Raw genomic sequence first — 57,671 nt, forward strand, 5'->3', positions numbered from 1 at the left:
GTGCTGGCCGCGCGTTGTCCGGTAGCTCCCCTATCAATTCAAGCTCAACTAAAATGCGCCCTTCTCTCACCACAGGGTCAATTCGATTGACCTTTGCGCTGACTTCTCCACTGAAGGTATTGATCGTCCCCAGTTGTCCAATTTCGACTCGGCTTGCTTGCTTTTCTGGTACTTGAAGGTCGGCTAATAACGCACGTTCGCTGCCAACTAAGGCCAAAGGTGCTCCGATTTGCACGGATTGTCCCTGTTCAATATTTACTTCCATCAGCATGCCATCAATGCCCGCTCTTACTTGTAATTTGTCGACATCTTCTTTGGCAGCCTGATAGCCCAACTCCAGCTCATTGATTAATTTTCGCTCCACATTCAACCGCTGAGTATGCAATGCTTTAGTTTGCTCTAGTTGCTGCTTGGCAAGTTCAACCCGCTCACTGAGCTGCTGAACCGCCAACTCAGATCGCCTATGATCCAGCGCTGAAACGATCCCGCTGGAGATGAGCTTTGCTTCTGCTTCTTCTCTTAATTGTGCATTCACCAGCTCACTATTTAGCAATGTAAGCTGACCTTGTTGAGACAAAAGTTCACTTTTTTGACTCAGATTCAATGCTTCAAAACTCGCTGTTTGTCTTGCCAATGCCAAGCGGCTGCGCATCAATGCCTGCTGAAGGCTGGGGTTAGATAGACGCATGATGATTGACTCAGAAGTCACTCGGCTACCGGGTAACAAAAGAACTTCCTCTACCTGCGCTAATCGGCTCGAAGTGATGAAACGGCTGTGCTTAGAGCGTAAATGCCCAAACCCTGAAACGACAAGCTCTAGTGGCCCACTTTGCACTTGCGCAAACACCACATTTTGATGCTGAACACTTTCCCCTTGAAAGTCGGTGAATACGAAAGCCAAACATAAAAGTGCACTCACCACACCTATGGCACTTCCTTTGACTGGCAGTGCACGCTTTTTATTTTTTTCTAGAGAGTCTTTGATATTCATACTCGCCCTTACTATTCAAAATTCAAATAGATAAGAGCGAAATGTATACCAACATGTAAGACTCTGTTTTTTATATCGTTTAAATTTATCTAAGACAGTTTTTTATCCCGTATATGGGACTCAGAAACAAAAGTGGGAAAATAAAAATTGTGGAGAGCGTAAATAGAAAATCCGATATGGCTCTAAAATCAGCTTTAATCGTGCTTTAAAATACAAAAAAGCCGACGTCACCGCCGGCTTTTTTATTTCCTAATGCGTTAAAGCATATAAGGATTATCGCCGCCTTGAGCCGAACTTTGGCTGCCTGATGGCATGCTTTCTATTCGTGCAAGGCGCTCTAAGATAACATCCACTTTACGGCCAAGTTCGGGGTCGAGTCCACTTGGCTCGTTGGCACTAGCAGCCAACTGCGGCAGTGTGTTATTGACTAACTCGCTCAGTGCAATCGCCACCTCATCACTTGGGGTAGACTGACGTGCAGTTGCCATTTCGCTTACCTGCACAATCTGCGTTATCAACTGCTCTAGCGCCATGCTTTGAGCTTCAACTTTGCTCGAAAACGCTTCCTGACTTTGTTGCTGAACATCTAGTACATTTTGCAATTGCTCAGCGCTCGATGCTTGATTTTCTTTAAGCACATTAACAAGCTGCGACTCAAGTGTACTTTGAGACTGAGCTAATCGCTCGGTCAGCTCCGTGATGCGTTGTTGCGTCCCTTGCTGAGACGCGGCATTTTGCAAAGATTCATTGATTTGCAATAGCAGCTCTGCTTGCTTTGCTTGGTGCTGAGCTGGGTTTTGCGCTTCATGTAGATTGGCTATTTTAGCCAACTGTTTAATGATACTCTCACGAACTGATTCTTGCTTTTTAGCATGCGCGACCTGCGCCTGTTGCGATTCATAGAGCTTGTTCAATGCATCACTTACTTTAGAAACCGCAAGACCTAAATGTTCAGAGTAGGCCTGTTGCGCATCCGCAGCATCGACCTCATTTTGTTTCACTTGTTCCACATGCATTTGCTGTAGCTCTGTTTGCTTCGCTAATGCTTGAGACACCTGATTCAGTTCGCTACCTAATCGCGTGAATAACGCATCTTGCTTATCCATCGCATGCTCAGCACTTTGCACTTTTTGCGTCAGCAATTCACCGTGCTGATTACCCAGCAATTCAGTCAGTTTTTCAAATGACGCTGTTAAAGGTGAATGCTGTACACCTTTATCGAGTGTTTTGGCAAGCGTCTCAATGCTTGGCTTAAGATCCTGAGTTTTCACCGTGCTCGTCAAGCTTTCGAGCAAAGGAGAGTAATCATGACTTAACTGCTCCTTATCCAGCTTTGTTGCAATGCTCGATAATGACGCATTTAGCTCACCTAATTGCTCAACCGCTAACAATACCGGGCTACCCGCATCATTTGCTCTATTTAAGAGCGCATAGTCCGCTAAAATTTGCGCCCATCTTGTGCGCTCTTCATCCGTTAATGTCTCCCTTAGCTCAGCCAACTTCAGTAAATTCTCTTCACTGCCTTTACTTAAGGTTTGCGCTTCACCGCGATAGTGATCTTGAATGAGGTTTTCAAGCTCCGCTTCATTCATTGCAGCGACCACCTTTTCCGCCATCTTATTCATGTTACGGTAGCTCCCCTGTAACTTAAATGGCGGTTCAGTTCGGTAGTCATCATCTTGCGCCGCAGAGGCAATGTATTGCGCATTGACTTTCAGCACTGTATTTCTGATGGTGATCAGTTTTTGTAATACTGAGACAATTTCATTTGCTTGTGCTTGAGAGTAGTTATGCTCCAGCTCATTTAATGAAATGTCTTCACCTTCACTGATCCTCACTAGCTTATACAAGTCCGCCATATTACGGTTAGCCAAAGGCGCAAGAACGGCATTAGATGTCAGCGCATTTTCTATGAAGCTCATTGCGAACTCCTGCTCACACCCAGATAAGGTATCACCCAAATTGTATATATCGGCACGGTTCGCCAACATGTCTGGAATTTTAAAGCTTTCACCCGATTCAGTGTACGGGTTACCCGCCATCACGACAGCAAACTTTTTACCGCGTAAGTCATAGGTTTTGCTTCGTCCATTCCAAACGCCGTCAATGCGTCTTGAGCCATCACACAGTGAAATAAACTTCTGCAAAAACTCTGGGTTAGTATGTTGAATGTCATCCAAGTAAAGCATGACATTGTTGCCCATCTCAAAGCTCTGATTGATTTTCTCAATTTCTTTTGCAGCCGTGGCATTAATCGCTTGCGCCGGATCCAGTGAAACCTGATCGTGGCCAATAGATGGACAGTTCACTTTAACAAAGGTCAAACCCAACCGGTTTGCTACATATTCTATGAGCGTCGTCTTACCATAACCCGGTGGTGAAATAAGCAGTAACATACCCATCAAATCTGTTCGCTTATTGCTACCTGACGCACCAATTTGCTTGGCGAGGTTGTCTCCAATAATTGGAAAATACACTTTGTCGATAAGCTGATTACGAACAAATGAGCTCAGCGGTCTGGGCTTAAATTCATCTAGCTGTAGACGCGCTTTCTGCTCCACCAAAATCTCAGATTTAATTTCATGATAATGCGCAAATCCAGCGACATGCTGCGTCAGATAATCTGACGTTCGCGCATAAAATTCTGAATAATCCAGAGTGAGTGCTTGTTCATCAATTCTACTATGTTGCCCAAGCAACCCATTAATAGAGTTAGAAATAGCGACGTCTTGAGCCACAAACTTGGCAACATTAAGGTGTTGTAAAAGTAATACGTTCGCAGCTTCAAGCAAGACATCTTGAGCAATTTCGGTGTTGGAAGCTTGCTGCAGTCCATAGGCATTTAACCAGCTAGCCATCATAATCGCTTGCTCTTGTAAACATGCGAGCGTATTCAGTGTCTCGTTAAGAGATTTTGTGAACCCTTTGGTTTTGGCCACACTCGTAAACTGCTCTGATACTTTTTTAACTTTATCAGACATTACAAAACAGACGTCTTTTTGCTGATTTGCAAGTTCTTTAACTAGGTACTCTGCGCTCAAATTAGCAGAGAGCTTAGGTAAGTAAGCCAAGTACTTTACTAATTGTGTGCTCGCAAAGGCTTCGATTTCAAGACTCAAAGATTCTACGAGTTGGGCTTGGAAACGCGTATCTCCGAGCATGCGAGACATTAACTCAGCTTGCTTGGATTGCTCTTTCCACTTGCCCTGTATTTGGGGCTCAATTTGGCAGAAAAACAAGTGTGCCACAATACGTGCTGAGCTTGGGTAAATAAGCAGTCCCAAGGCTTTCTTTTGCCCCAGTAAGTTACTCAAAATCATCGCTGCATCATGATCATGAATACCTTTTTCATAGCCTTCTTGATAGCGAGGTTCAGCAAATTTTTGCACCAGTGGCAAAATGCGCTCTTCTTGGATTGCCGTCTCTAGTTCAGTAAAGGTCAGACTATGAGCGGCTTCATTTGCAGCTTTCAATACTTGGGCTGCTAAGAACTCGCCGCGATAAATATCGTGGTTTTCAGAGACTAAGTTTTGCTGCCAATAAGGGCGATAAGTGAGTAATTTATCGCGAATCTGTTTGTCTTGAATTGACTCGAAGTACTCCGTACCAGTCAAATGGAACATCAAGTCTTCATCACGAGGTAGCAAAGTGAGGTCTAACAACTGTTTGTTCACACCAAAGCTGTGTTTACCAATTTTGACCGAGTTTCCACCATCGCTATATATATCCTGCTTATCTCGCAGTGAACGTATGCCTTGATCTTTACACGCTTTCAGTTTCGCTTGGATATCGTCAGCCTTGATCTCATCGCCCAACTCTTTGAGTTCTTGAGTCAAACTACGCAGCTTGCTGATCATCGGATCCGACGCAAAGTAGCTGTTGATCTCGTCTATCTCAGTAAAGCTTTGAGACCGTCTGGTTACACCCTGAAGAATTCGCTCTGCGGCATTTGCAAGGTTTAGCGCTCTGCGCTGCCTTTCATCAATCAGTTGCTGTTTATGCGCTTCAAAACTTTCGTAAACATCATCACGCTTAGCCATGATTTCAGCGAGATATTCATCGTATTCGCTAAACTGTGATTCCAACTCTTCGAGTTGGATCAGCAAACGTGACAGCTGTTCATCACATTGCTCTGGTGTACGTGCATTATTTAAGCTGCTGGTAATACTTTGGCTGAACAACTTGAAACGCGCCGCGAATTCGGCTTTGGCTTCTACGCTACCTAAGCTCTTTCTACGAATTTCGATGCTGGCTTTGGCTCGATTGACCAGCGCGTAGACCCCACTGACATCTTCTAAGATTTGAGTCCTAACTCGGCTGTCATCTATTTCAAGGTCAAGCATTGTGTGATTGAGCAGGTCCAGCTCTCCACCTAGCGTATCAAGCGCTTCCAAAAAGCCATTTAATTCAGTGACACTGTCACTTTTTTCGCTCAGTTCAGTCAGCTCATCCAACTTTTCGTGATAGGGCGCCAATGCTGTATCTTGCTGCAAGAACTGCGCAGTTGCCTGGCTTAAGTCGAGTGTTTTTTCGTCCAACTGCTGTTGCAGTTCACCAAGCGCCTCCAGATTAATATATTTAACTTCTTCGAGGCTAATAATCTTGCCTTTGAGCTGTTTTAAAGACTCAAGACCGGTGACAAATTCGGTGGCAAGTTTAAAGCTATCTGGACGTATTTCTTTGGTGGTATCTTTATATTGAGCTTGAATATCAGCCAATGCTTTTTTGGCAGTCTCTTGAATTTGACTTACTTTTTCAAATTCATCCAGCACTTGCTCTGAAGTTTCAAAGATTTCATGAAGTTGCCCATTGAGTGCTGCGAAATCGCTTTCAACCAACCAGTGATATCTGTCTAATATGCTGCGCGTGAGGGAGATAAGGCTTTCGTAGTGAGACACGTTCGGGTTTTGTTCACTGATCGCTTTACATACGCTGTACAGATCTGAGATCCCGCGGACCAAATCTGGGTTACCAATCTTGCCCAGCATACTTGTTGGCGTCGGAGCATTGGCCGCATACTCTACCGAGCAAAATGGGCTATCCCAAACCTGAATCGGGTGTACTCGCTCTGCTTCTTCTTTTTCGGCTTTGAACGTGATAGTTAAGCCATCGTCATATACGCCATAACCATGACAGTAAATCGGATTTTGGAGATTTTTCTCAATAAGGTTGTACGCAAACAGCGCGTAACGACCTTCTGTCGGCTCATAAAAGACGTACAGTACATCTTCGCCGTTGGGCGACTTGATTTGTTTATGAAACTCTAAATTTTCAATTTGGTCATCGAAATGCCGTGTTTGTCCAGACTGCAAGTAGTAGCCACCCGGATAAATCACCCCATGATCGTCGGGCAACTGCACACATGCATCTGAAATTGCATCTTGGCGAATCACCTTTTGAGTAATGCAGTTGAAAATATAGTGACGCCATACTTTTTCTCGATATGGCAGCACCTTCAGCAGAATGATTTCACCCAACTGCGCATACTCAACTTCACAATCTGCCAGCGATTGATTTTTATCATCAACGGGTTCTGCATAGATCCCTTCGCCACTTTCTGTATTGCTTTCAATTTTAATGGTTAAGTCGCCACCAACCGTTTCAACAAAAACACGGTCAAGAATATTAATATGTGGGTGGCGCCCTTCCACATGATCAGAGCGATCGGTCTTTATCCATTCGAAATCATAATCTTGATTACCCTTGATATCTCGCTCGCCACGGTTATCAATGTAATCTAGGGTATTATCCGCAGCAATTTCCCAACGAAATACTCGTACGTCAGTGAGTTTGTCTCCAATCTGAAATACAGCGAACAGTTTACCATTTTGCTGATATAAGTGTTGAAGGTGCGTTTCTTTGTAATACGTATAAAGCTCTTCAAAATCGCGTAAAAAGCGATTATCAGTCAGAAATTTTGTTTCACTCGGATAGTCTTCAACTTCATAGTGATCATCCTGATAAACCAGTTTTTGAACACTAAAAACATCGCTGACATGAATATTTTTTTTAAGGCCTAAGAAAACGTTGTAGGCAAATATCAGTTTATCGCCAATGAGTACGATATCGCGAGGAATACAGTTATGTTCGGTTCTTACTCTGGCGCGCCCTTTTACTTTGATCTCGGTGCTGCCAAATGTGTCGATTCGGTTTTGATTTAAGGTGTCAACGTCTTTGCGAAGCTGAGCACCTGAGTTGCTCAATCGGCGCTTGATTAGGTCGTATGAGCCTTGCTCAAGTGCGGCATTGTTTGCAGAATCCGTCATAGTTTACTGTCCTGTTGTACACGGAGGGTAAATGGAAAGGTAAGTTGGGTGTGCGTTTGGCCGCACACCCAGAATATGTCTGCTGAGTTTATTCTTGGCCTTCTGACTGACCAACAGACTTGGCATTACCATTTAACGTGTTGCCTAACATCGCTAATAACTGTTGTTTTTCAGCGTCTGAAGTATTGCCTAGTTGCTGAAAAAACTTGCTCATTGCGACGTTTTTCATTGTTTCTGACGACGCGTTTGCACCACTTAACACCCCTTTCAAGTCATCCATGATATTTCTTTCGCCTGCTAGGTGATCTTTAAATAACGTTTGTACTGTGTCACTTTCACCCACAAGACCATCAATTGATTTACCTAGCGTAATGGCCTTCATAAACTGGTTAAAGAATTGACCGTCACCACCCATGATATTGATGTCTGCATTGCCTAGCGTTTTCGCTAAGATCTCAGATTGGTGTGCGGCAATTTCTTTCTCAGCTTCTAATTTAGCCAGCGTTAGCTCTTTTTGCTGATTCAATTTCAGCGTAAAGCCTTCATAATCTCTCGCGTCTTTGTCCATCGCATTTAGCGCTTCAAGCTTCTCTTCAAGACCTTTCGCTTCGGCTGTCATACGACGCTCTAACGTAATCGCCTCGGCTTCACCTTGCTTCTCGATTGACTCAGCCATCGCCGTTTGCACTTCGGCTTCTGCAAAGCCAATATCTCGCTTACCTTTGGCTTCTGCCGCCAGTTTTTGCTCTAGGACTTGTGCTTCAGTTTCACCTTGCTTAGCATTTGCTTCAGCTTTGGCTTTGATAACTTCAGCTTCAGCCAATCCAGAAGCCGCTTTTTCAACTTGCTCAGCTTCTGCAAGGATTTTCTTAGACTCGGCGCTTTGGTTAGCAATGCGTAACTCTGCCTCGGCCATTTTTTCCAGTTCACGTGCCTTGAAGTCAGCCGCCTGTTCTTGCGCTTTCGCTGCTTCAATATCTTTTACAAGCGCTTCCTCAGCTTCAGCTTTCGCTCGAATGACAATGGCTTCTTTCTCACGCTCAGCAGCAGCCAAAGTTTGAACATCTTTTATACGTTCTTGCTCTTCAGCAACGGTTTTCTCAACCGCCACTCTGTCACGCTGTACCTCAGCGATTTCTTTACGCTCAACTTCTAGCGCTTTTTCTTTATTGATGCGCATGATTTCAGTTTCTTTCTCGCGCTCAATCACCTCGATTTCACGAGAACGGGCAACTTTTTCTTCTTCGATTGCAAGTACACGTAGGCGGTTTTGTTCAGCAATATCAATCTCACGCTGTTTGTTTTGCTCTGCAATTTCAAGCGCTTCGTCGGCTTTCAGTCGCGCATCTTCTGCTTTCATGCGTTCTTCTTGTTTAACGCGCTCAGCTTCTGCCGACTCTCTCGCACGTACAGTTTCAATCTCACGCTGCTGCTTTGCTTTGGCATCTTCTTTTTGACGCTCAATTTCTAGAGATTTCTCAAGTGCAGCTTGGTTTTGAATTTCGATTTGTGCTTGTTCGTCACACTTCAACTGGTTTGTTTGAACATTTTGTTCAGCCGTTTTCTCCGTGATGCGACGAATACCTTCAGCGTCTAGGATATTGTTTTCATCCAACTTATGAATAGAAGTTTGCTCTAAGTAATCAATGGCCACGTCTTCTAACGTGTAGCCCGATAGGTCCTGACCAATCACTTCTTTAATCGCGTCTCTGAATTCATTGCGGTGAGTAAACAGCTCTTCAAAATTCATTTGTTTACCAACCGTCTTTAACGCTTCAGAGAACTTCGCTTCAAATAGCTCTTGGAGGGTTTCAGGCTGAGAAGCACGGGCACAACCGACCTGCTTTGCAACGCGCAAAATATCTTGCTTGTTTTCGTTTACACGGATATAGAACGTAATGGCAATATCGGCTCGGATGTTATCTTTACAAATTAAGCCGCTGTTTTCTCTACGCTCTAGCACCATGCGCTTGGTAGAAATATCCATCACTTCCATCTTATGAATAACTGGGTAGACAATGCCACCGGTCGTCGTCACATCAGGTTCGTTCTTCATTTTGTTGATGATAAGCGCGTGACCCTGATCCACTTTTCGATAAAACTTACCAATGATCATAATAATCGCGAATATAACAGCGATTGAAACGCCAACGATTGTTAAAATAGGTCCTAGATTATCTAAAAATTCCATGCGTGTTCCTAACTAAATATTTGGTTTCCCGAGATAACTCTGTTTTGGTTGTTTTCACTTAAACGCAAAACAAAGCCACTATTTGTTTCTTTTGTTAACAATCCAATGCTGATTGGACCGTCATTTATGATTACGCTTGTGAGCGTTTACTATCCTAGTAGATTGTTACCAAGGCTTGACAACAACGACATAACTATTACGCGTTTCGTCATGTTCTATGAGCAATCCTGTATCGCCCAGTTTAAATTCATTCTCTTCTTCACAGCGCACTTCAATGAGCTGTTCAGTTCCCTGAAATTGCACTTTTGCTTGTCCAAAGCTATTTGTTACCTTGCCCGTTGCGATGACACATTCGAGGCCAATAAACTCATTTTTAGACGCGGTTTCTTTACTGTCGAAAAAGCGTCTGAGCGGCCTAACCATAAGTGCTGTCAACGGAATGGAGAGAACAAAACAGCCAAACATCACTGCGGCTCCAAGGAGATAAAAGACCACTCCTTCACCTAGCACGTACTCAAATAATTGATGTGAGTAAAAACTGATCACCCAACTGATGAGTACACTTAGGCTAATTGAGATAGTCAGTGGTACGCCGCCAAATCCCATTTGAAATATTGATTCACCGGCATCGGCTTCGAGCTCCACGTCTCCCTCTAACATATCAATGTCAGCGAAACCCAGCAGCGCTATCACCCAAAAGCCAATTACAATAAGAAGTAGCGTCGTAAATACAACGGTCGGAAAAGTAAAAATTGTATTAAGAAAGTCCATAAGCCTCTGTATACCTCCACTGCGTATACTGCAATGCACTAGTTCGATTCACTGAGTGAATCACTTTGTTTCTTTAACATGCTCGATGAGCAGATCTGCGACTCTTTGTTTTACCAAACGCTTGTCGGCGTTTGGTATATCGAACCGCTCTGCAAGCAATGCTATCTCTTCATCGCTTAAGTTAAAACTGAGCCTCTGTCGCGTCTTTTTTGACTTGATTTCAAGCCCCAAAATTCGCCTGATCATATCTGAGGGGGTCAGTTCTTCGTCAATTGCACTTTTTTTTATAAACTTTTGCACTTCAGAGCTTAAGTCAAAAGCAAGTTGCGTGGCTCTTACCGCTTTCTCTTGCTTTTTCCATGCGTTCTTATTGTCGGTCATCGCAGCTATTTACTCTGTTTCGCTTTAATGCGCGCTAAAATATCAGCTCCTTTTGCAGTTTCTTCACCAATGCCTGCCGCACGCATCTTGTCATGTAGAGATTTATCACTGCTTTCATCAGCGAGCTGTTGTGCTGCGTCCATCTGATCTTGCTTATCCATCTGGCGTTGCTTGATGCGCTCAAGAGACTGCTTAGCTGAAGCCATGGCAGAATCACCTGATGCTATATTGTCATTTACCGCCATGGTCGCCTTTTGCACACTTTCAGTGGTTTTCACCATACTCAGCTGACGTTGATTCTCCACTATGGTTTTTTCTGCGATCTTTACTTGCTGCTTTAATTTAGCCACACTTGCAGTAAAGGTCGCCAATACTTCTTGCTGTTCAGATTTCTGTTGTTCAAATTCTGCGATTTTACCTGCAATCTCCAGAGCAAGAGGTTCTTCCCCTTTTTCTAGCGCCTGACCTGCGTAACCCTCGTGTTTTTCAATCTCGCCATCTAATGCTTTGATAGCTCTTGTGGTTTGCATTTCTTTGGCCATGACTTCGGTTAGGCTACGCTTTGCTACTGCAAGTGCCTCTTGCGCCTCTCTGATCTCTTGCTCGAAAATCAGAATTGCATTAGCATCAACGATGCTCTCACCAACCTCGTTTACACCACCTTTAACCGCGGTAAATAACTTCTTAAAAATACTCATTTTGAATACTCCTTTTATTCGGTCAAATAGTCGCTTATAGCTTCTAACGCATCGATTGAATTAGCAGCCAAAGTAATAATTTCATGACTTAATTGCTCAATTGTCGAGCTTGTAGAAAGCGCACCGAAAACGGCATATTTGTTGTCAATTTTGGCAAAGGCACTCAACGGCATTGGGACATTCAAACGTAGCAGCGTGTCGTTTAACTCCGCATGTTTATCCGCGTTGATTTCCTCTTCAGAAAACAAATAGCAAATACACAATATTTGCTCATCGGTGCGTGTCACAAAGATAGGAAGCTCATCGTTTCCATCCACAATCACTTGTAGTACTTCTTGACCAACATCATTGATAAAAAATGACTCGAAACTCGATCCCTCAGTTTCATACTGAGATAGTTTTAGCGCAAGCTCATTCAATTCCATGTAAGAAATTCCTTATGTCAAATGGTGCTTTTTTTTTGTGAAATCGCACCGGATTGATCGTATGAGTTATGCTCTAACTGTGCCTATTGAGACATAATATGTCAAGCCAACAATCAAATTTTGTACCGGAAAACAGCTCAAAAACCCATTTATACTCCCTTTTTACTCCGCAGGAACATAGGCTTATTCTCGCTTTATGAAAGTATTAATTTTTTATAGTTTTGACGAAAATGACGAAAAATAAACGAACTTATAAGAAGAAAGGCATTCAAAACAGAGCGGAAAATCATGTTATTTGGCACTATGAGCCAAGATAGAAAGTTTAAAAATATGCAACAGCCCCATTAAAGAGCGTTATATACAGAAAAGAGCACGATTTGTGCGTTGATAAAAAATAGTTTGCCCACTGACATGGGCATCACTTTCTTACAACTGGCCAACGACTATGAGTAACGCTCTATTTTGGCTAGTAAGTTATTTTTTACCGATGGCCATTCATGCGCCAAGATAGAATAAATTGCAGTATCCCTGATAGAACCATCTTGCATAACCTGATGACTACGTAAAACACCATCAAGTTTCGCGCCCAAGCGTTCTATTGCAGTGCGAGAAGTTTGATTAAAGAAGTGTGTTTTAAACTCAAGAGACAATGCGCCACTCGTGTCAAACAGATATTTAATCAGTAAGTATTTGCATTCTGTGTTTACTACTGTTTTTTTAACCGCATTCGCATACCAAGTGTAGCCAATTGACGCTCTACGGTGCCGACCTTGTACATCGTAAAATCGAGTTGTCCCAACCACTTTGTTGTCGACTTTCGTTTTAACTACATATGCAGGCGCACCATTTTTAGCCGCCTCAACCGCCTTTTCAACATACTCGTGCATTTGCTCTGGCGAAGGGACCGATGCATACCACAACTCCCAACTATTCCCATCCTGAACGGCGTCGGTTAGTAAATCAACATGTGTCATTTTAATGGGTTCAAGTACTACGTTAGCCCCTTCTAGGACTTCACTTTTTAACCACATCTTACAAAACTCCTTATACTAAAAATAACACGTTCCACCATAGTGCTGCGCAATGATTGAATCGCTGCCTTACTATGAGGCAACATTATTTGATACGCTCAATGAGCCTACTTAATCGTTTATCCTGTTTGGAAGAAAATGACTGATATACAAGTTCAAATCGCGTGAGATTATCAGCTTCGTCTAAACAATATTTCGTGTAATTTAATCCGGTATTACTATACCTTTTTTCACTCAAATGCGCCTGCCAGCACTCTCTTTTTAATTCGTCATAGTTGCTGTCCTCAACTTCGCCGACGAACCGCTTTATATCAATCATTTCAACCGTTTTTAATGAGGCCTCTTGCTTAACCTGTAATTTACTTTCACGATTAGTACTTTCAAAAATCAAGTGCTCTCCAACTGGCATAGATAGCCCCTGACTGTCTCGCAGTGAGATGATATTTAAGTCTCTGAGGAGTTGCGACTGAATCAAATCAAATAGCGTTTCTGCAGGCTCTCCTGAATACTTAGCAAGCTCTTCCAGTATTAGTAAAAGTGCGTCGTTAAAGAGCGTGTTTTTAGCCAATATAAGCCCTATATCAGGCTCCTCTATCACAAGAAACTCTGAGAGTTGCTTTGTACAATTGGGTAGCATATTCGCCAGCTCACCAATCCCTGAGCAGGAGTTTAAGAAGTTATGAAACCCATTTTTAAATACTACTTGGTACTTACCTGGTTCTTCACTTCGAATTTCAATGCTGTAACTGTGTGTCGTATCACGCCCAGTTCCATTACAACTTGTATAAACTTTATCTTTTATTTCAATGTGGTAATTACCAATCACAACAAAATCCCTTATAAATTTTAACTACAAAAAAACGCCCAGGTGGACGCTCTTTACTGTCAATCTCAAACCTGACTCAGACCTCTTGGTAACATGCATAGCGAGTACGGCCTGTTACTGAATAGCACTCGGTAACATTAACACCATCGGCAAATTCGTTCGTTTGACCTTGTGTAAGTGAGTTGTTGTTATCTGAAGATTTCTTGATACTTTTTTTGCGTAATGCGCATTCCATCACACGCTCCATTTTTATTATTATTATATACTTGCTGCATCAATCTAATGCTTAGCATCTAAAATGTAAACAAAAATCTTATTTCGTCTTTTGTCAAATTAGGACGAAATAAAAATAGTACAGATAGTCATTTGGACATGAAATATAACCAATAGAATTTTAGATCTCAAAATAGTTACTAATATTCATGATCAAATTAAATAGGTAGGCGGTTTATATTGAGGTTCATTATAAGTAAAAACCAGTCTACACAACTGATTTAAACAGATTAATATTTTTGAATTAAAAATACATTTTTTGCGAATTTTTTCAACTGACTATTTGCAAATTCGAGGAGTGGAGTATTTATTATCTAGTTAATAAACCAATCAGAATGGGATCTATCAATGAAAGCACATGGCGATCTGCCCCAAGTACACGCTTTTTACTGTCACACTGCATTTGTATAAATAACTTAAGGCTCAAAAATGCCTGCTATAACACGGTATTTAAGTCACAATGAAACTTCGGTATCAAGGCCAAACCGCCTTAACCAAAGAACAGTAGGCACATATAAGTCAATTAGTTAAGAAGCGCAAAGCGTAGATTAAACACACCTGTGGTAACTTCTTCGACCTCAATTGCCGCCGAGTTTCGATACAGGTTTAGCTCAGTTAACAGCTTAATGCGATCTTGCTCCGACACTGAATCTTCGTCAACCAATAGCGTCGCATTGATATGATGTTTGGTCAGGTCTGAGTTCTCAACCGCATCCACCGCATACTCATCAAAATTTATTTGCTCAATTAGTTTTTGGTCCATAGCCTGTCTTTATTGCAAGTTACTAAACAACAATAACTATATAAAAGTCCTTTCCTCTCAACTATTACAAAGTATTACACGTGAATAAAAAATAGTCTACCCACATTTATTTCTATCTTCTTGATAAAAAAGTCAAACAAAATACTGATTTAAAACGTGCTTTATTAATAAATAGCGTACTAATCAACCATGACACGGTCTAATCTACTCGCAATATTAAGCGCTCTTATGCTTTCTTGGTTATAATTTCAACTTTAATAATTTCGTTAGTCTGAGGCAAAAAGTAAAGTAATAACTCCAATTTAGGCGGCGCACTTTTATGCTCAGAAGTAAAGGTGACGCGAACAATTTCTCTATTGAAGCTTTTTTCAATTTTGACAGTTGTTGCGGCGTCTTTTTTCTCAACAAACCAATCTATTTTCGCCCTTTGTTGAGAAAATTTAACGCCAAATCGTAGACCTAGCTTGTTCGGCGCATGATAAATGCCAAAGTAGTTAGCCAGTGCAAGTATTTGGGACTGTTCATCATCTTCAAGATTCAAAGCAATAAGCGGCTGCCTAGTACTTTTATCATCGCAGCTATCAAACCCATAAAGAAGTGAGTGGAGACGCATTGACCCCTGAATGCGCTCGATGCGATACCCTCGGCAGATAGAATAAGCAGATACAATTGGAGAGATATCTACAGCACCATCAGAACTTGTGAGCCTAAGCTCTGTCGCCCAAGCCTCAAAGTGTACTGTACCAATAAGCAACCAAACAATAGCAAACCACATAACTTTATTGTGTTGTTTTGACTAGTAAGCAAGTGACAGCCTTGTTGCTTGATTAATTGCCAATTCCAGAGTGAATGAATCATATACTCAGTGTATTGATAACGTGCTAAAAAGCAAGCTCTTGAAACCTAGCTGTTTCAGGCGCTTAAAATTACAACCTTACGCTATTTAGTGATCATTTAAATGCGAACAATACCGTATTTTAAAAAAATAGAGCTAACTTATAAGAGAGTCTATTTGCTCGTTATTAACGGTTTATATAGCTTACGCTTGTGGTATAGAATCAATTAGCGTATCTAAACCCAATTCAATGTTGCATCAGTTAACTATCTTCACTTTTAAGCCATAGTGGACCACTCTTAATTAAGCATACTTATTTTTAGTTCTTCCAACAAAATGGTAGGCAATATATCAGCTCAACGTTTTCTAGCCACCTTGATTGAGGCTTGGCTTCATTCACGCTGATGGTATGTTTGACATTATGTTAACTCTGGGGCCTTTTAGTTCTTATTCAGGCCTTGCCCCCATACACGATACCCACACATAAAAAACGGCCTGATTTAATCGTCCACTAACGACCTTATGAACACAGAGCAAAACCTCTTAGGCTGCCACCATGATCTGCACATTTTTCAATACAGCAAGAAATATCAAAAAATGCTTCCTCAACTTCTTTAAAGTTGCTTTATCAACACAGCATCTATTCGAGGAAACATTATGCAAATCACTAAGAAAGTACAAATTAATAAGCCTGCTGAGCAAGTTTGGGACTTAGTCGCGAACCAATTTGATAAAGCGCATCTGTGGATGGGACCAATCCCCAATTCAGTTGCAATGGGTAGAGGAAAAGGACTAAGTGGAGCTCCTATGGAGGGCCGACTTTGTGACTTGAGCGACAACCCAAATGGGCCGAAGGTAAAAGAAGTCATTACTGAATACAGTGAACAGAATAAAACGTTGGCATTTGATGTTTTGCCTGTAAACAACCCCAAAGTGATTCCTATTAAGCAAAACCATGTAAAAATGACCGTCCGATCACTGGGTCAGAATAAATCAGAGGTCATCTGGACAGCATCCCCTCAACTAAAAGTGTTTGCATATCCATTTTACCCCTTGCTTAGACTGGTATTTCCTGTGGCTTTTGGCAAACTATTGAAAGGCTTAAAGGTGTATGCCGAAAACCATACACTGACCGCAAGTGCGGCTTAATGACTTCAATTAAAAAACTATGAGAGGTATTGAGATGGATCGTTTTTTAAAAAGTATTGAATATATAGAAGCCCATTTGAGCGAAAAAATAAGTGTGCATGAAATAGCTCAATCCTCACATTATTCAACGTACCACTACAGCAGGGTGTTTAAGGCATTGGTTGGAGATACACCAAAAGAATATTTGCGTAAGCGCCGCTTAACCCTAGCGGCCAAGCGGTTGCTTACCGAAGAAGTTGGGATTTTAGAACTTGCGTTAGAATCCCAATTTGAATCACAAGAAGCATTTACGCGAGCTTTTAAGGCGCTGTTTGATATGACGCCAGCGCAATATCGCAAAATTAACGAACCTTTCAGGTTGCTCTATAAAAAACCGTTTAATGAAGCTGATTTAGACTTTTTACAAAATAACCTCAGTATGGAGCCGGAGATCGTTTCTCAGCCTGCGATGAAAATTGTTGGAATAGCCACTCAGTATGATGACGGAGACCTGAGTTTACCCAAACTCTGGTCAGGGTTTAGGCCATATCGAGATAAGATCCCTAACAGAGTAGGCACTGACTTTTTTGGCATTTACGAATGTTATGAGGAATCAGAAGATGTAACTCGCTTTGTTTACATCTGCTCTGCACAAGTTGAGAACTTTGACGATGTTCCTGAGGGCCTAATTACAAGAGAGCTAGAAGCGCAAACTTACGCTCGATTTACACACATTGGACCATTATCAAAATTAGAGGATACATTGCGCTATATATGGGGTAGTTGGTTACCAAAAAGCCAGTATGAATATGCGAATAAGCCCGATTTCGAGTTATTGCCTGCCAGTTTTAATGATGCCGACCCCAATAACAAAATCTATTTGAACATCCCAGTTACACAAAAAGCCTGATTAAATCAGGCTTTTTTGCGTTGCAAATACAACCTTAGGATGGTCGCATGGTTAAAAATAAATCCGAAAAGGGCTAGCTCACCCTTCGCGTGTCAATGTACTTTATCTCTGGCGAATTGAAGTCAAATTTGATCACATAATAGCCGTCCATGTTGAAAGACCACAGAATCTAAATAAATCCGAGTTTAAAGGCATAAAAGTCGTCAAAACCACGTAGTGTGCAGCTGTAAACACCGCAAGAAATATCAAAAAATCGAACACCTAATTCACTATTCTATGGGCACTTAAACGAATTAAACGAACAGAGAGTAGAATTATGATAAAGCGAGTATTAATTACCGGCGCCAACGCAGGTCTTGGGAAAGAAACAGCAAAGCAACTCGCGGCCCACCCTGAAGTAGAAGAGATCTACTTAGGTTGTCGAAACATTGACAAAGCACTTGCGGCAAAATCGGAGTTAGAACGCATTACAGGTAAAAGTGTTTTCCGTATCATTCAAATCGATGTATGTGACCATTCTTCAATAAGGGCAGCAGTACAAACACTTGACCGCAGTATTGATGCACTCATCATGAATGCAGGCGGGACTGGTGGTAAAAGCTTTGACCGAATCAACAGTGATGGCGTTACCGAGATTTTTGCTGTCAACTTACTGGGTCATAGTCTACTCACTCAAGAGCTTTAAAGCTGGAAAACTAACAAAATTGCAATTTATGCAGGCTCCGAAGCAGCCCGTGGCGTAAAAGAAATGGGTATGAAAAGGCCTGATTTGCCAACCTCTTCTGAAGCAGAATTTGCCGCAATTTGTGATGGGTCATTTTTTGGAAAATCGCAAGATGCAACAGTACCTTATGGTTCAATCAAATACATGGGAGCACTTTGGATGTCAGCAATGGCAAGACAACATCCACAAATAAAGTTTATCACCATGAGCCCCGGCGCAACCACCGGAACAGAAGGCTTTAATACGCTTCCCATATTTAAACAATACATGATGAAAGGCATGATGCAAGTCATGCTGTGGCTTGGTAAAGTGCATAAAGTAGAAGTAGGTGCCGGTCGATATATTGAAGGGCTCTTTAATAAAGAGCTAAAATCCGGAATATTTTACGCCAGTAAAAAAGGGCTAACCGGTGCAATATCCGACCAAAGTACGTTATTTTCGGACTTAAGCAACGAAGCTTATCAAGATAACGCATATCGCGCGATCCAACGGTTTTTATAATCTTTAGTCGCAGACTTATAATCTATGTTGGGCAACTTAATCCGCCTTATAGACCAAACATAGTCATCTGCATGAATACGCTAGATAGCCCTTTTCTCACTCTAAATAAGGGCTTTTTTCATCATAGTGTCATGGTACAAAGCAAGAAAAGTTGAGGTTAAAAGGAATGAATTATACTCAAAGTCCTCGCTATGTACTTGTTCCTCTTTGTTTAAAGTCGATTTAATCAGGGCGGTTATTTTAACGGTCGTTTAAATTTGGTTTTTATACCAATCATATTCTTAAATATAAGCTAAAACACACGCAGCAATTTCAACAGCATGAAGACTAACTCAGTATTTACACACTAAAGAAAGGAATATTTAAACTTGAAATAATAAAAAATATAAATAAAATAACAGCAAGTAGAGTCAAAACTCTACTTTATGAATTAATTTATTAAGGATGAATCGTGAAAAAATTATTAATTGGTTTAGCTGCACTTTGTGCATTCAATAGTTCTGCACAGACAGATGAATTATCAGCAAAGATCTTATCCAATAAGATCAAGATTGTTGCATTTGGTGAGAGTGGTTGGGACGCTAGGTGGAGAGAGCCTACGTGCAGCGTAACAAAAACAGACAAAGATGAGTCTGGTCGTCCATACATGTATAGCCACTACGACATGTGTACTTGCCAAAATAGTATCGCCGCCAAATACCTAATTGAAGACACTCAAGATAATCCGCAGCATGAATTAGTTGTTTGTTACGTAAATAACAATTAATATTTTTGCCGTCTGAGGCTGGGTAAGTCCCAGCCTCAGCAACTCCTTTATTGCGACCTAAAACCTCTAGCAATCTATTACTCATAAAATTCGAAGCAAAATTATCTATCAAGAACTAGTCCACTTGTCGCTCTTCACTTGGCAAACCGATTCTTATTTTTTGCCTTTAAACACTTTACCAAAAGATAAAAAAGTTATAAGTTAAAACAATTAGGAATAAAAACTTACCTAAACCCACCTCAAAGTGTTACACTATAACAATAATCGACCCAGTTACGGGTTAAAATAGCTTTACAGGTTCAAAATGGTACTTCTTCAATTAGAAACATACATTAAACATCACAAAATTATTGCGCTTATTGCAGTGCTCATCAGTATCTCGGCCTGGGCGGTCGAATTAGCTGGTGTTGTCTACGTTTGCCCTTATTGTCGCGCACAACGTACAGTCATCGGCTTATTAGGTATTCTGTTGATTTTACCTACCGCCTATCACTGGATCACAAAGTATATCGCCTTAGTTATCGGCTTTTTTGGCGCCGTAGTTGCCGCAAATCAACACTTTATGGGTTGGAAGAAAATCTCCGCGGGTACATTCAACTTTCACGAGCACATTGCGATGGACCCATTTTTATTGTCAGGCTTCGCATTGACAGGAATAATTGGCCTAGTTTTTTTGATACTCCAGCAAACAAAATCAAGCTAATCTACTCAAGCATAGAAAAAGGAGGGATTTGCCCTCCTTTACACTTCCGTTATTTTACAGCCCGTACACGCTAGGTTGCCTGCCATCATTGATGATTTTGTTTTTCAACTCTGCTTTGTACGCTTCGTCATCAAGATCATTCTTCCAGTACCAACGTCCAAACTGCTCAACGGCAATTCTCATTAAGGATGCTTTCGCATTGCTTACCCCAGCGCTACGCAGCATGTCATAAAAGAGCCCGTCCGCAGCGACTCTGTCGATTTCATGCGTATGATAAAGCCAGTCATGCACAAGTGCCGCTTTCATGTATCTTGGATTAAATGGGGTGCCCACGAAGTAATAGGCAAGCGTGGGAATACTTGCGCCATCATACTGAAAGTACTTTGGTACCCATCGAACTTGCCCGTCATGCTGATAAGGAAAGTCTTCGATAAGTTCATATGCTGTTTCAAGTTTATTTGAATGCGTTACTAACACGGGTTTAAGGTTAAGCACGTCCATGGTTTACCTTTTGGAATTGTCCATCAATTTATAACGCGATTAAATCAAAAAGATGTGTCATTTTTGTGCTTAGAAATGATTTAACCCAGTCATGACTACAAAAGAAAAGGATGGCAGCCCAAACAAAGGGCTGCCACATAAGCTCAGCTCTGGAAAAGTATATATTTTTGTTATTGTGACTTTGATATGTGCCAACAAAGTTCTCCCCGAAATAGCTTTTGTTGGCATCCAGAACTCAGTTATTTCAACTTTCTACTTTGTATACGAACCAACCCATATTAGGTACACACTTAAACCAAAGTCAATAAAAAACTTTGCAGTACGCGTATAAAATGTAAACGTATTTTCAAACTTTCCTTCTTTCAACCGGACATTCGATGACCTATTCGCGATGCACGTGAATGGTACTATGTTATAAAAATCATACATATAGAGAAATACATGTCCAATGTTCAAGAAGTAGTACACAGGTGTATTCATCCACTGACCAAAATAACATCTAACCAAGCTCGTTGGGTAAACAAGCACGGCTCATTAAAATTAAAAGATCTTGTTCCTGAAGGCGATTTTCAATGGCAGCTTGCTTTAGATCCTTGCAATGATAAAGCCGCGACTTTACACAGCATCAAACTTGCCCCCTCGTCTTCGTTTACAAATAGAGCGAATATAGATCAAGCTGCAACACTCACGTTAAAATTACATATGCAAGATCCACATTGGGAATTTACTGAGATCATTTTTAATCCTGATGCGTCTACACGTGTATACACTGAACTGCCACAGCACGATGCTCCCATAGGCAACTTAATAATGGCTCAAGTAGATCTAGCTGATAGAAAGTTAGCCACAATTACCATTCATATCCCTAGCCAACACCCACAAATGGACTTATCACCTAGCTCACCAGTTTTTGAGTTTTTTGTTCGAGGTAAGCATTTGCAAACAGGTCAATATTTCTGCACGGAAGAAATCAACATACTCACATAGCTTATTCTTATCACCAAACCGATGAGGCGTAACGCTAAAACGCCTCAACACTTGTTTTCCTTGCCCGTGTCGAGCGCAACCGGCAACTTATGATGTTTTCCCTATATCAATACTCACTTCATTTTGGAAAAATTGTTTAAACGTTTTTCTTGGGCTGAAGTTTCGATAATCCTTTTTCTTATATAACTCTGCCTACTTTTTAGATATCAGACAACGCCTACCTGGCAATCAGTAAGCCACCTTTCTCTTAACAGCGCAGCCTATTCTCATTCTATCGATTAAACAGTTTTTTATTCGGTTGTAACGATTATACTGGTTTTGTACTTAACAAAATGCGGGCGTATAACAATGAAAAAAACCGATTATTTATCAGTGGTGCTAAGTCTTTTCTGCATCAGTCCTTTGATTGCTTCAGCCGAATCTAAAGTAGAAGATGTATTTAAAGCGAATTGCGCTTCGTGTCACGGCGCAAACTTGCAAGGAGGAATGGCGGGTTCTTTGTTGGACTCAACTTGGGTAAAGGACGGCACAGATAAATCACTGACTGACGCCATCAAACTCGGCATTAAAGAGAGAGGAATGCCCGCTTTTGGTTCTTCCCTATCCGATGAAGCAATTCGTACTTTAGTTGTTTATATTAGAGAAGCTGGCTACCGTGCTGAAACACAAGCCATTCAAACACCGACTTTGAACAAAAGCTTCGATACTCAATATCACTCTGTTAACACGAGAGAAGTTGCATCTGCAGAGGGTATAATTTGGGCAATGGACTTTTTACCCAGTGGCGATTTACTTTATACGTTAAGAAAGGGCGAGTTGTGGCTGTTAGGTAAAGATGGAAAGAAAGTCCAAATAAAGAATACACCTCAAGTATGGCATCGCGGACAAGGTGGTATGCTAGATGTAATGCCAGATCCTGACTATGCCAAAAATGGCTGGGTTTATCTTTCCTATAGCAAACAAACTGGTAAAAATAATGCCGGACAAAATGTCGGGATCACCGCAATAGTTCGAGGTAAAATAAATAATAACCAGTGGGTTGAGCAACAAACCTTATTTGAAGCACCAAAACAAACGCACAGAAATAGAGGTTGGCATTTTGGCTCACGCTTCGCCATCGTTGGTGACTATCTATTTTTCAGTAATGGTGACGAAGGTCACCAAAATGATGCACAAGATTTAACAACACAAAATGGGAAAATACACAGAATATACAAAAATGGACAAGTTCCCAAAGATAACCCGTTTTTCACTCAACCGGGGGCACTCAAAACGATTTGGACTTATGGAAATAGAAACCCACAGGGATTAGTAAAGCACCCTACCACTGAGCAGATATGGTCAACAGAGCATGGTCCAAGAGGCGGCGATGAGCTGAACTTGATCTCAAAAGGCCTCAATTATGGCTGGCCAAAAATTACGTTCGGCATGAATTACGATGGAACCCCAATTACGCCCCATACAGCATTGCCTGGCATGCAACAGCCCATTCACCAGTGGACGCCATCAATCGCTGTCGCAGGAATGAACTTTTATACGAACACCGTATTTAGCAAGTGGCAAGGCGACTTGTTTGTTGGCAGTTTAGCGAAAAAGCAGTTACACCGCTTGCGTATAAAGGATAACAAAGTCATTGAAGACGAAATCATTTTAAAGGGACTCGGACGAATTCGAGATGTGGTTACCGCACCCACAGGTGAACTTTACATAACAATGAACGATAGGCAATCTAAAACCAGTAAAATCGTAGCCCTAACACCCGGTAAATAGCCAATAGGCACAAGAGATCAGTTACATTAGCTGTCGTAGTGTGATTACCATCGGAAGCAGACGGTATAAGTACCGAGCGATCGTGACGTAATCACACGATAAATGTTGCCGAGCTTCAGCAAGTTTTGCTCACCGTAACACAGTGGATTTCCCTTGGTAATGCGCGATTACGACAGAATCGCTTGGTAACTAAAGTACGACAAAATCGCTTGGTGTTAACAACATTAGCTGTAGTGGCGCATACCTGATCTTACAGTTTAGGTGAATACGTTTAGACTTCATCTGACAGGCAAGTATGAGCGAGGAATGGTCGTCCAATTCAATTTTTGTGGGTTGATAGCTGAGTAATCTGAACAGTGTTTAAATAGAGCTGCACGTAGAATTGTCCAAAAACGTGTAAAAATGGTGCATATTCACAATACTATTAATAACTTAATGGTCTAACGAAGGTTTTTTTTGAATTAACATTTACTTGTGGCTTTACGTTAAAACCAATACGCTTGCGGTTTTTAAAATTGTATTGATAGATGATTCGATTAATTAAATATGTTGTGCTTGCTGGCCTGATACCATTCGTAAGCTCTGTGTCAGCTGGCGTAGTTCATCTGCAAAACTACTCCTTTTCTAAAACCCAAGTAAGTTTACTTAAAAACCTGATAGAAACCTCTTCAGAGCTCACAAAGCAGCCCGATGTAGTGTATGTAAAGCATAAGTCGCGTGATGATTTGAAATCGATAGTGGTCAATAAAGCAATCTTGGACACACCATTTTCCTTTACTGGTAAATCACATGAGCTTAACTTGGCAGGGTTTCGCATTGCAGAAATCGATGTAAGAAAAGATAACTCACTGTATCGCATTAGTTTGGTATCGAATACGTCACCTGATTGGTCAATTTTTGTAGAGTTTGAAGACATGGTGCTATATGACTATAGATTACAAGGCTTTCTACTTTCTATAGTAGGCCAACACCAAACACATCATATCCAGATTGCCAAAGACTACAGTGTACTTAAAGCAACAGCTGCCCTTCATTAATCTTTTTAAAAGTGATCAATGGGGTCAGAGACGTTGATTTTAGCTATTTGAACCAGCGTCCGCCTTTGGCACAAAGCTTGTGTTCACTGTCAGATTTGATACACACTAAAATCCAAATCTGGAAGCTTATTCACATTCGCGACTTTAAGCTTTGCCTCACTTTATCGTGAGTTAAAGCTTAAAGAATGCCGCACTTGCCTGTAAATTGTTAGAAACCTTAACAATATCTTGGACCGAGCGGGTCAAGCTATTACTCGCTTGGGTGTTTCGCATTGTCGCCGCATCCACAGCTTCGACAGTCTGATTAATTTGCTCTAGACCTTGTTGTTGTTGCTTGGAAATATTCATCATATTTTGCACAAGATCCGAGGTTTTATTGGCCGCAGGAATTATTTTTTCAAGCTGCTTACCAGCAACCTCAGCTAAACTGACGCTCTCAGTGGCTGTCTCTCCTATTCTTTCCGACGCTTGCTGACATCGTTCTGCTAACTTTCGTACTTCGCTCGCAACCACTGCAAACCCTTTACCGTGAACACCTGCGCGTGAAGCTTCAATTGTTGCATTCAAAGCTAGCAAATTGGTTTGATAGGCAATTTCATCAATTATCTTGATTTGTTGCGCAATGGTTCGCATTGCATCAATCGTTTGTTTGACTTTCCCCCCGCCATCGTCTGCTTCTTTAGTGGTGTTAATTGCTACACCATCGGTGGCTAAAGCATACTCACTATTGGCTTTGATCGACTCACCTATTTTTAAAGCCGCATTTTTAGTATTTGAAACACTCTTCTCTTGCTCTGCGGCCGACACAGCCATCTCTTTTGCGATTCGAATTACCAATGTAGAGATATTCTCCAATGATGAGGAGCTTTGTTTCACCTCTTTTATGACTATCGCAAATTGTTTGGACATGCCTTGCAAAGCTCTCAACAAGCGTGACGTTTCACTATCACCTATAATTTTTTTCCTCATCTCTAAGTTGCCCGCAGCCAATGAATTTGCAATTGCAACAGCTTCATTAATGGGGGTCGTAATTGATTTAGAGATAATTACAGCAAGGAGAATCGCCACTCCAAAGCTAATCACGCTGACCGTCGCAACTAACGTTTGTGAATTACGATTGTCTCGTTGTAGTGCCGGACCCATTTGATCTTGACGATCTTTGATGCTCAACTTAAGCACTTCAATTTGGCGTGCCGCCTGCTGACCTAATACATCCAATTGCGCTCGCTTGAGCCTATTTCGTGAATCAATCACCAAGGTTAGATTATTGAAGTGCTCAATGTATTTAGGCGCAAGACGCACTAGGTTCACATAGTAACTTTGACGACTTTTCCCCTGAATCAAGGAGCCAAGTTCTCTAAGGTTATCGCTAAAGAGCGCATATTCGGTTTGAACACGTTCGACTTCCTCAGAGTCGTTCGTATCTAAGAACTTGACGACATGCAGCCGTGCAATCAGAAGGTTTCTGAGCGCCGCGGCTGCAAAAAACGCGGTTTCCATATCGCCATCTTGTCTTGCGTTTAACAAAATTTGAGACAGATCTTGCTCCATTTTCGGACCTATCACATTCAACTTTTCATGTACCAAAGTATTACGCTCGGCAATTTTTCTCGCCACTTGTTCAAATACAGACGCGTATTGGTTTGCCAATTGCTCAACGTCATTAAACGTGTTTATTTGTTCTTCGGTTATGGCGTCTTCGTGGGCACTTTGCAATAATTCTTGCAAAGCAGCCATGCGTGATAGTTCTTCTCTTAATGCCTCCGCTTTGCCGTTATTTATGTAGTGTAAAGCCGCTATTCTTAAGCTGAGTAGGTTCGCCTGTACTCGCCCTGCATTATTTGTATTTCGTGCAAGGGAGCGATAATCTCTAAATCCTTCAGCTGCTGTGTTAAGTGCTTGTATAGAGACTAAAACAGCGCAACTGAACAGTAGCAGCAAAACAAAGAAGCCAGCCCCCAAACGGTTTGAAATTTTTAGCTCCGCAAACATGTTTACCTTCAAGTCCCATAGGGCACCCTTGCTGAACGATTCTAAAAATATAATACAAACTTTGCGTGCTGCTTATTTTATTGCTAAAAAAACAATAAAATATTCTGCATCTCATCCTGTGTTTTCACACACTGTCACCGACGGTTCACTGACTTCAACAAGCTGCTTTTCTTTCGGCGCTAATATTGTTGCAATCCCAAATACCACTTCCTGTTTTTTTTGGTTAGTGCATTGGCAATCTAAAGTGACTACTCTGCGGCTCAAGTCTTTATCTATTACTGTAATTTTCGTTGTTATTTCGTCACCGATTTTCACCGGCGCGACAAACTTTAAATCTTGAGATAAATAAATCGAGCCGGGTCCTGGCAGTGTGGTGCCTATCACTGCAGAAATCTGAGCGGCAGTCCACATACCATGCGCGACGACACCATGAAACCGAGTTTGATTGGCATACTCTTCATTTACGTGCACGGGGTTAAAATCCCCAGTCAATGCTGCAAACCCCAATACATCATTCATTGTGACTGTACGAACAACAGATACGTTTTGCCCTATCTCTATTTCATCAAAAATAATATTCTCAAGTTTCATAATTCAACCCACTGCGTGATAACCATTATCAACGTACAGGATGCCACCAGTGATGGCCTTCGACAGGTCACTCACTAAAAACAGCGCTGTACCTGCTACGTCTTCGATAGATAAATGCCGATTTAAAGGCGACTTTAGCTCACTCGTTTCAAGTAACTGTTCAAAATCTTTCAACCCCGATGCAGCTCGGGTTTTGATGGGTCCAGGTGATATTGCATTGACTCTATGACCTTGCTGACCAAGCTCCAGTGCCATATATCGAACAGATGACTCCAGTGCTGCCTTAATTGGCCCCATTAGGCCATAATTCTTAACCGCTCTAGTGCTGCCCAGATATGACATTGTTATCAAACTGGATGATGGATTTAAAATGGGCTCTAACAGCCTGACCAAACGGACGAAAGATAAACAAGAAACGTCCATAGCCAATTGAACCCCTTCTCGGTGTGCATCGATGAGCCGCCCCTCTAAATCTTGCAACGGCGCAAAAGCCACGCTGTGAATTAAAAAGTCAATTTTCCCAAAAGTGGATTGGGTAAATGCGATAAGGTTTGCAAGTTGCTCATCACAGCTCACATCACATTGTTTAAATAGCACATCAGGCACAGAGTCTTGCAATGGCAATACAAAAGGCGCTGCTTTCTCGTTGGCATAACTCACAATCAACATCGCACCTTGCCTGTCTAATATTTTAGCGCACGAAAAAGCGATGCTGTGTTGATTTGCGACCCCTACGATAAGGCCTTTTTTCCCCTTTAAGTCATACATAAGCGCACGCTCCCTTCGCTACCACGCTAATTTATGAACCACATTTCACCAATAATATGGGGCAGACTTTTCATTAATAAGACAGCAAAGAGATAAGTAAATATATGCCATCAATTTAAGCAAGCGTTACAGTTATTCACGTAAAAAGCAGCACTCGCAAACATAAATAAAACACAAAAAAAACAATTCTAACAATCTATAAATAGCTATATATAACAGTGCTTTACAAGCCATTTATTCTGTGTAACATGCGCTATTTTTAAGTAAATAAAATAGGGACTATCATGAAGTCGTCACTTTTTGCGCTAACCATCGCACTCTTCTCTGGCAGCACTATTGCAGGTAATACTATTAAGTTTGATTATGTGGGTGCAGGCTATGCGAAGCATAAACTCGAGGACATGCCTAGCCAAGGTGGCTATACCGTAGAGGCAAGTAAAAAATTCGCTGACCGTTGGGTGGCTTCTGCACAATATTCAAGCACGTCAGATACGGGTGACTTTTCATCGAGCATCGAAATGGAAACAAACACGGATTATTGGAGTATTGGGGGCGCATACCTAATTTCGCAAGACGACAATTCTGTGTTCGAATTGGCCGCTAGTTTTAATCGCTTAGAGATTGATAATAAAATTATAAAATCTAAGTATGACTTGTATATAGACAATGCCTCTATCGGGCGTGGCCAGAATGTTAACTACAGATACACAGATCACACCAATACTCATACTTTAAAAGCTAATTATCATTACGCCTTTGCAGAAAGTGTCAACCTAGTTGCGGGGATCGGCTATGAATACTTAACAAACGCAGAACAAAAACACGAGTTGTTTTATCAAGTTGGCGTGAATTACAACTTTGCTCAAAACTTCACGCTTAGCGCGTTATACCGCAATATCGATATCTATGAAACTCAATCAATCACACTACGTTATAACTTTTAATTTGTAGTGTCAGGGAGCTAGCAATCTAGCTCCCATTTTATGATTTGCATTGTATGTTGAGAAACTGAGTGAGGCCAAATTTGCAGCGTCTCCTGATAGACTCCACTGCCAAAAAGCTCCCGCTCCTACGCGTTTTTTTCAATAATATGTACATCCCGTTGTGGGAATGGAATTGCAACATTGGCACTGTCTAACGCAGGTTTGATGGCCCGGTTTGTATCAAAATATACATCCCAGTAATCGTCCGTTTTACACCATACCCAAACAGTTAAATCAATTGAATTATCGCCATAGCCCACCACACCTACAAAAGGCGGAGGGTCTTGCAAAATGCGGCTGTCATTACTCGCCATTTTCAATAGTGCTTGTTCAGCTTCATCCACACTGTTGTTGTAACTGATTCCAACAGACAAATCGACACGTCGAATTTGCTCATGGGTGACATTATTTACCTTTTCACTCGCAAGTGGCCCATTCGGTAAAATGATACGGCGGTTATCTAATGTCGTTAGGAAGGTACAAAATACATCAATTGCTTCAACAACACCTTCTTCACCCTGCGCAACAATGTAATCTCCAACTTGAAATGGTTTAAAAATTAAAATCAGTACGCCACCAGCAAAGTTCGAAAGACTGCCCTGAAGTGCAAGACCAACAGCTAGCCCTGCCGCACCTAAAATGGCGATAAATGACGTCGTTTTAACTCCCAACATCGAGATAACAGATATAAATAAACATGCTTTTAAAAGCACAGTCGCAACACTGCTCAGCCACTTTCTTAGTGAGACATTAAACTCACGCTTTTCTAGCAAAAAGTCTATCGCTTTTCCGACTAACGAGATCAGCCATAAGCCCACAATCAAAGTGAGAATTGCGAGCGCGAACTTTGGTGCAAACTCAACGGCATGAACCGTTATCAAATCGATAATTTTTTGCATATCTATTTCAGCAATATCCATAACCATCCTCATTAATTAAAACTTAAGAACTAATCTTAGTTAACAAAATGGTTTTCATGCTAACTTTTTATTAATTTCAGAACCAAAATCGCCGAATCAACAGGTGAGTACCTCTTCCTATATTGAGATTTTTATTAGCGCACACTGTGTGGGCTTCACTCCGAACATACGTTTTACAATAGGGAGAACTAATCAAAAACCACTCACAACTTTACTAATATTCGCACTGAACTACATATCATTTCTTAGTAGCAAAACCGGTGACGATGGGCCTAGAGGTAGTATTATGCCCATACTATCGTTTACAGATGGCGCACTCACGGTACCAGAAGCGTTCAACATAACTGCGACACAAGTGGACACAAAGATATTGTCTGAATCGCAATCACTATAAATGGTGGGGATAAGAATTGGCGTCACGAGGCTTCCCAGAAGCCGCTAACGGAAATACTCAGCAGACTCTGTTTGGTATGAACTACCACAACTCTTTCCTAGAGGTATTACTAACCACAGGACAAACTTTATATCTAAACCTCTGTGGTGATGTGATTCGCCCGTGGGTTTTAGGCTTGATACGCTCTAGCTTTTAACCCTTATGATTGCCTAGTCGTGTCGATGCTGTATGAGAAATTGCTTGGGCGTCACGCCATAGGTATTTTTAAACGCCGTTGTAAAGTTACTAACATGGTTATAGCCTGCTCGATATGCTGCCTCGCCAATACTTAATTGCCCCAACATAATCGCTTTTTTTGCCTCATGTAAGCGTTGCTGCTTAGCATATTGCTTTACAGTCGTATTAAAACGAGATTTGAAAAAGCGCTGTAAGGTACTGATGCTCATACCCAACTGTTTAGCAATTTGCTCTAATGGCACATTGTTTTGTAGCAAGAAGACTAAATTTTGACTCACTTCCTCAATCACTTCAGGTGCATGCGGCCGCGCTCGGACAGTTTGCACCACTGTATTATTTTCAGTAGCCAGTAAATCAAGCACCTCAGGAACAATACTTAATATTAAGCTTTCTTGCTTTATTAATCGGTAAGGATCTGAGTCTACTTTATGCAAAGACATTATATTGAGTGCAGCATTAATCGCAGACTTTGACATTTTTAAAAGCGACACATGACTTGATTTGAGCAGCGGTTGATTGAGTATCTCCTTGCCATGCTTGTTAGATAGTTTTGCAGCGAGCCAAGGAAAACGCACGTCAATCGTGACTTTTCTTACCATTCGGCCCGTACTGAGAAAGCGTGTAAATACCTGAGGTTCCGCCACCATATTGACGAAGACTAAAGGGGGATCCGTAGCCTCCAAAAAGTACTTTCTTTCACCAACACTAAATTCTAGTGTGCCCTGAAATAAAAAGGTAATGGCCATACTTGGCTCGATAGCTGCGGTGCTTGTCGCATCTTGCGATTCTTGCATCTCAGTGCAATGAACATTCAAATGATGGTGAAGCACATCAAATCGCAATGATCCATTAGCCAGCTCACTGTCAACTCCCCGCCTCTGTGGCTTCCTAGCCAAGTGATGCTCAACGCCTATTTGTTGTAACGCTTCAGCTAGATCGGATTGTTTAAACGCGGGCATAAGGTGACTATTTATAATAATTTAATGACGATTTTGCACAATAAATGAAGCCAACTCAAGTCTCTTTAATAATTACAATATTGCAATTGGTAATTATTTTCATTGTATTTAACGGAGAGAAATTGTGAGCCTTTTCCAAACTAGATTTAAGCTAAGCCTGATTAGTGTAGCCATCAGCGCATTTTGCCCTTGGGCAGTCGCGAGTGAGCAAAATATTGAACAAATCAGCGTTTGGAGTACACAAGTAAAATCCTCAGCCCCATACCTGCAAGGTCAAGAGATCGCAGACAAACAAGCAGATCACATCTCGGATCTATTGAGAACGATCCCAGGCGTCGATGTAGGTGGCGCGCACTCTTTAAATCAACGCATCACAATCAGAAGCCTTGATGATAAAGACCTGAAGGTGACAATAGACGGGGCCTCTCAAAACGCCTATATGTACCACCATATGGGAAATCTACAGGTCCATGCCGACATATTAAAATCTGTAGAAATTCACACCGGCACCAACTCTGTCGAAAATGGCGGATTGGGTGGCGCTGTCAGGTTTACCACCAAACAAGCCAAAGATCTATTGCAGCAAGGAGAGCAATTCGGCGCCCGACTCAGCGCTGCGACCGGCGACAACTCAGGCCAACAATTTTCATTTACAGGCTTTGGTCAGCTGACAGGTGAACTAGATTTTTTGATTTATTTCAATGACGTCAACAAGGATAATTTTAAGGTTGGTGGAGACCAAATTCTTGATGAAAATGGCAAAGTCGAGCCCGACACCGATGGTACAGTGCGGGGTCTAGCCGGTGATGTGAAAGACACTCTGATTAAGTTTGGATGGGATATAAACCAGCAACAGCGCCTGTCGATTGGCTATGAGCAATATGAAGACAGCGGTGACTATAGCTACCGCCCTGATATGGGCATGTCGACAGACGTAACGATCGCCACTGGCACACACACACCCTTAACTTGGCCGACAAAATTTACCCGAGACACTTTAACTCTTAGTTATGAGCTTAATTTTGGCCACGCTTCGACACTGACGGCCAATCTTTTTGATAATGTCAGTGAGCTGTACAGAGACGAATCAGGCTGGGGACTCTCAGGCAACCCAAGATATACTCGCTTTATTGGCCAAGTAAACGGTGAAGCTCAAAATTCAGGGTTTAACCTGCTGGCACAAAGTGTTTTTGATACTTCACTTTTAAACCAAGAAACACACACAGTTACCTACGGTATAGACCACATAAAACACCAAACCAAGTATCACTTCTCTCCAACTCAAGGGCAAGCACTCAGCGCTCAAGAAGAAGCCAAATCAACCGCTTTTTTTATACAAAACCGTATTGATTTAACAAGCGAATTAGCAGTTGTTCCAGGTGTTCGCTTTGAACAAGCCGATGTCAAATCAGCTGTCCTTGATAACAATTTCAACCACACAACTTTTGCATTGGCGGGCTTGTACCAACTAACCCCAGATCTGCTCATTAAAATGAGTACAACGGAACTATTTAAAGCCCCAGAGTTGAGCGAAGTTTTTACGGGAGCGGGACTGGGCGCAAAGCCAAACTCTGATTTAAAAGCAGAAACCGGTATCAATACAGAGATCTCCATCGCCTACCAATATTCCGCGGATTCAGGCCGTTATAACCTAGGTGCAACTTATTTTGAGACCCGCATTGAAGATTACATTCATGATTACGTGCCTTACCCCAATGGTGGCCCAAGAGATACTTATAAACAAAATATTGGTCACTTAGCCATTGACGGCTATGAAGCATACATGAGCTTTGATGCTGGCCAATTGGAAATGACTCTAAACTACTCATCTTCAAGTAGTGAGCTAGATGCTTTTGATACTTATGAAGCCCTCTACGATGGTGCACGCATAGATCGTGAACAAGGCGATACCCTTGCATTCAACCTGCATTATGAAATGCTCAATTTTCCGCTTCACTTCAATTGGGAAGTGCATAAAGTCAAAAGCTTGAGCGCTGGACTAGATTTAGACGGGCGTGCGAGATTAGACAATTCAAAACCGGGCTTTACAGTTCACAATATCGTCGCTGTATGGCAGCCTAAACTTGTGAGTGGGCTGGAACTACGAATAGGCGTAGACAACCTTTTTGATAAGTATTACGCCTCTCAATCCTCAAGAACCGGACTTGGGAACCACCCTGTATTCGGCGAGCTTTTCTTATTGGATTATGAGCCAGGTAGAAATATCAAGGTTTCTGTTTCATACCACTTTTAATTTATAAACAGCGTATTTGCAAATAAGGCATATTTTTATATGCCTTTTAAAAGAGCGGGCAATAAGCCAGCTCTCTTTTAATATCCTGTTGAAGCCGCTCTTCGTTAAATTCTCCGTGTAATCACTTGTAATTTTCGCTATTAACAAAACATGTGAAAATGTTAATGCAATTTAAAAACCGTCAGAGAATTTTATGCCCCGTAATTACCCTATTGTCTTGAGATGGCTACTCAAAAAGTGGCCATGGATTATATCCGCAGTCATTGTCATTACCGTGACTTCTTTTGCCTTTCGCGCGATCACAGCACTCAGCGAATTAAAGTATGGCCTTACCCCACCCACGCTGCCTAAATATCAGCATTTAGATACCCAATTTCTTAATCAAAATGGTTGGCTACCTGAAGGTAAAAATTACGATCATAAATGGCCTTACCATGCGTCACAGGGCACGGCAACGCTGCCCATTCCCTATGAATGGTTAGCAGCACTTGAAGCACCTAAAAGTGTCCCGTGGTTCATATTATTCTCAGCAGAAAAAACCTTTTTATCTGAGTACATATACCGCCTAGGGTTTATAAATTTAAACGATGCAAATACGCCTTACTCATCTAAACAGCAACTGCCTCTGGGTTTAGCGAAAACCGCCAGTATCAATATGCCGGGGTTGGACCGCAAAGCCACCGCCATTGGCTTCACCTGCACGGCATGCCATACCGGGCAATTCACATATGACAATACTCGCTATGTGGTAGATGGTGGTCCCGCCATGACCGACTTGGGACTATTGACGCAATCGCTTGGTGCCGCGATTGGTCAAACCGTACTCTCCAGTAAACTCGCCCCATTTGATGGCCGTTTTGAGCGTTTTGCACGTAAAGTGTTGGGCAGTAACTACAACGTTGTCAGCAAAGCAAAACTAAAAAGTGCGCTACAAGATACTGTTGCTCAGCTCGCCAAAGGACAAGATACAATCAACGTAACCGAAGGGTTTACTCGCCTTGATGCGCTCAACCGAATCGGAAATAAAGTGTTTGCAGACAATATGGACCGTCCTGAAAACTATAACCCAATCGAGGCGCCTGTAAACTACCCGCATATTTGGACAACTTCTTGGTTTGATTGGGTGCAATACGATGGTTCCATAATGCAGCCTCTCATTAGAAATGCTGGTGAAGCGCTTGGTGTAGAGGCATTTGTTGATATGCAGATCCCCACCAATTCTTTGCAACAAGCAGCCACTTTTTCGAGTTCAATTCCGATAGAAACACTTTATCAACTCGAAAAGTGGTTGGCAGGTGACTATCCACTGCAAGACTATCAACCCGGTGAGTTAGGTAAGATAACCGGTTTGAAGGCACCTAAATGGCCACAAAGCCTCCCTAATATTAATCATAAGTTGGTTGAAAAAGGTAAGCGCCTTTATGTAGATAATTGCCAAGGCTGTCACCTTCCGACAATGGATACCCCTGAATTTTGGGCAAAGCATTGGAGTCAAATTGAATACGAGCAAGACGGACAGGTAAAGCAAACAGAGAGAAAATACTTACGCCTTACGATGATTGACGTAAATGAAATTGGGACAGATCCAGCACAAGCACAGGTTCTTTTGGACCGCACTGTAAATACAAAGGACCTCGGACTGAACACCGATTTGTGTGTGCCTGTAAATAAAAATCAAAAAACTGCACTCATGCAATCGAAACTACAGTTTGTTAACGTTCAAGACAGTGCAACCAACAATTTCGCTTTAGCCCTTGGTGCCGTTGTGGAACAAACCAATCAACAATGGTTTGCACAGAATTACACTTCTCAAGCTGCGCAACCTCGCTTGGAAGGTGGCAGACCTAACTGCTTGCGCAATGGCGCTGGCTACAAAGCCCGTCCACTCAATGGTATTTGGGCAACCGCGCCTTATCTGCATAATGGTTCTGTACCTAATTTATATAGTTTACTCTCTGAGCCATCAAGTAGACCAACATTTGTTGAACTAGGCAGCTTAGCATTTGACCCAATCAATGTTGGTATAGTACAGAGCAAGCAGGTTATTAAAATGAATAACCAATCCAACGCATTACCAGCAAACCAGACTGACGATTATCAAGGTGGTTTTTTCATCCTTGATACAAGACAAGCTGGAAACCTAAATACAGGTCATGCATTTACAAATGACCCTACTGTTCAAGGGAAAATTGGCAGAAAGCTAAACCATGACGAAAAGATGGCACTCATTGAATATCTAAAAACGCTATAAAAAAGGTGGGGGGTGTGCACATTCGTTCACGCCCCTAATTCCGCTATCTAATCTGATTAAAAAGCTTTTACTCAAATTTCTTTTTAGCTCCGCACTTTTTTGGTCAAAAAACAAACTAAACGTCACCTTCATGCGTATATGGACAATAGCCATCGGGTTGGAGGTACTATGAACCATTATGTAATCAAAGGGCACGACTACGACGCCTTTCGCGACGCCCAAGACGAACTTGTCGACTTAAGCGTAGACACAGAAGATATCAGCGCTATTTGCGACAGTAACACGCACCCCCTTCATGACTTTTTAACTAACCATGTAGTGAAAATTATTAAGTCAGAATGTGTGTTCTTAGCTGTTTTAGCTGTTAGCGCGTATTTTGCGGTGAGCTTGGCAGCAATTCCTGTGACAGCAATCATCGTCGCCACGGTCATACTAGGCATGTTCAGTATCTGGGTCAGTGGTATGATTGGCTCTGATCTAGTGAGATATTATTCTCTTTGCAAAGCAACAACACTAGGTGAAAAGCACCCACTCGTTTTGCACGTTGAAATCGAAGACAATCAAAGTGATATACTTAAAAAGGTTGTCGCAAAAAGACCACAGTTACAAATGCAGAAAGTCTATTAGGACAGCTATAAAGCGGTGAGATATTGATCTAAAGCCAGACATGCGGAGCCCACACACGGGCTCCAATGTGTGCGTTACTACTATTGTGTAGACGTTTCTTTTTGGTCAGTGAGTGCTAATTCAGCTTTGCGCGCATCTAGAAATGCTTCATATTGCTGTTGCATTAACGCAATATCAATAACCACTACAGATTCCCAACTCTCGCCAAAATCATCGGTCTTGACGACTTGCCCCTGCTCACATAAAAAGAATAATACTGCGCCCTGAGTCAGTTCAGGCAGTAATGTTGTACAGTTAGACTTGACTTCACCATGAGACTGCCAATTAAACTTTTTGCCTTGTTTATTTAACGAGGCTGAGATAACTCGGAGTTTCTTTTTTCCTTTCTTTTTATTCTCTTTTACTCGACCAACTGACACGATGCGATTGCCTGAAATCAATGCAGGTAAACTAGCATCAGTCTTATGATCACCAAAAAAGCTCAAAGAGCGATCGATTGTGTGCCAACTTTTACCATAGTCAACAGATACGACCTGATCACCAATGCCATCCCATTGACTAACTTCAAGTGCTACAAGCTCACCGGTTTTTAATTGCGAAAACTTCTTGAAGCTCTCATATTTTGCTGACTTCCATTGTCCTGATGCCTCGTTGTAAGTCAGCAACTTGTTATCATTGATCACCTTAAGTTCACCAGCGTCATCAAAAAAGACAAATAGACCGCCATTTTGAACAAGCCAATTGTGCCCGTCTTTCTTTTTAAATGAGCCTATTTTCTGCCAGCCTTTGTCCAATTCAACAAATCTGTACAAAGAGTGCTGCTTTTCAGAGCTTGTCAATGCATAACCAAAGCGGTCATCACTTCCTAACCAGACAAAGGCTTCCGTTGCAGAAATCGGTTGGTGTTGCAACCAGCTACCATCTTGTGATTGAGAAAATAAAACCCCCCTTTCACTGCCAATGAGCAAAGTATCATTTATTTGGCCGCTTGCTGTAAGCTGAGATGCCGTTGGTAACGATTGTGTCTCTACATTGCCCGCGGAGTCTACTAAGTGCAATTTTCCAAACCGTGCAGCAAGCACATTGTAATCGCTACCTCTCACTGAGATGGCTTCATCGCCATAAGCATTCGCGCGAGACAAAGCCCCCAACTGGTTTCTTAATTTTGAAAATGGATCATCTTTCCAAGAGTTGACCTGTGATAAATCAAGCGAATTATATAGATTTTGATAGTGATGATTTACAAAAGGCGCTAGCGCTGTGCTTTCTTCTAAACGAGTTACGTATGCGCGTTGTTCTGTTTTATTGCTCCAGAACGAGGCTTTTTTGGTATCAAGTAGCGGCTGAAAAACCAGCGTACCTAGGTTCGTTAACTGGGCGTTTTTTACTTGAAATACACCTGCAGACTGAAACACTGGCATGTTTATCCAAGAAGACATGTTTCCGTCACTGTAAAAGCTGTATAACAAAGAAATAATGTACTCACCTTCGGGCATTGCACCCACAAAGACCTGACTATCTACAGTCCCTTTTGAGTTAGCCCTTAAGCTGTAATAGTCATGTTCCCAGTCAACCTTTTCAGGGTCAAATTTTTTACCGTTTTTCTTCGCTTTCTCTTTTGCTTTTTGAATGGCAGCTTGTTTACGCTGTTCTTCATTATCTATACGAATGACAATGACCTCGTCCCAGTTTTTATGAAGGCTGGCGAGGCGATCTGTATTATTCACCAACTCAAGCGCCACAACTCCCTGTCCGGCCTGCAAAGGCTTATTATCGTTTATTCTCGTGCTATGAATAGTCGATTGACAACCAACCATAAAAACACACAGCAGTGTTACCAAAAAGACATTTATATAAATTCGTTTCATCTTGATTATTCTTCCATTTTTACTTAATGAAGTAACTCACATCAGAGCGTGTCCTGCTGCCCTGTTAACCAACCCTTATGTTAAACAAACTGCTCCCGTTCCACAAAACTTTTAACCGTCAGATTGGATTTAAAGCTTTTAATAAACAATCATTTAAAATATTTGATCAATTGAAAAAGCAAAATAGCGCTAAATATATGGCAATCACTGTGTGCTGTTGAGCTAAACGCTTTTTTACCTAAAATCAGAGCATCACGCAAATAGTACGAAAGATCCCCATGCATCCAATGTGTCTCTATAGGTACCTTTCGCATAGAGTACGGATTGCTGCCTATTAAGTGTGTATATATCGTTTCTAAATCAAACTTTTAAAATTTTACCCAGAATCACCAGTATGGTGTGTTTGATATTAATCCTGGCGGGGCTTCTTATCTACTTAGAACGCTGAATAAAGAAGAGTACCCCGTCAAGGAAAGCCAAAGGCGTTGAAATTACGTCTGATTTATTTTCGACTACGAAGGCGCTAAAAAATTAAGAGCACAGAGAATAAGTGTAACTATCAAGAAATATGAAAGCCGTATAAAAGCCTGAAATCACCGTTTATTGTGTTAAGAGAACGAAAATCTCGCAATGATAAAGGTCATTCAACCAACTCATTTTTTGGACATAAACAATTTGGAGTCGAAGGACGGATATGTGCCAACAACTGACATTCGTAACGCTCGATTAACGGGAAAAAATTGTGGGCTAAAATTGAGCGAAGCGAATAGCCCGCAAGTTTTTATCCCTGTTTTTTGCTTGTTAGGTTACCGTTCCTGAAAACTATACCTTTACTTGATTTTTGCCAGCCATCAATCTCAGGGTGATTGATTAAGTAACCATGAAACCCAAAAATAGAATACTTTTTACGGATGCGCTCTGTCCAAAGTACGCCAATTAACGCTCCGATAAAACTTGAACCATAAATGATGTTAACGGCAGTATCGTAATCTGTGTAACCCACAGAAAATGCCGAGGTTAAGGCAAATAACACTGTGGGCACTAATACTATTTGTAAATAGAAGCTGATAAAGACGCCATAACCAAGTAATGTTATAAATAGTTCAAATGGAAAGACTAAAATACTTCTAATTATCTTGAACAATTTACCACCTCCTTTTGGTAACCTAACAATTTAATATCGACCCATTGGGTCGTTTTTCTACCGAGCCAAGAGTCATTTTTATCATTGTACCAGTTCTATCACAATAACTAACTTGTTGCTAAAGATATATTTTTAATCATTATAGAAAGGATAAAAACGACCCAATGAGTCGCTTTCTTCACTATAGAAGGAACACAAAACAACTGAGCATAAGATCAGTGCTTTAAAAATAATATTCTAATGGCCGCTATTCTTTGAGGCATTCGACTAAACACGTTTTTGGGCACTTCTGAGTTACGAAGTGCCAACTGTGAAGGCTCTAGACATTTCCGTTTTAGAGAAGTAACAAATTTAGAAAAAACACAAATTACTATAAATTATGACAAAACTTGTTTTCTACTTAGCTATTTTTTCACCTAAGCCCCGTCATAATTTTGTTAGACCACCGAACGTTTAGTCACCCAAAGTCACTTTTCCCTATTTTCTTGATTTATAAAACAGCAAGTGCAACAAAAAATTGTAACCACCTAACTTTCCCCTGATTTGTAAGCAAATAGTCCAATTGATAAATACAACTAACCACTAAGATAGACTTAGCAACAACGCTGGTAGGGTTACCCTACGTTTTAAAAGGTCACGTAGATATGGCAGTTATACACAGCAATCAACCCGGCAAGCATTGCGGGTTAAGTGGCTTGGGAGGGTAAAGAGCGGCGTCACTATAGCATTAGAGCAAGTGGTCACACAGGTATTTAACAGCGCGCTGGGAAAAAGCTTAGATACCCAATTTGTTCTTCAGGGGTTTTATAGGTGCTGAGTTGGGCTTTTGAGTAGTGGCAAAAAGCAAAAACAGGCCCAGAAGTGATGAAATTGTTGTGTTCAGAGAAAGGGGAGAAGAGGTATGTGTCTAAGTACTATAAACATAACACTTCTTCCCTAAAACTTGAGTTAAAAAGTAAGAGGAAAAACATATGGCTACTCCAAATACAGCATTATGGAACAATGTGACAGGGGTTGATGGTACTTCCCGAACTATAAACTTCTTGGGGGAAGACCTAGGAACGGAATGGCATGCGACTAAAAATCCGAAAGGTCCCCGGAATATAAAAAGTGTGCTACGCAGGAATGGACAAATAGATGTGCAAACCACAAAAGGGTTAGGCGACAGTGTGTATTGGTTACCATGGAGATATGGGTATATGACAAGTGCGACATGGCAGATGATAAAAAACTCAGGATGCAATTTGTTCTTAACATCGAGGTTTACAGGTTGTAGATTAACCGTGGATTCCGATAGGATAGCACACACTGCGCATTGGGTGTATCCGAAAGGCGATGCAAGTAAACCAGAGCGTAATTCTAGCGCAGCCCGTGATAGAATCGAAGCAGCACAAATGTCTAGTAATCCATTAGTGATGAATGTCCGTAGGAGAGCATCTTTCACAACCACTAACGTGGGTGGTGGCAATATTAGTTACGATCAAGGTGCTGCTATTGGAGCTGGTTATAAAGATAAAAATGGTAAGTGGCATGTAAGATTTAGAACTTATGTGAGAAATGGACTGGGCGCTAATACAAATTGGGTCACTTTATGGGAGGAACAAAAACACTAAAAAAGGAGAAAGTGTTATCCTCGAGACAATGGGGAGGCTGATAGAAATAAAGCTTATTACAGCGATATTGCGATAACTTAAACCTAAAGCGGCGGCCTAATTTAGCGCAGTGTCAAAAGTTGTTGGCATAATTCCAATTGAATTAAGAGCTAGCTCATCCTGACGAGTTAAACAGCTCGCTCATGTCGTTAAGAAATTATTTATATAGAACAACAGGGTATCATAATTTTTTATATCGTTGTCGAGCCAATTTTCTGTCGCGATTACTGGCCAAAACTCTCATGCAGTTGGTATAGACTGGGGGCTCAGTTATGGTAGGTCAGTTGGGCTTTTGAAATTAAGTAATAAACGGGGACATGCAGTCTAAAAAGGCGACCGAGACGATCTTTAAAACCCCATCGACAGGTCGATGACAGTTTGGAGTCCGGTAAGTTATTTGGAAAATTCCCAGTGCATTGGCGTGATTTTAAGCAGTTTTACGCTTTTTAAGGCGAGTGACATAGGCAAACCCTACTTTGATAGAGGTTGAGAGGGCGGTAATTGGGACTCAGAGGTCGTGGTTAGCTGTCAGGAATTCTAGATCCGGAGGCTTGCTTCTTTTGAGTATCGGTAGAGCATGCTTTACCGATACTTCTTTACCAATCACATTCCCCCCTTTCCAATCAACTTTTGTTAGTTTCACTTACTCCTCTCAAACCGAAAAATCATTTTAGGTTCAAAGCGAGCCGCCTCTTCTTACCACCTAAAACCAAAGTTCTGTAGTAAGTTTTAAGAAGCATAGTTGCTGTCAAACACATCGGCATAAAGCTGGGTTATGCTTTGCTGCTTGAGTTGGTGGTTAAACTACTCAATGGCTAATGAAGCAAAACTTTTACGCTAGTAAGGAGCGGAAATCCAGTAATAGATAAAGGCGTGAGGTTGTCTCTAGTCAGTGTGAAGGTAGTAGCCCACACAGCCAATGAGCCCAAACTCATGATGAAATACCCCTTACCGAGTATGTGGCTTGCCACTGTTTTCTAACATGTAATTCTGCGCACTTTTAATGGTGTTTATCAGTAGGCAGTTCAGCGCTTGGCAAATGTCTTTGCTCATGCACTTTAGTATGATCGGGGCATGCTTAAGGTGAATGGGTGTCAGCTGAATCGTATTTGGTTGTGGAATTACATTTGTTTTGGCAGTTCGCTTTTTGACGTTGTGGTTGTTGAATTGTTTTAAAGGACTAGTCTGCGTAAATAAGAGTTTGATAGTGCCGCAAAGCGCCTAGCTTCTCACGAAGTTTTAGTTGAGAGTTAATGTAGTACTAGTGAGTAACTTTCTCTCCGTAGATCCAATCAATTACTTAGTCTAAATAACGAAATTACTACAGGCCCCAATATCACAGAATGGGGCAAGAATGAGTTGGTTGGTCATCCGTATTGCATAGTAGAACCAATGACACCGAATGGCGGTAACCGTCTACTTGTAGCTCATAGCCAAGTGCTAGATGAAGTTTAAATCTATTCACCAGAGCTAGAAAACTAGGGGGAGCAAGCACACGCAGAGCTTGTCATATACGATGAAAATTTAAAATAACCGGCCTAATATCCCTTGCACCCACTACCTCTTTGCAACCCTATGGGAAATTTCCTCTATACTGAAGAAATAGCGTTCGAGAGGTATCCTATGATTAGATCGCTCCAAAACCTGCTGTACAGTGCCATTAACATTGGTTGTGACAGTGATGAAGCCAATATTCACAAAGTGCGGATCACTAATACACTGGCATTTGTCGCGGCGGCCATCGCATGTATTAACATTGTGCTGTTCGGCATGCTTTCACATTCATTGATCACTGGCGTCATGAACACTGGGCTATTAGCTATTTGTTTAAGTGCAGTTTATTTACAACACCGTCGGCTTTATTACGTTGCTAGGATGGTTTTATTACTCAGTATCATCGGCTACATCTTTATTCATGCCAATTGGGTCGTTGGAAAGAACCTTGGTGTACAAAGTACCTTTTTTACCCTCCTTCCACTGCCGTGGTTACTGCTGGAAGACCATCGAAAAAGAACCAAGATCGTACTGTCGTTTTTGTGCTGTAGTTGTTATTTTTACATTCAATACCATCAACCACTTACGCCTCTTATTACTTTTCAAAGTAACTACCAAAGCGTCTTGCAGGTCGGCTCTGAGTTACTGGCTATGTTGGTTTTGATTGTTTTAGCCATTACCTTTGATAATGACCGCAATAAATACGAAAACAGACTGAGACAGCTCGCGACAGAAGATCCTTTAACAGGCCTTGCCAATAGAACTAAATTGCTCGCCGAAGGTAATCGTGTATTGGCTTACGCCAAACGCCATCAAGAACCTTTGTGCATCGCTTTACTCGACATCGATCACTTTAAGAGTGTAAACGATAAATATGGTCACAGTCATGGTGATACATCTCTAAAGATTATTGCCAAACTTTTAGCAAATAACTTACGAGAGAGTGATTTAGTGGCCCGTTATGGCGGCGAAGAGTTCGCGGTGATCTTACCAAGCGTCACGCTTAATCAAGCGACCAATGTATTAAATAAGCTCAGAGAGCAAATAGCACTAACTCCCATATGCTATGGGGGCGTATGTATTAATTGCAGTGCGAGTTTTGGCGTCACTCAACTCAACAATCCAAAGCAACAACTCACAGAGCTATTCGATCAAGCAGATGAAGCATTGTATCTGGCTAAAAACCAAGGTCGTAATTGTGTTGCAGCGTTTAATGCTGCTATTCAAGCGTAACTGCTTTTTATACTAATTATGAAACAAGAGGCCAAGCGACATATCACTTGGCCGTTGCCTCTTTAATTAGCAGGCACAAGTGTGTATTTCACGCGTTCTTTCGATACACTCTGATTCATTTGTGTTGCAATAAAATGGACCGAAAGAGTGTTCACGGCAAAACATATTTTTTGTGTGTGGAGCCCAGCCGCCCGCTACTTCTGGAGTTGCTTCAGCTGGCACTGATTTAGAGATTGAAAGTGACTTGATTTTCTTTTTATTCAATTTTAATTGCATGATCAATTCCTTGTTAAAATATTATTGCTTTTAAGTAAAGCAATTAAAAACTAACAAAAGAGCAATAATTGAACAAGTTATTTTTTAAATAATTTTACAAACCGAAACATTAATTTTACCACGCCATGTCAATACCAGAAGCAGATAACCTTCTCAAGTTTTAAAAATACTCCGTGCCCAAGCACCCTATGAAGTAATCGCTACATAGAGTTACCTAGGGTTTTGTACTAGGTAACTCAGTTTATGAATTAAAACGTGAAGCGCACGGTGACAGAGTGATGACTTGATTCTTTAACTTTGACAAGTACTTTTGCACCATCTGGAATGGTGGTATTTGCAGTCAACTTGTTGTCGCCAGCAAAGTTAAACTCCGCATTCGTTTTTTTGCCATCCGCTAGCACAATAATGCTTCCTGTCACTTTTTCACTTGGGTAAGGTTTACCGTGATCACGAAGGTATAGACTGGTACCGGTTTCAGCACGTACAAGTTCAAAAACCATTTCGTGCTCCACTTTCACTACCCCGCCATGAAGGGGCTTTGTACTGCCATGCGCGTTCGTATTTGGGGTGAAAATAAGTGCACTGAGCGCAAGTAAAATAACTGTGATAATTGAAGTTTTCATATTTATAGTCTCTTTATATTTATAGTAAATGGCGCAGCAAACTTTGGATAAATTACCTAGGCGTTGCTGCACAAACCTGTTAAATCAACTCTTTCGAATTGCTGCTGAGCCATAGTTCGGTCGGCTTTTTACCAAACTTCCAATAGAGTAATGGCGTCAATAAAATATCGAGCAAGGTGGAACTTACTAGGCCCGAAAAAATGACAATGGCGACTGGGTGCAAAATTTCTTTACCAGGCTGATCGGCAGCCCAAAGCAACGGAATAAGCGCAAACGCTGTCACCATGGATGTCATTAGGACGGGAGATAATCGCTCCTTTGCACCGCGAACAATGAGTGCTTGGTTAAAGGTCGCTCCTTCGAAACGGATTAAGTTAAGGTAGTGACTTATTTTTAGAATGCCGTTACGTGCAGCAATCCCCGTTAAGGTGATAAATCCGACAACCGACGCGACAGAAAGCGATGTTGAGGTAACCCACATAGCGACTACAGCACCCACCAGCGCCATAGGCAAACTGCACATAATAATCGCGGCAAATACGAGGGATTTATAACGCATGTACAACACCAGAAATATCAGTGCGAATGACAAAATTGACAATGTTATTAGCAATCGCATGGCTTGCTCTTGCGCTAAAAACTGTCCCTCTATACTGACAAAGCTGCCTTGTGGTAATGAATGAGCAGCAACGATTTCCCGTATATCACGCAACAGCGCTTTAACATCGACATGCTCGCTATTGGCATAAAGCACGAGGCGACGACGGCCATTTTCTCTGAGAATTTGATTTGGCCCATCAAGCAGTGCGATATCTGCAATATAAGAAACGGGAATTGCCCCCGCGGGAGAGGCGATTAACGTATTGCCAAGTTCTTCGGGCGTGCGGTTTTCGTCATCAAGCCTCAACACCAACTCAAAACGTTTAATGCCATCGATCACATCCGTCACCCCTAGGCCCTCTGTTAGCATGTTTAGTTGGCGAAGTGCAGATCCTGGCGTCAGTCCAAATTTGGCGAGTTCAGCGTATTTTATCCGAATACTGAGCTGCGGTATTAACACCTGTTTCTCAATACTGATATCGACAAGACCAGGTACCGACGTGAGTTTATTGCGCAGTGCTTCAGCACTAATACGTAGGCCCTCTAAGTCTTCACCAAACAGTTTTATCGCCAGTTGCGCGCGGACCCCTGACAACAAATGATCCAGACGGTGCGAAATTGGCTGACCAATGGCCACTTGACCTGGCAGCACAGAGAGCTTGTCGCGTATTTCAGCAAGTACTTCGTCTCGACTTCGCTGTGAAGGCACTAGATCAACATCGACTTCTGAAGAGTGAACCCCCTCTGCGTGTTCATCTAGCTCCGCTCGGCCAGTTCGCCGACCCACTTGCGACACTTCAGGCACAGACAGCAATAACGACTCCGCCAAGTGCCCCATTTTGTTTGACTCAGCTAACGAAGTACCCGGCTCAAATATGATCCCCAGCACCAGCGAACCCTCATTAAATTTGGGTAAAAAAGCGCGAGGAAACTGCGAAATACTCGCCGCAGCCACAACCGCAACTAGCGCAGCTGTGGCAATAAGCGGCTTTGACTTAGGCAATGCCAACTCAAGCCAATTCCCCTGCCAACATTTAAGTTTGTTGACTAACCAGCTGTCACCTTGATGGATAATTTTTGCATTTGGCAGTAGGTAATAACAAAGTACAGGGGTGACTGTCATTGAGACCAGTAAAGAGCCTAAAATCGCAATGATATACGCCAGTCCAAGTGGAGAGAAAAGCCGTCCCTCAATACCCGGTAAGGCAAACAAAGGCAAAAATACCAACACAACAATTGCGGTTGCGTAAACGATGCCAGAGCGCACTTCTACGCTCGCGTGCCAAATCACATCAAACACTGGCTTGGGGACTTGCGATTGTGCGTTGAGCTTAAGGCGTCTCAAAATGTTTTCTACATCCACAACAGAGTCATCTACAAGCTCACCAATAGCGATGGCCAAACCTCCTAGGGTCATCACATTGATACTTTGACCAAGCCACTGAAAGATAAGTACTGTCACCGCAAGCGAAAGCGGAATTGCAAACAAGGAAATAACCGTCGTTTTCACAGACAGCAGAAAAAGAAACAATACAATTGTAACCATTATGGCACCATCGCGCAGAGCCTCGGTTACATTATCAATTGACGACTTAATAAAGTCCGCTTGCCGAAACAAAACTTGTGGTTTTGCTAGTCCCTGTGGAAGCCCTAAACTTAGCTCTTCGAGGGCCATTTCTATTTGCTGGGTCAACTGAACCGTATCAGCACTGGGTTGTTTTTGAATATTAATAACGACCGCAGGTTGACCATTGAACCCGCCATCGCCCCGCTTTTCTGCCGCAGAGTAACGCACTGAAGCAATCTCAGATAACAATACTGGACGCTCGTTTTGCCAACCAACAGCGAGGTTTTGTAAATGGCGGATATTTAACGTTCGACCCTGATGACGGATCAAGTACTCTTGATTGTTGAGGTCGATAAAGCCCCCACCAAAATTTGCTGCAAAATCGGCCAGTGCGCTTTGTAAATCTGCTAACTCAATATCAAATTGACGCATGCGCTGTGTATCTGGCGCAACTCTTAACTGACGGACTTCCCCGCCTATAGGAATAACTTGGGATATACCCGGTATCGCAAGCAACCTTGGCCGAAGGACAAAATCTGCGTACTCGCGGGCCTCCATCGCATCCCCTTTTCCATCAGTATCAATAGGTAATGCAATCAACATCACCTCACCCATAATAGAGGAGACAGGTCCCATCACAGATGTGACACCTATTGGAAGTTGCTCAGCAGCTAAATCTAAACGCTCTGAGACTAACTGGCGATTTCGATAAATATCCGTATCCCACTCAAACTCGATATAAACAATCGACAAACCAATACCGGACGTAGACCGAATACGCGTGACACCAGTCACACCATTGAGTAAGTTTTCTAGTGGAAAAGTAACAAGTTGCTCAACTTCCTCTGGCGCCATTCCACCCGCTTCCGTCAGCACAGTAACAACGGGTTTATTCAGGTTTGGAAATACATCAACTGGCAGTTTTTGCCCCTGTATCACACCATACACAATCATCACAAAGGCCAGAAGTAAGACAATCAAGCGATGTTTTAGACTCGATTTAACTAATACATTAAACATACTTTGGCTATCTCACTTGATTCAATAAAGATGCACCTTCAATCACCACGCGATTGTCGGCCCCAAGCCCTTGGGTAATAAGTACAAAACCCGGTTGCAAGTGTTCATATTTGATCGGTTGAGGTAAAAAACGCTCAGCAGAGAGCTTAATCCAGACCTGAGGTAGATTGTTCTGGCTCAATACAACCGCACTTGCCGGTACGACAATGCCTTTCAGTGATTCATTGATTTGCACCTGCACGCTAAGATCTTGATTAATCAATATATCTGTTTTGTCGCTACTGTGTTGCAGCTCAAAGTTTAAATGGACTAAGCCATTTACAAGTTGCGGTGAATGGCCAACATAGCGCAATGACAAATCTGGTCGCGTCATCACTGCGGCGCTCTCCAACCGATTTGGCAAACTTGGGTCACTGGTGCTTGCTTCAATTAGCAGCTTATCGGCAGAGATGATCTCAAATAAACGCTCCCCAGCTTCTACCCACTGACCTCGAGACACCATGTGATTAACCAATAAACCTGAAATTGGCGCAATTAGCACCTCTGGCTTCTCCAGCCCTTTTTGTAGCGCGGCAGCTTGCTGCCTAAAGCTTAGTAACTCTGTTTCAAGCTGCTCTAACGCTTGTTTTGAAGCCAAATCTCCTAACTTTTTCAAACGAGAAACATCTCGGTGGGTTTGAGCGATTTGATTTCGAATCGCAATCAATTCACTGTTTTGGCTAGCAAGTTCGTAAGCAGTGTCCTGATAGCGAATTAGTCCTAGAATGTCCCCAGCATGCACTCGAGTGCCACTGGGGAGAATGCCAGCTTCTGGCGCATCGAGTCGACCATCACTGCTCGATTGGATCTTGGCATACCCATCAGGGTGAGGTTTAGCAATTGCATCTAAGCGAACATGCTTTTTTGCTGTGGTTTCGACTACAAACTGAGTTCGAATACCCAGTAGTGCCTGATGCTTCATTGGCATGCGCACAGAGCCATCAGCTTGTCGGCCCAAATCACCAGATGCCTTATTCTGTTTTTGTTCAAGATGTTCACCATTTGGGCCATGCGCCCCCGGAGAAGCCAATATTGGCAGTGAACACATACTCAATGAGAGTGCAATAGTACGCAGTAACCTCACGATTTACCCCCTTTTACTTGACGGCCTAATAGAAACCCGCCAGCAAACACAGCAAGGCCTACCACGAAAATATGCCACGGGAAATGTGCATGCTCCTCATTGTCGTGACTTAGACCCCGGACAAGCACGCTAGAATTATCAAGGGTTACAAACAGTAAGTCGCCACTCTCTTCAGTGGTGATGGTGAGTATGATTTCATGTATACCCGACTGCTGGAGTTTACCCAACAAGGCTTGTTCACTCAGGCTGTAAGCGCCCAATTGTTCTGAGAACTTTGCTTGTGCAACTTGACCATCAAGGTCTAGTTCAATCGAGGCATTCTTAACGGGTACATTTGTTTTGAAGTCATGGAGGTAAATCAGCACTTGATCATTGAGCAACTCGCCGACCAACTCATATGCCTCGGTGAACCCTTCAAACTTGGGATTAACCAATGCTTGAACTTTATTAGGGGTATCTAGGTGCTCACCATTAGGTCCATGGGCACCGGGTGAAGCCTGTATGCTGAATACGATAAATATTGATGAAAATATGATAAGTAGCTGACTACTTATCATCGTCTGCATTTTTTGCAGCGAAAATAAATTTAATAACATAATAAATCCAAAAAACGACAATACGAGCCAGTGCAAAAGCGCTGACTAGGAACAGTGAATTTGGATTAAGCTTTAGGGGGTGGCGTGCTATGTTTTAAAAAAGGAGGTGACCAATTCGCGCCCAAAGATATGATGGGGCCCATTGGCTTAATTTCAGGTGTTGACACAGGGGCGACTTCGACAACAGCTGTAATGCAGCATTCTAAGTCTTGATTGATATGTTTTACCGCTTCTTTTGAAAAAGACAGCGTATAGTCAGTTTCGTCATCATGGTCGTGACTATGCGGTTGACCAATCTCATGCAGTAAACTGTGCTCATCACCTTGCGACCTATGCTCTCCTTCATGCGCAACCATTCCGAATACCTGAGTACTCAGAATGCAAAGCATCATAAATATAAGAGTTAGTTTGCGCATTAGACGATCTTAAAGTGTCAATTTGGTCTGATGCTACCACCGAAATAAAAGAACCTCAATTTTTAAATGTATCTAAATAATAATTCGTATTACCGCCGACGACTTTGATTTGTACTAGACCGACCTTGGGAGAAAACGTCGACCGTTTTTCGTTTTCAACTACGCTCAACTTCTTTGAAAACTAATTGGATAGACATTTTGGGGTGAACAGGCATTTGAATTAATAGACGCTATTTCAATGAGCATCGTGTTTTTGATTCCATACGCAATTAAGGTCAATGAAAAACTGAAAAGGTAAATTTCTTAAAATTTTTGTCCACCAAATAGTGCTAATTTAACATTACCCGCGTATATTTCTTTGTTCTCTTTATTTTGTAGTTACAACGTGATGCGCAATTATTTATTCTTAGCTTTGTTGATACCTTTTTCGAGTTACTCTGCCACCATGCAACTGGCGTTTTTGGATGAGTTTATCATTCCCGCAAATTTACATGTTAATGGTGATGAAGTTGGCGGATTATCGAGTATTGAGTACGTTGATAGTAAGTACTTATTGATTGCCGATGATGCTGATAAACCACGCTACTTTCAGGCAAGTATTGATATTGAAAAGAAGCAAATTACACAAGTAAAATTTGAAAAGTCTCATGCACTTGTGAACAAGGGCGCTAAATCAGGTTTTGTTGACCCTGAAAGCCTCCGTGCTATCCCCAACAGTAAAGACATCGTATGGTGTAGTGAAGGCAGCGTGAAATATCAACAAGCACCTGCAATCTACTTGCAGTCAAGCGATGGACTTTCTTCATTTAAGCTGCCAAAAATGTTCGATATTTCAGATAACGCTGGCCCAAGGCATAACGCGGTATTCGAGGGCTTAACACTGGCAATCTCAGGTAAAGGTATTTGGGCCTCAATGGAGGGGGCGCTCAAACAGGACGGTGAGGAGGCAAACATCAAACATGGCGCTATGGTGCGTATTTCACACTTTGATTTTGCAACTAAACAACTGGACAAGCAATTTGCCTATTATCTAGAACCACTTGTAAAGCGACCAGAAGCAAAAGCAGATGCTTTTCGCACCACGGGCTTGGTTGAAATACTTCAAGTCAATGAGCATCAGTTTTTAACCATGGAGCGCTCATACACGTCTGGACTGAAAGATGGTGGAAATAGCGTAAGTATCTACCTTATAGATATTGAAAAAGCGACAGACATCAAAACCATGGCATCTCTCAAAAATCAGCAATACCGCCCTGCTGAAAAAACGTTGGTGTTAGATATGGAAACAGTTAAAGCGCAATTGGGCTCACAGCATATAGATAACTTAGAGGGGATGACGTTTGGCCCTAAACTCGCCAACGGTAATCAAAGCTTATTAATGGTGTCTGATAACAACTTTAATGTACATGGTAAGCAACTCAGCCAAGTATTATTGTTTGAGGTTAAAACAAAGTAACCTGCCTCCTACTGGGCACGCTAAGTGTGTGTTGAAACGAGCAACGCCTTTATAGCTCGTTTCAACAGCGGCTTTATCCAATTGTAAAATACGGCAAACTAAATCTACATATTCCGATGACACTGTTGCCTATGCTCAAGGGTTTTCGTGTTGTGGTATTTAATTTACGGGTATTTGAGATTGCCACTTTGATACAGGGCAGAAACCATGCGAACTCGTCTACTTAACGTCGACACTTATTCCCTTAAAATACCTCACTCACATTCATTCTAATTTAATAAAAGCGCATGGGCACGATTATGTAGACAAAGTTAATCCGTCTAAAAATCACTCACCTCATCATCCAAAAAATAAAAAACACCAATAAAAAATTAACAACAATAAAACAAATAAAAAACACACGCTATATTTATTAAAATTAAAAAAACCAAAAAACATTAAAATAAAAATCAGATCAATAAATAGAAAAATACATATTGACTTTAACAACCAAAAGAAAAATCATAAATATATTATTTATATTAAAAGGAACTATAATGAAACTAGGCAAGAAATCATTTGCGCTCGCATTATCATTTGGTACAGCATTCTCAGCACAGGCAATTGAGTACCTATATAGTTATGATAGTGTATTAAATGGCTTAGATGATAAAACCAATATTGCGTATATAGATCTTAACAGGCAAGGGAGTATCTTACACGGCACTAGTCCAGATGGTGGCGTTTTATCTGGCACAATTGAGCAGATCAATAACACACACTTAGGCTCTGGTGAGGTGGAGCGCTTCTCATTTAAACTACTCGAAAATGGCAGCCTAAAATGGTTTACAGGCCATGCCACAAATACGGGCTGGCGTGGCGCATGGTTTGGTCCTAATGGAGAGCAAGGAGACTTTACGATCGATGCTAAAGCGCCTTCGAACATTGTACCTAAGGCGGCTGATGTACTTGAATTTAAAGCAGATACAATCTTTTCTGGTGGTCGTTATGACAAGCACAATTACTGGAACGAAGACTTTTTAGTTGATTTACACGGTCTAGGGCCTATTCCGTTTGCCGACGTAGATCAGCGTAAAGGCGTTTTGGTGCAATCTGATAATGGTGGCTTGCCTTTCCCAATGTCTTTTGAAATCACATTTAAAAGATCTTTTACGCTTCAGACGTTTAGACTGGGCTCAATCAACAATGGGCAAGGAACCAGATTAACTCAGTTTAACTTTGATGTTTGGGACGGAACTCAATGGGTGAACAAGGGTAAATTCAATTTCCCAGCCATTGAAGAACGCAGAACATTCGAAAAAAATGAGTTCACATTAGATGAAATTGTAACAACCAACAAAATACGAGTTTCAGCAATGGGGACAGCTGATATGTCAACAAATGGACGAGTTTTCATGTGGGGGTTGTCTTTCCACTAAACTGACCAAACGATCACAATTAGTGGACACTCAATATACGGTCCACTAATTTACAAAAAATAAAGTATATAAAATAGGCTTGTACAACAAAAACGCAAAGCTAATAAAAATTAACTAATAAAAACCGCACATCAATTAAGAGAGAGAAAAAATTATTAAACAATTAATATTCCCTCACCATAAAATCATACCAACTCTTATGTTTTATTGAAAAACTACCCGCAATAAAACTTTTGCGCACAATTGAACACGTATAAAAACGATTTATCCTACTTTCTCGACAAACGTTAAGGAATTAACATGAAAAATCCATGGCCTTTATTATCATTTGCCGTAATAAGCAGCAGCGTATTTGCACAGCAAGCACAGTTTGATGGAACGTATAAACTCAAGATGGACTCCGAACATAATGGTGTTCTCTCTAACGAAGTAACATCTGAGTATGCTTTTCAAGGGTTTAATACGCACTTTATTGCCACCTCTGTTGAAAAGATTTTATCAGGTGCCACTAGCGCAAACGGTACTAGCATTCGATTTGAAATAAGCGATCTAGTATCTGGCCAAAATCAGTACTTTTCTGGGCATAAAGGTCCAAGCGGTAGTTACCAAGGTAGTTGGCACAGTAATGATGGTACCTCTGGTGATTGGGGTCTTGTGAATAATCAGCAACAGGCCTTTACAACATGTAAGCAGATTCTAGACGCTGGTGCCAGCACTGGCGATGGCATCTATGAGATTGTTGACGACAATAATGAGCCCATGTCGGTTTATTGTGACATGACTTCTCACGGCGGTGGTTGGACATTAGTCGGAAGCTACCCAAGCACAGCAGCAGGCGGGGTTAGACGGATCACAGAGTATGGTCAATTACCTGAAACTAACCCAACTAATCCGACAAAACTATGGCTATATCAGGGCGACCTTTCTAGGTTCAGCGATGCAAAAGAACAAGTTGCTTGCCCTGTTGGCGCGTATTGTGACAATGGCAAAACAGCCTTTGCGGACAATCTAACCACGCATGAACTTGGCCTAGTTCGATACTCTTGGGGTTACTTAGACCGCGTGGATCATATGCCAGAGCTGATTAAAATTCCAGCTTGTAGAACCGATTACAACGATGCGAGTACATTGAAAACAGCCTGTGTTAACCCTGCGTACCTACAATGGGACGACACAGTTTACCGCCCAACGTACCAAGTTGGTTGGCAGATTGATTTATATGGTACGACTCACTGTTGGGTAGCGCGTGGTGAATACAAACAGACTGGCAAAGGCTCTACACGATGCATTACAAACGCAGAACCAAACGGCTCTACGTTCGCCTTGCTTTGGATGCGTTAATCACTCGGAATACTAATTAAGCTAGGGCTATTTCGCCCTAGTTTAATCCCTCTGCGTACTACACGATCTAGCCTACAACACTTAGCGTTTCTTGAGCGTTAATTTGCTGTTTACTCTGCCAAAATTTAGAGTCTAGATAGCGCCTTTCGCGACGATAATGTCCCAGCAATTCATTTAAATAACTGTTGTATATATCGGTCATCGTTTTGCTGTACATGCCGAGAGATTGTTTATTACCTTTAAATAAGTCATCTATCGCAATTGCCGCTTTTTCAGCCATATAGATTGCCGTTGTCATTCCGTGTGAAGACAGAGGGTCAAATGACATTGCCGCATCGCCAGCCAGTAACCAATTATTCCCACTTAATCGACTAACAATATGACTGCTTGCATTTAAGACCTTCACCTCAAAAGCGCTGTTCGGTAGTATCTTTTTAAACCACTGCGTTTGACTGGCAATACCATGCCAATTTTTGGCTTGCTTTAACTTGCCAAAGTCTGGCGTATGTTGATTGCAAAATATGGCAATCATACTTTCTTTATCATTTATTTTTGATACCAGTGTCCAACCATCCTCAATCGACTCTACGACCACTGATGGCTGCGCTTTTGAAGGTGTTTGGACAACAACATTCGCGACAAATGCACTGAGTTTGTCAAATGTGTGTCTATGCAAGTTTAAGATTCTTGGCAAGTAACCTTGGCGACCACTGGCATCAAGTAAGAATCGAGCTCGGACCTTGATGTCGGTCTCTGTGACGTAACTTCTAACAATACACTCCCAACCCCCCTCTTGCTCTGAAACTTCCTTCACTTTACCTGAGATCACACATGCACTCGGCAGTTGCGCCTTCACTTGCCTTACCAACGCGCGTTTGTCTACCTTCCAACCATGATGATGCGCCACCAAAGGTGCTGCTTGTAGTATATGCGTGCCCCACGCTGAAACCATGCCCGAATGTTTAAAATGCGGTGACACGTTAAGCAAATCGAAAAGCCCGAGCCGCTGAAGCATAGGTTCGATACTTGCAGGGAGACTTTCCGCCAATCTCAATTGAGAAGTGACACGATCATCGATTAGCGCAACCTGATAGCCTTTGTCGACTAGCTGCTTGGCTGCAACAGTCCCAGTAATACCGCCACCGACGATTAAACAGTCATACTCTAACCCATCGTTCATTGATACATCCTTTTGCTAAAGGCACCAAAGTGCCTTTAGTATTTGTCACCTTTAATTTTTATCAGCTTCGCTGTAAGCGACATAAACCACATTGGGAATGCCAGACGCACCGGGGTCATCAACAGGCCTTGCCATCACCATCCCCATTTTTTTCCACTGACTTACCATCTGAATGAGCCCATTGGTATAGCCCCCTTCAGCGTGATAACCAACAAAACCTAGGTCCGCAGTATGGAGCCACTCCAAACGCTGTGAGAACTGCTCTAAACGCATATGTGCGAAGGTCTCTGCTGACATGCCTTGCGCAATATTGTGTGTCATGCCATTAATTTCGGGTAGATCGGCTGATTGGCTGTCTTTGAACTTTTCATATCTAGCAAGTGGCAGTACATGCACCGGCAAATTAGCCGCCCACCATGAAGGGATTGGAAAATCTTCAGGCGTATATACCGCTTGGCAACTCGCCGCATCGGATTGCCAAGGGATCCCCATCCACTTGGTTAAATCACCGGGCGTGCTTCGCCACAACCACGCCGCTTCTGAATTGGGATCGACGGACTCCGTAACGTTGTCTACTGCAATCACATGTCCAAAGTCTTGATACATATTCGGTGAATTTAGTCCCTGTAGATCTTGCTTAAGCCTAAACTCTCTTAGGCCTAATAAATTGATCTCTGGTGTCACGCCACTTACATACTGGTTATCGCTATAAATTAAGTTGTGACGCATTGGCCAAGTCAGTTCAACACCCGGGTGGAACCCGCCACCATATAACGCATCGAGCGCGCCACGCGCGCAGAGCAATGCGCTGTTTTTAGCGTGTTTGAATTGTTCACTATAAAAGATGCCAAGTTCTTCAATCGTCCGTGAGCTGTCTTTTTCGGCTTGTGTGACTGTAAAATCTCCCGTCGCCCAATTTTGCAAGTGCTGATACATAAATGGCGGGATAGCAAACCACTGAACAGGGCTTCCTGGGTAATCTATACCGTCATTTGGATAAAACGGTAATTTCAATGAGGACGTTACTGGACGAGGTGCAATATCGGTCATGTCCTTACTGGGAATAATCCGACTATTGTTCACCCATTCATTGCTACTTTGGTTAGGGTCAACGATGTCAACATCTTGGTCAAACAAGGGGTTTCTAAATTGATTGAAAATCCCTTCTCTTAGCGACTTTGCCGACGCAGTATTATCTAACAACTCTGAAAAGCTCAGTTCGCTATTTAATTCCCGAATTTGCGTGTTAACCGCATTATCTGAAAAGTCAGCTTGGTTTACCCACTGCATTCTGTAAAGTCGATACAAGATAGGAAACACATCACTAAATTGGGTCTCGAGTTTGTCTAAGTCCTGCTCTTTTAATGCCGCACCGGAGACCATGTCATACATAGTGACAATAGGTTCAATTTGCGGTGCATAATCAGGAGGTGTCGTGGCTATCCACGCGCTACTTTGTTCATCACTGACTTCAAATGTATCGCCATTTTTAAGCTCAACAACCGCAGTCACACGACCATCACATATGTCGTCAAACCAATTTGAGTTATCTGCAAAATCCGTATTCTGCGAAGAAGGAGACAGAGCTTGAGAAACCCCATTACCAGCGTAAAATCTCAACACACCGTCATTGCTGCACTCTAAAGAACCTTGCAGTACATTGTGGCGCTCTGACAAGTTAAGTAGATCGCTTAAACGGTTGTTTTTATCAGGTTCGTTTGCAGGGAACTTGCCACTGAGTTTGACCTGAGTCTGGCAATTACTCGATACACTCCCTTGGCTTGAGATCACCAGCTGCTTTCTGAGGCTATTGGTAATCACATTTGGGTTTCTTCGCTTCGCTGTCATCGCAGGAGCGAGTCTGTGTTTGCTGACATTTTTACTCAGATTACCACTACCCTGTGTATGCAGTGACAGATCCAAAGCGTTGTTGTAGTCATACCAAAATGACTTTTTATTGGCCACCTCAACATACCAAGTGACTTTATCTCCCTCTTCCAGCTTCAATTTTTCGACTGGATTGCCCTGTTCGTCGCATTTATATACGTAAAAGTTTTGTGCTTGCTTTTTGACGGCATGTAAATAGTGGTCATTCAGCACCTTAAGTATTGCATCTTTGATTTGTTGCAATACAGATTGATAATTTCCCACCTCTATAAATTCTAAGTTATCAAGGCTGCGCACAAGCTGTGATTGCGGTACCAAATTTG

General features: G+C 41.9%; 47 protein-coding genes (2 of these 47 only partly in view). 18 read left to right on the forward strand and 29 right to left on the reverse strand.

Features of this window, described 5'->3' with window-relative positions; all coding sequences use genetic code 11:
• From A7985_RS11175 to A7985_RS11225, 12 genes are all read right to left on the reverse strand, one after another.
• A protein-coding gene (locus A7985_RS11175; RefSeq protein WP_065790556.1) for an efflux RND transporter periplasmic adaptor subunit crosses the window boundary here: on the reverse strand, positions 1-991 show its 5' portion. Its footprint begins 266 nt before the window's first position; 991 of the gene's 1,257 nt are visible here — the first part of the coding sequence; the start codon lies at positions 989-991; its stop codon lies beyond the left edge, outside the window.
• Between the two features lie 257 nt (positions 992-1,248).
• Positions 1,249-7,257 (reverse strand): DNA repair ATPase, encoded by a 6,009-nt coding sequence (locus A7985_RS11180; protein ID WP_081310526.1) that lies wholly within the window; start codon positions 7,255-7,257, stop codon positions 1,249-1,251.
• An 88-nt stretch (positions 7,258-7,345) separates the two neighbouring features.
• A complete protein-coding gene (locus A7985_RS11185) occupies positions 7,346-9,448 on the reverse strand; it encodes an SPFH domain-containing protein (protein WP_065790557.1) in 2,103 nt (700 codons plus the stop codon).
• A gap of 165 nt (positions 9,449-9,613) precedes the next feature.
• Entirely contained in the window at positions 9,614-10,219 is a 606-nt protein-coding gene (locus A7985_RS11190; RefSeq protein WP_065790558.1) for an OB-fold-containig protein, read from the reverse strand.
• A 60-nt stretch (positions 10,220-10,279) separates the two neighbouring features.
• Positions 10,280-10,600, reverse strand: coding sequence for a hypothetical protein (locus A7985_RS11195; protein WP_063371330.1), 321 nt, complete (start codon positions 10,598-10,600; stop codon positions 10,280-10,282).
• Positions 10,601-10,605: 5 nt separating this feature from the next.
• Complete coding sequence (locus tag A7985_RS11200) at positions 10,606-11,298, reverse strand: PspA/IM30 family protein (protein WP_065790559.1); 693 nt, start codon at positions 11,296-11,298, stop codon at positions 10,606-10,608.
• Between the two features lie 14 nt (positions 11,299-11,312).
• Complete coding sequence (locus A7985_RS11205; RefSeq protein WP_065790560.1) at positions 11,313-11,723, reverse strand: YjfI family protein; 411 nt, start codon at positions 11,721-11,723, stop codon at positions 11,313-11,315.
• A gap of 443 nt (positions 11,724-12,166) precedes the next feature.
• Positions 12,167-12,754: a GNAT family N-acetyltransferase gene (locus A7985_RS11210; RefSeq protein WP_065790561.1), complete on the reverse strand. Its 588-nt coding sequence runs from the start codon at positions 12,752-12,754 to the stop codon at positions 12,167-12,169.
• Positions 12,755-12,839: 85 nt separating this feature from the next.
• On the reverse strand, positions 12,840-13,580 hold the full coding sequence (locus A7985_RS11215) for a hypothetical protein (RefSeq protein ID WP_065790562.1): 741 nt from the start codon (positions 13,578-13,580) through the stop codon (positions 12,840-12,842).
• 76 nt (positions 13,581-13,656) lie between these two features.
• Positions 13,657-13,815, reverse strand: coding sequence for a hypothetical protein (locus A7985_RS26475; protein WP_176716732.1), 159 nt, complete (start codon positions 13,813-13,815; stop codon positions 13,657-13,659).
• Between the two features lie 561 nt (positions 13,816-14,376).
• Entirely contained in the window at positions 14,377-14,616 is a 240-nt protein-coding gene (locus tag A7985_RS11220) for a hypothetical protein (protein WP_065790563.1), read from the reverse strand.
• Between the two features lie 226 nt (positions 14,617-14,842).
• The gene (locus tag A7985_RS11225; protein ID WP_065790564.1) at positions 14,843-15,391 is read right to left on the reverse strand and encodes a hypothetical protein; all 549 of its coding nucleotides are present in this window, start codon (positions 15,389-15,391) and stop codon (positions 14,843-14,845) included.
• 717 nt (positions 15,392-16,108) lie between these two features.
• Between A7985_RS11225 and A7985_RS11230 the strand changes: the two genes are divergently transcribed.
• The 6 genes from A7985_RS11230 (at position 16,109) to A7985_RS11250 (ending at position 20,183) form a co-directional block, all read left to right on the forward strand.
• Positions 16,109-16,600, forward strand: a complete 492-nt coding sequence (locus A7985_RS11230) for an SRPBCC family protein (RefSeq protein ID WP_065790565.1) — start codon at positions 16,109-16,111, stop codon at positions 16,598-16,600.
• Positions 16,601-16,634: 34 nt separating this feature from the next.
• On the forward strand, positions 16,635-17,489 hold the full coding sequence (locus tag A7985_RS11235; protein ID WP_065790566.1) for an AraC family transcriptional regulator: 855 nt from the start codon (positions 16,635-16,637) through the stop codon (positions 17,487-17,489).
• 316 nt (positions 17,490-17,805) lie between these two features.
• The gene (locus A7985_RS26755; RefSeq protein ID WP_218061291.1) at positions 17,806-18,174 is read left to right on the forward strand and encodes an SDR family NAD(P)-dependent oxidoreductase; all 369 of its coding nucleotides are present in this window, start codon (positions 17,806-17,808) and stop codon (positions 18,172-18,174) included.
• 69 nt (positions 18,175-18,243) lie between these two features.
• Positions 18,244-18,714, forward strand: a complete 471-nt coding sequence (locus A7985_RS26760) for a hypothetical protein (RefSeq protein WP_218061292.1) — start codon at positions 18,244-18,246, stop codon at positions 18,712-18,714.
• Between the two features lie 451 nt (positions 18,715-19,165).
• Positions 19,166-19,480, forward strand: coding sequence for a hypothetical protein (locus tag A7985_RS11245; RefSeq protein ID WP_065790567.1), 315 nt, complete (start codon positions 19,166-19,168; stop codon positions 19,478-19,480).
• 304 nt (positions 19,481-19,784) lie between these two features.
• Positions 19,785-20,183 (forward strand): hypothetical protein, encoded by a 399-nt coding sequence (locus A7985_RS11250; RefSeq protein WP_065790568.1) that lies wholly within the window; start codon positions 19,785-19,787, stop codon positions 20,181-20,183.
• A 54-nt stretch (positions 20,184-20,237) separates the two neighbouring features.
• On the opposite strand, the gene A7985_RS11255 is transcribed toward A7985_RS11250, so the two are convergent.
• Positions 20,238-20,684 (reverse strand): DUF1353 domain-containing protein, encoded by a 447-nt coding sequence (locus A7985_RS11255; protein WP_065790569.1) that lies wholly within the window; start codon positions 20,682-20,684, stop codon positions 20,238-20,240.
• A 441-nt stretch (positions 20,685-21,125) separates the two neighbouring features.
• Here A7985_RS11255 and A7985_RS11265 point away from each other — a divergent pair, with 441 nt between their 5' ends.
• The 3 genes from A7985_RS11265 (at position 21,126) to A7985_RS11275 (ending at position 24,478) form a co-directional block, all read left to right on the forward strand.
• Positions 21,126-21,671: a hypothetical protein gene (locus A7985_RS11265; RefSeq protein ID WP_065790571.1), complete on the forward strand. Its 546-nt coding sequence runs from the start codon at positions 21,126-21,128 to the stop codon at positions 21,669-21,671.
• Between the two features lie 348 nt (positions 21,672-22,019).
• Positions 22,020-23,441 carry a PQQ-dependent sugar dehydrogenase gene (locus A7985_RS11270; protein ID WP_065790572.1) on the forward strand — a complete coding sequence of 474 codons (1,422 nt, stop codon included), beginning with the start codon at positions 22,020-22,022 and terminating at the stop codon, positions 23,439-23,441.
• Between the two features lie 527 nt (positions 23,442-23,968).
• Positions 23,969-24,478, forward strand: coding sequence for a hypothetical protein (locus tag A7985_RS11275; RefSeq protein WP_065790573.1), 510 nt, complete (start codon positions 23,969-23,971; stop codon positions 24,476-24,478).
• 171 nt (positions 24,479-24,649) lie between these two features.
• On the opposite strand, the gene A7985_RS26480 is transcribed toward A7985_RS11275, so the two are convergent.
• The 3 genes from A7985_RS26480 to A7985_RS11290 all read right to left on the reverse strand — a co-directional run bounded on the left by A7985_RS26480 (position 24,650) and on the right by A7985_RS11290 (position 27,829).
• Complete coding sequence (locus A7985_RS26480; protein ID WP_065790574.1) at positions 24,650-26,470, reverse strand: methyl-accepting chemotaxis protein; 1,821 nt, start codon at positions 26,468-26,470, stop codon at positions 24,650-24,652.
• Positions 26,471-26,581: 111 nt separating this feature from the next.
• On the reverse strand, positions 26,582-27,061 hold the full coding sequence (locus A7985_RS11285; protein ID WP_065790575.1) for a MaoC/PaaZ C-terminal domain-containing protein: 480 nt from the start codon (positions 27,059-27,061) through the stop codon (positions 26,582-26,584).
• Positions 27,062-27,064: 3 nt separating this feature from the next.
• Positions 27,065-27,829: an enoyl-ACP reductase FabI gene (locus tag A7985_RS11290; RefSeq protein ID WP_065790576.1), complete on the reverse strand. Its 765-nt coding sequence runs from the start codon at positions 27,827-27,829 to the stop codon at positions 27,065-27,067.
• Between the two features lie 284 nt (positions 27,830-28,113).
• Here A7985_RS11290 and A7985_RS11295 point away from each other — a divergent pair, with 284 nt between their 5' ends.
• On the forward strand, positions 28,114-28,773 hold the full coding sequence (locus A7985_RS11295) for a hypothetical protein (protein WP_065790577.1): 660 nt from the start codon (positions 28,114-28,116) through the stop codon (positions 28,771-28,773).
• A gap of 125 nt (positions 28,774-28,898) precedes the next feature.
• Here A7985_RS11295 and A7985_RS11300 read toward each other — a convergent pair whose 3' ends face one another.
• Entirely contained in the window at positions 28,899-29,732 is an 834-nt protein-coding gene (locus A7985_RS11300) for a mechanosensitive ion channel family protein (RefSeq protein WP_256096735.1), read from the reverse strand.
• A 603-nt stretch (positions 29,733-30,335) separates the two neighbouring features.
• Complete coding sequence (locus A7985_RS11305) at positions 30,336-31,322, reverse strand: helix-turn-helix domain-containing protein (RefSeq protein ID WP_065790578.1); 987 nt, start codon at positions 31,320-31,322, stop codon at positions 30,336-30,338.
• 124 nt (positions 31,323-31,446) lie between these two features.
• Between A7985_RS11305 and A7985_RS11310 the strand changes: the two genes are divergently transcribed.
• The 3 genes from A7985_RS11310 to A7985_RS11325 all read left to right on the forward strand — a co-directional run bounded on the left by A7985_RS11310 (position 31,447) and on the right by A7985_RS11325 (position 36,454).
• Positions 31,447-33,576, forward strand: a complete 2,130-nt coding sequence (locus A7985_RS11310) for a TonB-dependent receptor domain-containing protein (RefSeq protein WP_256096738.1) — start codon at positions 31,447-31,449, stop codon at positions 33,574-33,576.
• Between the two features lie 193 nt (positions 33,577-33,769).
• Positions 33,770-35,827 carry a di-heme-cytochrome C peroxidase gene (locus A7985_RS11315; RefSeq protein ID WP_141685332.1) on the forward strand — a complete coding sequence of 686 codons (2,058 nt, stop codon included), beginning with the start codon at positions 33,770-33,772 and terminating at the stop codon, positions 35,825-35,827.
• 168 nt (positions 35,828-35,995) lie between these two features.
• Positions 35,996-36,454: a hypothetical protein gene (locus tag A7985_RS11325; protein WP_065790581.1), complete on the forward strand. Its 459-nt coding sequence runs from the start codon at positions 35,996-35,998 to the stop codon at positions 36,452-36,454.
• An 80-nt stretch (positions 36,455-36,534) separates the two neighbouring features.
• Here A7985_RS11325 and A7985_RS11330 read toward each other — a convergent pair whose 3' ends face one another.
• On the reverse strand, positions 36,535-38,322 hold the full coding sequence (locus tag A7985_RS11330) for a hypothetical protein (RefSeq protein WP_065790582.1): 1,788 nt from the start codon (positions 38,320-38,322) through the stop codon (positions 36,535-36,537).
• A 781-nt stretch (positions 38,323-39,103) separates the two neighbouring features.
• A complete protein-coding gene (locus A7985_RS11335) occupies positions 39,104-39,466 on the reverse strand; it encodes a hypothetical protein (protein WP_065790583.1) in 363 nt (120 codons plus the stop codon).
• A gap of 1,139 nt (positions 39,467-40,605) precedes the next feature.
• Here A7985_RS11335 and A7985_RS11340 point away from each other — a divergent pair.
• Positions 40,606-41,079, forward strand: coding sequence for a hypothetical protein (locus A7985_RS11340; RefSeq protein WP_141685333.1), 474 nt, complete (start codon positions 40,606-40,608; stop codon positions 41,077-41,079).
• Positions 41,080-41,626: 547 nt separating this feature from the next.
• Here A7985_RS11340 and A7985_RS26910 read toward each other — a convergent pair.
• Positions 41,627-41,761: a hypothetical protein gene (locus tag A7985_RS26910; protein WP_256096739.1), complete on the reverse strand. Its 135-nt coding sequence runs from the start codon at positions 41,759-41,761 to the stop codon at positions 41,627-41,629.
• Between the two features lie 980 nt (positions 41,762-42,741).
• Here A7985_RS26910 and A7985_RS11345 point away from each other — a divergent pair.
• Positions 42,742-43,845 carry a GGDEF domain-containing protein gene (locus A7985_RS11345; RefSeq protein WP_065790585.1) on the forward strand — a complete coding sequence of 368 codons (1,104 nt, stop codon included), beginning with the start codon at positions 42,742-42,744 and terminating at the stop codon, positions 43,843-43,845.
• 66 nt (positions 43,846-43,911) lie between these two features.
• On the opposite strand, the gene A7985_RS11350 is transcribed toward A7985_RS11345, so the two are convergent.
• The 6 genes from A7985_RS11350 to A7985_RS11375 all read right to left on the reverse strand — a co-directional run bounded on the left by A7985_RS11350 (position 43,912) and on the right by A7985_RS11375 (position 50,066).
• The gene (locus A7985_RS11350; RefSeq protein ID WP_065790586.1) at positions 43,912-44,121 is read right to left on the reverse strand and encodes a hypothetical protein; all 210 of its coding nucleotides are present in this window, start codon (positions 44,119-44,121) and stop codon (positions 43,912-43,914) included.
• Between the two features lie 248 nt (positions 44,122-44,369).
• On the reverse strand, positions 44,370-44,744 hold the full coding sequence (locus A7985_RS11355) for a hypothetical protein (protein WP_065790587.1): 375 nt from the start codon (positions 44,742-44,744) through the stop codon (positions 44,370-44,372).
• Between the two features lie 79 nt (positions 44,745-44,823).
• On the reverse strand, positions 44,824-47,931 hold the full coding sequence (locus A7985_RS11360) for an efflux RND transporter permease subunit (protein ID WP_065790588.1): 3,108 nt from the start codon (positions 47,929-47,931) through the stop codon (positions 44,824-44,826).
• 7 nt (positions 47,932-47,938) lie between these two features.
• Positions 47,939-49,054, reverse strand: coding sequence for an efflux RND transporter periplasmic adaptor subunit (locus A7985_RS11365; RefSeq protein WP_256096741.1), 1,116 nt, complete (start codon positions 49,052-49,054; stop codon positions 47,939-47,941).
• Positions 49,051-49,650, reverse strand: a complete 600-nt coding sequence (locus A7985_RS11370; RefSeq protein WP_065790589.1) for a hypothetical protein — start codon at positions 49,648-49,650, stop codon at positions 49,051-49,053. The genes A7985_RS11365 and A7985_RS11370 overlap by 4 nt, the downstream gene beginning before the upstream one ends.
• A gap of 65 nt (positions 49,651-49,715) precedes the next feature.
• A complete protein-coding gene (locus A7985_RS11375) occupies positions 49,716-50,066 on the reverse strand; it encodes a hypothetical protein (protein ID WP_065790590.1) in 351 nt (116 codons plus the stop codon).
• A gap of 388 nt (positions 50,067-50,454) precedes the next feature.
• On the opposite strand from A7985_RS11375, the gene A7985_RS11380 reads away from it, so the two are divergent.
• The 3 genes from A7985_RS11380 to A7985_RS11390 all read left to right on the forward strand — a co-directional run bounded on the left by A7985_RS11380 (position 50,455) and on the right by A7985_RS11390 (position 54,281).
• Positions 50,455-51,522, forward strand: a complete 1,068-nt coding sequence (locus tag A7985_RS11380) for an esterase-like activity of phytase family protein (protein ID WP_065790591.1) — start codon at positions 50,455-50,457, stop codon at positions 51,520-51,522.
• A gap of 536 nt (positions 51,523-52,058) precedes the next feature.
• The gene (locus A7985_RS11385; protein WP_065790592.1) at positions 52,059-52,940 is read left to right on the forward strand and encodes a hypothetical protein; all 882 of its coding nucleotides are present in this window, start codon (positions 52,059-52,061) and stop codon (positions 52,938-52,940) included.
• A 300-nt stretch (positions 52,941-53,240) separates the two neighbouring features.
• The gene (locus A7985_RS11390) at positions 53,241-54,281 is read left to right on the forward strand and encodes a fibrinogen-like YCDxxxxGGGW domain-containing protein (protein ID WP_065790593.1); all 1,041 of its coding nucleotides are present in this window, start codon (positions 53,241-53,243) and stop codon (positions 54,279-54,281) included.
• Between the two features lie 67 nt (positions 54,282-54,348).
• On the opposite strand, the gene A7985_RS11395 is transcribed toward A7985_RS11390, so the two are convergent.
• Positions 54,349-55,461: a tryptophan 7-halogenase gene (locus A7985_RS11395; protein ID WP_065790594.1), complete on the reverse strand. Its 1,113-nt coding sequence runs from the start codon at positions 55,459-55,461 to the stop codon at positions 54,349-54,351.
• A 51-nt stretch (positions 55,462-55,512) separates the two neighbouring features.
• Positions 55,513-57,671 carry the 3' portion of a LodA/GoxA family CTQ-dependent oxidase gene (locus A7985_RS11400; RefSeq protein ID WP_065790595.1) on the reverse strand. Its footprint extends 292 nt past the window's final position, so 2,159 of the gene's 2,451 nt are visible here — the last part of the coding sequence; its start codon lies beyond the right edge, outside the window; it ends in the stop codon at positions 55,513-55,515.

The sequence above is a fragment of the Pseudoalteromonas luteoviolacea genome, assembly GCF_001696455.1.
Classification (GTDB): domain Bacteria; phylum Pseudomonadota; class Gammaproteobacteria; order Enterobacterales; family Alteromonadaceae; genus Pseudoalteromonas; species Pseudoalteromonas luteoviolacea_C.

Excerpts from the sequence above, each read along its gene's own strand:
- A7985_RS11180 (WP_081310526.1), bottom strand. The coding sequence starts at position 7,257 with ATGACGGATTCTGCAAACAATGCCGCACTTGAGCAAGGCTCATACGAC.
- A7985_RS11185 (WP_065790557.1), bottom strand. The coding sequence starts at position 9,448 with ATGGAATTTTTAGATAATCTAGGACCTATTTTAACAATCGTTGGCGTT.
- A7985_RS11190 (WP_065790558.1), bottom strand. The coding sequence starts at position 10,219 with ATGGACTTTCTTAATACAATTTTTACTTTTCCGACCGTTGTATTTACG.
- A7985_RS11195 (WP_063371330.1), bottom strand. The coding sequence starts at position 10,600 with ATGACCGACAATAAGAACGCATGGAAAAAGCAAGAGAAAGCGGTAAGA.
- A7985_RS11200 (WP_065790559.1), bottom strand. The coding sequence starts at position 11,298 with ATGAGTATTTTTAAGAAGTTATTTACCGCGGTTAAAGGTGGTGTAAAC.
- A7985_RS11205 (WP_065790560.1), bottom strand. The coding sequence starts at position 11,723 with ATGGAATTGAATGAGCTTGCGCTAAAACTATCTCAGTATGAAACTGAG.
- A7985_RS11210 (WP_065790561.1), bottom strand. The coding sequence starts at position 12,754 with ATGTGGTTAAAAAGTGAAGTCCTAGAAGGGGCTAACGTAGTACTTGAA.
- A7985_RS26475 (WP_176716732.1), bottom strand. The coding sequence starts at position 13,815 with ATGGAATGCGCATTACGCAAAAAAAGTATCAAGAAATCTTCAGATAAC.
- A7985_RS11220 (WP_065790563.1), bottom strand. The coding sequence starts at position 14,616 with ATGGACCAAAAACTAATTGAGCAAATAAATTTTGATGAGTATGCGGTG.
- A7985_RS11225 (WP_065790564.1), bottom strand. The coding sequence starts at position 15,391 with ATGTGGTTTGCTATTGTTTGGTTGCTTATTGGTACAGTACACTTTGAG.
- A7985_RS11230 (WP_065790565.1), top strand. The coding sequence starts at position 16,109 with ATGCAAATCACTAAGAAAGTACAAATTAATAAGCCTGCTGAGCAAGTT.
- A7985_RS11235 (WP_065790566.1), top strand. The coding sequence starts at position 16,635 with ATGGATCGTTTTTTAAAAAGTATTGAATATATAGAAGCCCATTTGAGC.
- A7985_RS26755 (WP_218061291.1), top strand. The coding sequence starts at position 17,806 with ATGATAAAGCGAGTATTAATTACCGGCGCCAACGCAGGTCTTGGGAAA.
- A7985_RS26760 (WP_218061292.1), top strand. The coding sequence starts at position 18,244 with ATGAAAAGGCCTGATTTGCCAACCTCTTCTGAAGCAGAATTTGCCGCA.
- A7985_RS11250 (WP_065790568.1), top strand. The coding sequence starts at position 19,785 with ATGGTACTTCTTCAATTAGAAACATACATTAAACATCACAAAATTATT.
- A7985_RS11255 (WP_065790569.1), bottom strand. The coding sequence starts at position 20,684 with ATGGACGTGCTTAACCTTAAACCCGTGTTAGTAACGCATTCAAATAAA.
- A7985_RS11265 (WP_065790571.1), top strand. The coding sequence starts at position 21,126 with ATGTCCAATGTTCAAGAAGTAGTACACAGGTGTATTCATCCACTGACC.
- A7985_RS11270 (WP_065790572.1), top strand. The coding sequence starts at position 22,020 with ATGAAAAAAACCGATTATTTATCAGTGGTGCTAAGTCTTTTCTGCATC.
- A7985_RS11275 (WP_065790573.1), top strand. The coding sequence starts at position 23,969 with ATGATTCGATTAATTAAATATGTTGTGCTTGCTGGCCTGATACCATTC.
- A7985_RS26480 (WP_065790574.1), bottom strand. The coding sequence starts at position 26,470 with ATGTTTGCGGAGCTAAAAATTTCAAACCGTTTGGGGGCTGGCTTCTTT.
- A7985_RS11285 (WP_065790575.1), bottom strand. The coding sequence starts at position 27,061 with ATGAAACTTGAGAATATTATTTTTGATGAAATAGAGATAGGGCAAAAC.
- A7985_RS11290 (WP_065790576.1), bottom strand. The coding sequence starts at position 27,829 with ATGTATGACTTAAAGGGGAAAAAAGGCCTTATCGTAGGGGTCGCAAAT.
- A7985_RS11295 (WP_065790577.1), top strand. The coding sequence starts at position 28,114 with ATGAAGTCGTCACTTTTTGCGCTAACCATCGCACTCTTCTCTGGCAGC.
- A7985_RS11300 (WP_256096735.1), bottom strand. The coding sequence starts at position 29,732 with ATGGATATTGCTGAAATAGATATGCAAAAAATTATCGATTTGATAACG.
- A7985_RS11305 (WP_065790578.1), bottom strand. The coding sequence starts at position 31,322 with ATGCCCGCGTTTAAACAATCCGATCTAGCTGAAGCGTTACAACAAATA.
- A7985_RS11315 (WP_141685332.1), top strand. The coding sequence starts at position 33,770 with ATGCCCCGTAATTACCCTATTGTCTTGAGATGGCTACTCAAAAAGTGG.
- A7985_RS11325 (WP_065790581.1), top strand. The coding sequence starts at position 35,996 with ATGAACCATTATGTAATCAAAGGGCACGACTACGACGCCTTTCGCGAC.
- A7985_RS11330 (WP_065790582.1), bottom strand. The coding sequence starts at position 38,322 with ATGAAACGAATTTATATAAATGTCTTTTTGGTAACACTGCTGTGTGTT.
- A7985_RS11345 (WP_065790585.1), top strand. The coding sequence starts at position 42,742 with ATGATTAGATCGCTCCAAAACCTGCTGTACAGTGCCATTAACATTGGT.
- A7985_RS11350 (WP_065790586.1), bottom strand. The coding sequence starts at position 44,121 with ATGCAATTAAAATTGAATAAAAAGAAAATCAAGTCACTTTCAATCTCT.
- A7985_RS11355 (WP_065790587.1), bottom strand. The coding sequence starts at position 44,744 with ATGAAAACTTCAATTATCACAGTTATTTTACTTGCGCTCAGTGCACTT.
- A7985_RS11360 (WP_065790588.1), bottom strand. The coding sequence starts at position 47,931 with ATGTTTAATGTATTAGTTAAATCGAGTCTAAAACATCGCTTGATTGTC.
- A7985_RS11370 (WP_065790589.1), bottom strand. The coding sequence starts at position 49,650 with ATGTTATTAAATTTATTTTCGCTGCAAAAAATGCAGACGATGATAAGT.
- A7985_RS11375 (WP_065790590.1), bottom strand. The coding sequence starts at position 50,066 with ATGCGCAAACTAACTCTTATATTTATGATGCTTTGCATTCTGAGTACT.
- A7985_RS11380 (WP_065790591.1), top strand. The coding sequence starts at position 50,455 with ATGCGCAATTATTTATTCTTAGCTTTGTTGATACCTTTTTCGAGTTAC.
- A7985_RS11385 (WP_065790592.1), top strand. The coding sequence starts at position 52,059 with ATGAAACTAGGCAAGAAATCATTTGCGCTCGCATTATCATTTGGTACA.
- A7985_RS11390 (WP_065790593.1), top strand. The coding sequence starts at position 53,241 with ATGAAAAATCCATGGCCTTTATTATCATTTGCCGTAATAAGCAGCAGC.
- A7985_RS11395 (WP_065790594.1), bottom strand. The coding sequence starts at position 55,461 with ATGAACGATGGGTTAGAGTATGACTGTTTAATCGTCGGTGGCGGTATT.